This window comes from Mesorhizobium sp. B2-8-3 (genome assembly GCF_006440815.1).
In the GTDB taxonomy this organism is placed as follows: Bacteria; Pseudomonadota; Alphaproteobacteria; order Rhizobiales; family Rhizobiaceae; genus Mesorhizobium.
Genome location: NZ_VFTW01000014.1, coordinates 1 through 56,894, shown reverse-complemented (window position 1 = coordinate 56,894; position 56,894 = coordinate 1). Strand labels below are relative to the sequence as shown.

The window sequence follows — 56,894 nt, the reverse complement described above, 5'->3', positions numbered from 1 at the left end:
CATGGATGATGGCGACATGGTCGGGATAGGTCTTGGCCGCGCGCTCGAGATAGGTGAGCGGCGTCAGCGGCTGGTGGTTGGCGGCGTTCCTGTCGAGATCCTGTTCGTAGGGATTGGCCATCCCGTCCTCCCCAAGGTTCTTTTCGAACCTTCTAACCTTAGGCCCTTCGTCACGCTATCCCCCTTCCGCGGCTGAAAATGCTATGCTGCGCCGGCTTGGTGGAATGGCGATCCGGATGGAGCCCCACCGTGAGGCGATCGCAGCTCACGCAGGCAAATTTGACTTTTGTCGAGAGCCGTGACTAATGTCAGCCGAGGAGGCGGCATGGCGATCAGACCGGCAGAACAGATCATCCACAAGGCCGCCTGGCTTTACTATGCCCACGGCCTTCGTCAGGACGAAGTGGCGAGCCAGCTCAACATTTCACGCGCTTCGGTCGCCATGTATCTGCGCAAGGCGCGCGAGACCGGCATCGTCAACATCTCGACCTCGACGCAGCTCTTCACCGACGACGTCACGGCGCGCCGGCTTGAAGACGCCTTCAATCTCGACGCCGTCTGGATCGCGCCGGAAAATGCCTATCTCGCGGATCCCTCGGCCGATATCGCCGTGCTGGCGGCGAGCGTCTTTCTCGAGCTGGTGAAGAAAGGCGACCGTATCGGCGTCGCCTGGGGCCGCACCGTCTACACCATCGCCGACATCATGTCCTATGCCGACCTGCAGGACGTCACCGTGGTGCAGCTCTGCGGCAATCTCGGCGCGCCCTATTCCTACCGGCCCGACCAATGCACGATGGAGATCGCGCGGCGGCTGAACGCCAAAGGCCTGAATTTCTATGCGCCGCTGGTGCTCTCCACCGAGGAACTGGCGCAGGGTCTGCGCGCCGAGCCGGTGATCCGCGACCAGCTTGCCGGCATTGCCGATTGCGACCTCGCGCTTTATTCCGTCGGCGCGGTCGACGCCGACAGCCATCTGGTGAAATGCGGCGCATTGTCCGCAGGCGAGATGGAAGCGCTGCGCAGCCAAGGGGCTGCCGGCGTCATCGCCGGGCAGATCATCGACGCCAAGGGCGAGGTGCTCGACTGCAGTTACAACCGGCGCGTCATTTCCGCCGAACTCGCCTCGCTGCGCGCGATCGAGAAGCGGCTGATGGTGGTGCAGGAAGACACCAAATTCGAGCCACTGCTTGCGGCCGTCGCCGGCGGGCTCTGCACGCATCTGGTGATCGGCGCGCACATGGCCGAGCGCCTGCTCAATCACGCGAGCGAAGCCGGCAAAAAGGCATCCTAGAAAAACCACCCTCGCCGCTTCTGTCATCAAGACGTCGCGGCCTTCTGTTCATGAGCAAAAAAGACGGAACCGGACGGAACGACATGCAGAACCTTTGGAATGACGCCGACGCGGAAAAGATGGTTGCCGACTATGCCAAGAAGGGCGTCGCCCGCGACCTTGCGCTGCGCGTCTACACGACCCGTCTGCTTGGCGGCGAGCCGCGGCTGGTGCTGCATGGCGGCGGCAACACCTCCTGCAAGACCAAGGCCACCGATCTGGTCGGCGACGAATGGGACGTGCTCTGCGTCAAGGGCAGCGGCTGGGACATGGCCGTCATCGAACCGCAGGGCCTGCCGGCGGTGAAGATGGGCGCGCTGCTCAAGGCGCGCTCCCTGGACCAGCTCGCCGACGAGGACATGGTGGCGCTGCAGCGCTCCAACCTCATCGACCCCGCCGCTCCGAACCCATCGGTCGAAACGCTGCTGCACGCCTTCCTGCCGCACAAATTCATCGACCACACGCATTCCACGGCGATCCTCGCCATCGTCGACCAGGAAGACAGCAAGCCGCTGATCGAGACCGTGTTCGGCGACAGACTAGGTTACGTGCCCTACATCAAGCCGGGCTTCGACCTCGCCAAGGTCGCCGCGGAGGTGTTCGACGCCGACCCGAACGTCGAGGGCCTGATCCTCGACAAGCATGGCATCTTCACTTTCGGCGACGATGCCAGGCAGGCCTATGACCGCATGATCCACTATGTGACTATGGCCGAGGACTATGTTGCCAGGAACGGCAAGCCGCAGGCGGTCAAGGCGGCGCTGCCGGCAAAGCTCGCCCGGCCGAGCGACATCGCGCCGATGCTGCGCGGCGCAGTCGCGGCGGCGCGCGGCGAAGGCCGCTTCGACCGCATGATCAGCGACTTCCGCACGTCCGACGCGATCGTCGATTTCATCAATTCGGCCAAGATCGCCGACTATGCCGGCCGCGGCGTGTCGACGCCCGATCTGTCGATCCGCATCAAGACCGGACCGATGGCGGTGCCGGCTCCCGATGCCGGCAAGCTCGGCGATTACAAGGGCGTGGTGCGCAGCCATGTCGAGGCCTTCGTCAGGGACTATACCGCTTATTTCGAGACCAATGACGCGCTGGACGACGTCAAGCGCACCATGCTCGACCCGATGCCGCGCCTGACGCTGGTGCCGGGGCTGGGCATGTTCGGCCATGGCCGCACGCTGAAGGACGCGAAGATCGCCTCCGATGTCGGTGAGATGTGGATCGAAGCGGTGCGCGGCGCCGAGGCCGTCGGCAATTTCCATCCGCTGTCCAAGGCCGACCTCTTTCCGCTCGAATACTGGTCGCTGGAGCAGGCCAAGCTCGCCTCGAACAAGCCGAAGCCGCTGACCGGCCAGGTCGTGCTGATCACCGGCGGCGCCGGCGCCATCGGCGCTGCTACGGCAAAACTATTCGCGGCCAACGGCGCGCATGCGGTGATCGTCGACCTCGATCCGGCCAAGGCGGCGGACGCGGCGAAGGCGACCGGCAACAATTCGATCGGCGTCGGTGCCGACATCACCAATCCGGCCGAGATGCGCGCCGCCTTCGACAAGGCGGTCGCCGTCTATGGCGGCGTCGACATCCTGGTCTCGAATGCGGGCGCGGCCTGGGAAGGCCGCATCGGCGAGCTCGACGACGCCACTTTGCGCAAGAGTTTCGAGCTCAACTTCTTCGCCCACCAGTCGGCGGCGCAGAATGCGGTGCGCATCATGCTGGAACAGGGCACCGGTGGCGTGCTTTTGTTCAACACCTCCAAGCAGGCGATCAACCCCGGCCCGAAATTCGGCGCCTACGGCATCCCGAAGGCGGCGACCTTGTTCCTGTCGCGGCAATATGCGCTTGACTACGGCGCCTATGGCATCCGCTCCAATGCGGTCAACGCCGACCGCATCCGCTCCGGGCTTTTGACCGACACGATGATCGCCAGCCGGTCCGGCGCGCGCGGCGTGTCGGAAAAGGAATACATGTCCGGCAATCTGCTCGGACAGGAAGTGACCGCCGACGACGTGGCGCAGGCATTCCTGCACCAGGCGCTGGCCGAACGCACCACAGCGGACGTGACGACGGTGGACGGCGGCAACATCGCGGCGGCGTTGCGCTGACGAAGTAAAGACACGACCTTGGAGCGGTTCATCGTTTCATAAACGGATGAACCGCTCCTCGTCTTGATACGGTTCCGAACGGAAGGCCTTTCGCGCTTCTGCTGAAAAACTGCTTCAACCGGTCAAAGTCCCACTCCAATCCTTCGGTTACTACTCGGACGGTTGAAGGGGCATATCTGGTGTTTCGCGTGCGAGCTCCAACCCCGATCATTGGTGGAGTTGTCGATGCCCGCGAAAAGACTGCGTATAGGTGTGCTGTTCGGCGGTCGATCCGCCGAGCATGAGGTGTCGCTGCTTTCGGCGGCCAACGTCATGCAGGCGCTGGATCCGGCGAAATACGACGCCGTGCCGATCTTCGTCACGCGCGACGGCCATTGGCTGCTCAGCCGTTTCGAGGACGGCGCCCTGGCGACGCCGTCGGCTGGCATACAGCTGTGCCTGGTGCCGGGTGGGCAGGGGCGGATGCTGGCGATCCCTGCCAGCGGCGCACCCCATGACCTGCCCGTCATCGATATCCTGTTTCCAGTGTTGCACGGTCTGCATGGCGAGGACGGCGCGGTGCAGGGATTGGCCGAAGTGGCGCGCGTGCCGCTCGCCGGCTGCGGTATTCTGGGCTCGGCCACGGCCCTCGACAAGGACATCGCCAAGCGGCTGCTGAAGGCGGCGGGATTGCCGGTCGCGCGCTCGGTGACGATCGATGAGGGTCGGCTGCCTTCGCTTGCCGAACTGGAAGACAAGCTCGGCTTGCCGCTGTTCATCAAGCCGGCGCGGCAGGGCTCGTCGGTCGGCGTTGCGAAGGTCAATGGCAGTCAGGAGTTCGAGCGCGCGCTGGCGGAAGCCTTCCAGCACGATCGCAAGCTCCTGGCTGAGGAATTCGTTCGTGGCCGCGAAATCGAATTCAGCGTGCTGGAGAGCCCCACAGGCGAACTCTTCGTCTCGCGGCCGGGCGAGATCGTGCCCGCGGAAAGTCACGGCTTCTACAACTACAACGCCAAATATATCGACGAGAATGACGCGGCCCTGATCGTGCCGGCCGAGCTGCCGTTGGAAGTCGAGAATGCCATGCGCGACATGGCCGCCAGGGCGTTCAGAGCGCTCGGCTGCGACGGCATGGCCCGCGTCGACTTTTTCCTGATGCCGGACATGAATTTCCTGATCAACGAGCTCAACACCATTCCCGGCTTCACCAACATCAGCATGTATGCCAAGGCTATGGCGGCGAGCGGCGTCAGCTATCCGGAGGTCATCGACCGTCTGGTGGCGCATGGGCTGGCGCGCGCCGGCCGGTGAAAAAGACCTGAGGAATTGGAAATCCCGGCAGCGGCCAGTTGGCCATGTCGCCACATCACTCCGGCAGGCCGGCCATGCGGAAGCCGTCGACAAAATGCTCGAGTGTCGCGTCGTCGCGAAAGGGCTCCGTCTCGACCCAGCGCTGCGTGGAGAAATGCGGATTGCCGACGAGGAACAGCGCGACCTCGGTGCGCGCCTCGTCGAGACGGCCAAGCTGCGCCAGGCTTGCCGCCAGAAAGCGGCGCGAACTCGTGCGGTAGGTCTCGTCGCGACGCAGCGTCTCGACGGCGGCCTCATAGTCACGGGCCGCATATTGCGCCTGGCCGAGCGTCAGATAATACCAGCTCGGCGGAAACGGGTTCAGCCGGAACGCCTTGCGGATGTGCGCCAGGCCCTCGTCTATCCGCCCGCCCAGCACGTCGATATCGGACAATGTCGCCCAGATATCGGCTTCGTTCGGGTCGAGCTCGATCGCCTTGGCGAATTCCGCGTCGGACCGTTCAAAATCGCGTTCATAGGCAAGAAGGTTCGCCAGGACCCAGCGGCAACCGGCATCGTTGGGATCGATCGCCACGGCCTTGCGCGCCAGTTCCAGGGCCGTGCTGCGGGCGGGCTCGAACGGCTCGCCCCAATGCACCCAGCCCATCCAATGGTTCATGGCGAGCCAGCGATAGGCCTCGGCGTAGTCCGGGTCGAGCGAGACCGCGCGCGTCAGCATCAGATGCGCTTCGCGCGCCATCTGCGGCGACTCGTCGAACAGTTTTCGCGCCCGCACGACGAGATCATAGGCTTCGAGACTTTTCGGCCGGTTGCGCTCCGGCGGCGCGCGCAATCGACCGAGCAGCGCCTCGACGATCTTGGCCGTCGCCTCGTCCTGGACGGCGAAGATGTCTTCCAGGCCGCGATCGAAACGCTCCGCCCAGAGATGCTCGCCGCTCAGCGCGTCGATCAGCTGGGCGTTGATGCGCACGCGTCCCGCGGCCCGTCTTGCGCTGCCTTCCAGCAGATAGCGCACGCCAAGCTCCCCGGCGATGGCGCGCACGTCCATGGCCTTGCCCTTATAGGCAAACACCGAGTTGCGCGCGATGACGAAGAGGCCCGGGATCCGCGAGAGATCGGTGATCAAATCTTCGGTCAGGCCATCGGCGAAAGAGTCCTGCTCGGGATCGTTGCTCAGATTGATGAAAGGCAGCACGGCGATCGACGGTTTGTCGGGCAGCGGCAAGGATTTGCGCGTCGCGTCGGGCTGTTCGACCGTACCGATGAAACGATAGCCGACACGCGGCACCGTGGCGATCCACTCGCCACCGCCGGTCGCCGGACCGAGCAGCTTCCTGAGCTGCGCGATCTGCACGGTGAGATTGCCTTCCTCGACCGCGGCGCCCGGCCACGCCGCGTCCATCAACTCGGCCTTGGCGAGGATTTCGCCCGGACGCGCAACGAGCGCTTCCAGCAGCTTCAGCCCACGGTGACCGGCGGCAACGGGAACGTCGCCCCGGAGCAGCGTTCCCGCGCCAGGATCAAACACGAACGGTCCAAAAGCAAAGCGCGATCCCTGCATGCGGCGATCTATAGCCGATTTGGAAGTTTTGAGAACTATTTGGGAGGGCTTAATTACGCCGCCGGCCACCTGCGGCACACTGCAATCTCAATCAGGTCGAGGGCCTTCAAACTCTCTGCCGCATGGAGGTTGCCATGAACGATACCTTCGCACCTTGCGCATCTCTGGCGGCGCGTCCAGCCGAGATCAACGGTCGCCGGCGCTACAGCCTCTCAGCCCTGCGCGGCCTCATCGCCGAGCGCCGCAAGCAGGCCTATTTCCGCTTCGAGCTCAAGCGCATGGCGACGGACAATCCGCATCTGATCGACGACATCGGGCTGACAAGGAAAGAGGTCGAGGCGGAAATCGCCAAACTGCCCTTCTGGCAGCGATGACGTCGCGACAGTCCCTTGGAAAAGACAGAGAGCGGCCCATTGGACCGCTCCCTTCATCAGCAACGGGCAGAACCCTTACTTGGCGTTCGGATTCGGCATCCAGGCGGGCATCGCGACATCGGCATGGGCGAACTGCGGCAGCTTGGCCGACAGGTCTTCCATGTTCTTGATGTCCTTGTCGATCAGCTCCTTCTGGGTGATCAGCGTCGGCGGCACGATGACGTTGTGGCCGGGATCCTCGCCGGCGAGAAGCTGCGCCAGCGCGCGCACCGAGACCTGGCCGACGACGGCCGGGTTGGTGGCGGCGGTGGCCGCCCAGGCGCTGTCCGGCTCGCGCATCGCGGCGATATCCGAGGTCGAGATGTCGGCCGAATAGATCTTGATGCCCTTGTTCAGGCCGGCCTCGTCGACAGCGATCTTCACGCCCTTGGCGAACTCGTCATAGGGCGCGAACATCACCTTGATGTCGGGATGCGCCTGCAGCACCGAGCGCGCCTGGTTGGCGACCGAGTTGGCGATCGGGTTGTCGAGCGTGCCGAACTGGGCGACCTCGCTGATGCCCGAATATTTCTTCTTCACGTCCACCCAGGTCTCGTTGCGGCGGTCGAGCGGCGCGATGCCGGCGACATAGACATAGCCGGCCTTCCAGCTCTCGCCATTGTCCTTCACCGCCTGCTCGAGCGCGAGCTTGGCGAGATCCTTGTCCGACTGCTCGATCTGCGGGATCTTCGGGTTCTCGACATTGACGTCGAAGGCGACGACCTTGATGCCGGCATCGACCGCGCGCTGGGCGGCGTCCTTCATCGATTCCGTCAGGCCGTGCTGGATGATGATGCCCTGCACGCCGAGCGCGATCGCCTGGTCGACCATGTCGGCCTGGAGCGCCGCATCCTGGCGGCTGTCCAGCACGCGCAGATCGACGCCGAGCGCCTTGGCCTGCGCCTCGACGCCCGACAGATAGGCCTGGAAGAAGTCACCGGTCGACAGATAGCGCACCAGCGCGATCTTGACGCCGGGCTTGTCGAACGGCGCCGGCTTGTCCGCCGCCAATGCCGTGCCCTGCATCAGCAGCGCCGCGCCGGCAAGGCCAAGTGCGGCCTTCCCCAAAAATCTTCTTGTGATGCTCACTTCGTTTTCCTCCGTTTTGTCTCAATGCCCCGGTCGAAACTATCTCTTGCCCCTGCCGGAAAGGGCGAAGGTGAAGACAAGGGCGACGACAAGCACCGCGCCCTTGACGAAATCCTGCGTGTAGTAGGGGGCGTTCATCATCGTCAGGCCTTGCAGCAAGACGCCGACGAACACCGCGCCGACGGCCGTGCCGAAGGCGTTGGGCTTGGCGGCGCCTAGCACCGCGTAGCCGATGAGCGCCGCGGCGACAGCGTCGAGCAAGAGATTATTACCCGAGGCGATGTCGCCGCGTCCAAGCCGGGCGGCGAGCAAAATCCCGCCGATCGAGGCAAAAACTCCCGAAATCACATAGGCCCAGATTTTGTATGCCTTGACAGGCGCGCCGGCGAGCTCGGCAGCCCGCTCGTTGCTGCCGACGGCATACATCATGCGGCCGAAGCGCGTGTATTCGAGGAAGAACCAGATCAGCGCCGCGAGCACCACCAGCACCACCACCGAAACCGGGATCAGGTTCGGGATGAAGAAATCGATGCGGTGGCGGCCGAGCGCCAGGAAGGCTTCCGAGAACTTGCCGTTGGCGACCGAGCCGTCGGGCATAGTCATGCCGGTGGCGATCGAGCGGCCTTCCGTCGGGATGCGCTGCAGGCCGAGCAGCAGGAACATCATGCCGAGCGTGGCCAGAAGGTCGGGCACGCGCATATAGACGATCAGCCAGCCATTGATCAGGCCGACGATGACGCCGATGACAAGGCAGGCGATGACGGCGACGACCGCGTTCTGCTCCAGCACGACCATGGCGTAGGAAGCCGCCATCATGGCGCTGGTGGCGACGGAGCCGATCGACAGGTCGAAGCCGCCGACGACCAGCGTCGCGGTGACGCCAAGCGCCAGCACACCAGTGATGGCCACCGACTGGAAGATGAAGACGGCACTTTGCGGCGAAGCAAAACCATCGGCGGCGACCGCGAAATAGGCGATCAACCCGACCAACAGGACGATGAAGCCGTAGCGGATGGCGTAGTCGCGCAACATCACTCAGCGCCCCGCCGCGCGGCTGTCCGACAAAAGCTCATTCCAACTCCACTCCATGCAAATCCCTCGACCTCATGCCGCGCTGTGGAGCGGTCCGCCGGCCACTTCCGCCAGCAGCCGGTCGAGGTCGATATCGGCGTTACGGTGCTCGCCGACGATCGTGTGTTCCGACATCACCAGGATGCGGTCGGCGGTCTCCAGCGCCTCGTCGATCTCGGTGACGAAGATCAGCGTCGCGCGGCCGTCTGCGCTGGCTCGAAGCTTCGCCGCGATGTCGCGGCGCGCCGAAATGTCGACGCCCTGGAAAGGCTCGTCGAGAATGAAGAGCCGCGAGGCCTGCGACATCCAGCGCGCCACCATGACCTTCTGCTGGTTGCCGCCGGAAAGCGCCGACAGCTCGTCCTTCTCCGAGCGGCAGACGATGCCGAGTTCGTCGATCTGGCGGCGGGCAACGACGCGCTCGGCGCGCTTTTTCATCACGCCGAGGCCCGACATGCGCTTGAGGAACGGCAGGCTGATGTTGCGCTCGATGTTGAAGCCGCCGACGATGCCGCTCGCAACGCGGTCCTTGGCGACCAGGAAGACGCCGGCGGCGATCGCCTCGCGCGCCGCGCCCGGCGCATAGGGCTTGCCGTCCATATGCATGGTGCCGGCGAGCGGCCGGCGCACGCCGAACAGCGTCTCCGCCAAAGCCGTCTTGCCGACGCCGACCAAGCCGGTGATCGCCACCACCTCGCCGGCGCCGAGCGTCATCGAGATCGGCCTCGACCCTTGCGCCAGTTGCAGCCCTTCGGCGGTGAAGACGGCTCGAGCCGAGCTTCTCGCCACCACCCGGTCGAGATGGATCTTGCGGCCAAGCATGGCGTTGACCGCGCCCTCATAGTCGAGCGGCTTCTTGTCGAAGACGCCGGAGACGACGCCGTCGCGCATCGACACGATGCGGTCGGCGAGCCGCCTTATGTCGGACATGCGGTGCGAGATATAGAGGATGGCGACGCCCTGCCCGCGCAGCCTGTCGATCAGCGAAAACAGCCGGTCGGCCTCGGCGCTCGACAGCGACGAGGTCGGCTCGTCGAGGATCAGCACCTTGGGCCGATGCGCCATGGCGCGGGCGATGGCCACCATCTGGCGGTCGGCCAACGACAAGTCGCTGACGCGCGCCTTGAGGTCGATGGCGAGCCCCATGCGGTCGGCGACAGCCCTGGCTTCGGCCCGGACATTGGCAGGCTTGAAGAGCAAGGACGCGCCTTTGCCGCTCAGCCGGTCGAGCGTCAGGTTGGTGGCGACATCGAGGTCGGCGACCACGCCGTCGTTGATGTTCTGGTGCACGGTGACGACGCCGGCGCGGATCGCTTCGGCTGGGGTCTGCGGATCGAAGGCCTCGCCGGCGAGCTGCATTGAGCCTGCGCCGCGCGCATAGACGCCGCTGACGATCTTGACCAGGGTGGATTTGCCGGCGCCGTTGGCGCCCATCAGCACGGTCACCTCGCCCGCAAAGAGGTCGAGCGAGATGCCGCCAAGCACCTCGTTCTGGCCGAAGGATTTCCTCAGGCCCTCCACATGGAACACGGCATCTGCGCCCATCCGTTCCTCCCGGATGGTGACGCTATGGGCTCATTCGGCAATTGTCAACACGATTGACATTTGCCAGAGCGCTTCCTAGCTTGGCCCCGCCGCCGTGGCTCCGCTATCGTCGGAAACCACGCGCAGGAGGGAGAGCATGACCGGGAAGTTCGAAGCATTGTCGGTGGAAACGCTGCCGAAACGCCTTGGCGAAACCACGGCGCTGACCGAGCGCATCGGCAAGGACGCCAGCCACTGGGAGGTACGCGAGGTCGGCGACGGCAATCTCAACCTGGTGTTCATCGTCGAGGGCGACCAAGGCGCCGCGGTGGTCAAACAGGCGCTGCCCTATGTGCGGCTGGTCGGCGACAGCTGGCCGCTGCCCTTGAAACGCTCCTTCTTCGAATACCATGCGCTGACCAGGCAGGAGCGCCGGGCGCCCGGCTCGGTGCCGGCGATCTATCATTTCGACGAGACCCAGGCGCTGATCGTCATGGAGTACCTGGCGCCGCCGCACATCATCCTGCGGCGCGCGCTGATCGACGGCCGCGAACTGCCCAACATCGCGCGCGACATCGGCCTGTTCATGGCCCGCACGCTGTTTCGCGGTTCCGACCTGCACATGCCGACCAAGGACCGCAAGGCCGATCTGGCGCTGTTCGCCGACAATGTCGAGCTGTGCGACATCACCGAGAACCTGGTGTTCTCCGACCCCTATTTCGACGCCAAGATGAACCGGCACACCTCGCCGCAGCTCGACGGCCTGGTAGCCGAATTGCGCGCCGACCGCGACCTCAAGGTCGAGGCGCAGCGGCTAAAACATCTGTTCGCCGCCAATGCCGAGACGCTGCTGCATGGCGACCTGCATTCGGGCTCGATCATGGTGACCGACACAGAGACCCGGATGATCGATCCGGAGTTCGCCTTCTACGGCCCGATCGCCTTCGATGTCGGCATGCTGCTCGCCAATTTCTGGATGGCCTTCTTCTCGCAGGGCGGCCATGAGCAGAAAGGCAGCCGCGCACCGATGCGCGCCTATCTGCTCGATGTCACGGCCGAGACCTGGGCCACCTTCCGCGCCGAGTTCGCACAGCTCTGGCGCACCGAACGGACCGGCATGCTCTACCAGAAAAGCCTGTTCGAGGATCAGGGAGACCTTCTCGGCTCGGAACAGGCGCTCGACCATGTGCTGCATTCCATCTGGACCGACCTGCTCGGCTTCGCCGGCATCGAGGTGCATCGGCGCATTCTCGGCCTCGCCCACAATGCCGATTTCGAGACCATTGCCGATCAAGACCTGCGCGCCAGATGTGAGGCCAAGGCTTTGCGCTTCGGCCGCCATATCGCCGTCAACCGGCGCCAGATCCACAGCATCGACGAGGTCAACAATCTGGCCGCGCTGATCGAACAGGAGAAGAGAATTTGAACGTCGGCGAACGCCATTACCGCACCATCTGGCTGAGCGACGACAAGCGGTCGGTCGAGATCATCGACCAGCGCTGGCTGCCGCATGAGTTCCGCATCGAGACGATCGGAACGGTTGCCGGCATCGCCACTGCGATCCGCGACATGTGGGTGCGCGGCGCGCCGCTGATCGGCGTCACCGCCGCCTATGGCGTAGCCATACAGATGAACGACGATCCGTCGGACGAAGCGCTCGACGCCGTATGGGAGACGTTGCACAAGACGCGGCCGACGGCGATCAACCTGCGCTGGGCGCTGGACGAGATGCGACGGCATCTCAAGCCGATTGCACCCGCGGAGCGCGCGGAAGCCGCTTACCAGCGAGCCGCGGAGATCGCCGATGAGGATGTCGGGCTGAACCGCGCCATCGGCGAGAACGGGCTTGCCATCATCAGGCAGATCGCCGCGCGCAAGAAGCCGAGCGAAACGGTCAACATCCTTACCCATTGCAATGCGGGCTGGCTGGCGACGGTCGACTACGGCACCGCCACGGCGCCGATCTATTTGGCGACCGAGGCCGGCATTCCGGTGCATGTCTATGTCGACGAAACCAGGCCGCGCAACCAGGGCGCCCAGCTCACCGCCTGGGAGATGGCCGGGCATGGCGTGCCGCACACGCTGATCGTCGACAATGCCGGCGGCCATCTGATGCAGCATGGTGACATCGACATGGTGATCGTCGGCACCGACCGCACCACCGCCAATGGCGACGTCTGCAACAAGATCGGCACCTATCTCAAGGCTTTGGCCGCCGCCGACAATGACGTGCCCTTCTACGTCGCGCTGCCCTCGCCCACCATCGACTGGACGGTGGCCGACGGGCTTGCCGAAATCCCGATCGAGGAGCGGTCGGGAGACGAGGTTTCCCTAGTCTGGGGCAAGACGGCGGATGGCAAGATCGCGCAGGTGCGCGTCTCACCGGATGCGACACCGGCGGCGAACCCCGCCTTCGACGTGACGCCGGCAAGATTGGTGACCGGTCTGATCACCGAGCGCGGCGTGGCCAAGGCCTCGCGCGAGGGGTTGAAGGCGATGTTTCCGGAACGGGGGTAGTCAGTTGATCTCCCCCAGCACGTCGCCATTCTCGGGCTTGACCCGAGAATCCATGCCATGACCTGCGTCATCGAGCGCAGTGGTGCAGAATTCTGTAGCCGTTGCAACACGTTAGCGTCATGGCATGGATTCCAGGGTCTGCGCGCGTCGCTTTCGCTCCTTGCTCCGCCCTAGAATGACGACCGCGATGTCATCGCCAATTGACACTGTTGCCCTCCTCTTCCATAAAACCCGCGTTAATGTTCTCAGGGCGGGGTGAAAGTCCCCACCGGCGGTAAGGGCGATTTCGATCGCTCAAGCCCGCGAGCGCCTTCCAGCCTATCGGAAGGGTCAGCAGATCCGGTGCGATACCGGAGCCGACGGTTACAGTCCGGATGGAAGAGAACGTACGCTAAAAGACGGTCCGCTCGCGCGGGCCGGTTTTTGCGTCGTGCGTCCTGATTCTGGTTCGAAACGGAAGGATGGACCCATGAATCAGCATTCCCCAAAAGCCTATGAAACCCGCCGCATCGCCGTCATTCGCGCGCGATGGCACGCCGACATCGTCGATCAATGCGTGCAAGCTTTCGAGGCGGAGCTCGCCGCGCTTGGCGGCTTCACCGTCGACATCTTCGACGTGCCGGGCGCCTACGAAATCCCGCTGCACGCCAAGACGCTTGCCGAGACGGGGCGCTATGCCGCGATCCTCGGTACCGCCTTCGTCGTCAATGGCGGCATCTACCGCCACGATTTTGTGGCAAGCGCCGTCATCGACGGCATGATGAATGTGCAGCTTGCGACCGGCGTGCCGGTGCTGTCGGCGGTGCTGACGCCCCACAACTACCATGACAGCGCCGAGCATCACCGCTTCTTCCACGAGCATTTCACCGTGAAGGGCAAGGAAGCGGCCAGGGCCTGCGTCGAAATCCTCGCCGCGCGTGCGCGGATCGCCGCCTAGGCCTAGCCAGGGCCGGATTTCAGCCCTGCAACAAGAATTGCGGCCGAAAAGGCTTCAAAAGGTTGCGGTAGCTCCGAAATCCGGCCAGAAGCAACGGGTCGCCCGGGCGTCGGGCGGGCTTTTCAAACACGGGCTCGAACCAGATACGGGAGACTATTCGTTGGCTCGCATCACACTGAGACAATTGCTCGACCATGCCGCCGAACATGGCTATGGCGTGCCTGCCTTCAACATGAACAATATGGAACAGGGCCTCGCCATCATGGAGGCGGCCGAGGAGACCAAGTCGCCGGTCATCCTGCAGGCCAGCCGCGGCGCTCGTGCCTATGCCAATGACGTGGTGTTGGCCAAGCTGATCGACGCGCTGGTCGAAATCCATCCCGACATCCCGGTCTGCATGCATCTCGACCACGGCAACAACGAAGCCACCTGCGTCACCGCGATCCAGTACGGCTTCACCTCGGTGATGATGGACGGCTCGCTGAAGGAGGATGGCAAGTCGCCGGCCGACTACGCCTACAATTCCGGCATCACGCGCCGCGTCGTCGACATGGCGCATTGGGGCGGCGTGTCGGTGGAAGGCGAGATCGGCGTGCTGGGCTCACTGGAAAGCGGCGGCGGCGAGCAGGAGGACGGCCACGGCGTCGAAGGCGCGATCAGCCACGATCAGCTGCTGACGGATCCGATGCAGGCCGAGCAGTTCGTGCGCGACACGCATGTCGACGCGCTAGCGGTGGCCATGGGCACCAGCCACGGCGCCTATAAATTCTCGCGCAAGCCGGACGGCGCGGTGCTGGCGATGAACGTGATCGAGGAGATCCACCGCCGCCTGCCCAACATGCATCTGGTCATGCATGGCTCGTCCTCGGTGCCGGAGGATCTGCAGGAGATCATCAACAAATATGGCGGCCAGATGAAGCCGACCTGGGGCGTGCCGGTGGAAGAGATCCAGCGCGGCATCAAGCATGGCGTGCGCAAGATCAACATCGACACCGACAACCGCATGGCGCTGACCGGCGCCATCCGCAAGGTGCTGACCGAGAACCCCAGCGAGTTCGATCCGCGCAAATATCTGACGCCGGCGATGGCGGCGATGAAGAAGCTCTGCAAGGAGCGTTTCGAGCAGTTCGGCACCGCCGGCAACGCGCCGAAGATCAAGCCGATCCCGCTGGCGGACATGGCCAAGCGCTACAAGTCGGGCAGCCTGGATCCGAAATTCGGCTGAGCCGATCAATCCCCGCGACCGGTTCGATCCCGGTCGCGGGCATGTACCCCGCCGAAGCGGGGCGGAACTTCAAGCCAACAAAGTGGTTCCTGCTCAGAGACCTTCCGCACCCATCGAAGGGAAGGAGCACGTCATGAGCAAGGATCGCGACGACGAAGGGCCGGTTTTCTCCGGCCAGAATGCCCGGCAGGGCGAGATCATCCTGCATACGCGCGCGCAACGCATCATCTTCATCGCAGGGCTGGTCGGTATCGTGGTGCTGGCGCTGGTGGTCAGTCTCGCCGCGCGTTGAGGGTTGGCGCCCGCGAAAAGCCCCGCTTGCGCCAAGGAACCATCACCGGCTCCGCCGGTTGAACGTCGCAGACGAAACTGAGGCGCGGCGACTGTTCACCGCCGTGTCGAAACCATGTTCGAGACGCTTTGCTGCGACATGCCGCTTCATCCGACCTGGCCGGACCTCGTCGGGCGGCTCTTGGTCACGCTGCTGGCAGGCTTTCTCATAGGCTTGAATCGCGAGGCGCGCGGGCATTCCGCCGGGCTGAGGACAACCATTCTGGTCGGCTTGGCGGCCTGCGTGGCCATGGTCCAGGCCAACATGCTGCTCGATGTTTCCGGCAAAGGGCCGGATTCCTTCGTGCGTATGGACGTCATGCGCTTTGCGCTGGGCGTGCTCACCGGTGTCGGCTTCATCGGCGGCGGCGCCATCCTGCGGCGCGGCGATCTCGTCACCGGAGTCACGACCGCAGCCACGATGTGGATCATGACCATGATCGGCCTTGCCTTCGGCGGCGGCCAGTACGGCCTCGGCGCGATCGCGACGGTACTGACGCTGGTGACGCTGCAGGCGCTGAAATGGGTCGATCTCAAGATCGCGCGCAACCACAAGGCGATCCTGTCGGTCTCATGGCCGAAAAGCTCGCCGCCCGATCTCCCGGACATTGTGCGGCCGCTTGGCTACGATGCCCGCTTCGTGGGCATGGAACATGACGTCGACCACCAACGCTTCGTATTTTCTTTCAAGGTGCAATGGAAGCAGCCCGACGCGGAAAGGCCTTCGACCGAAGTGCTGGCCGTAGTCGGTGAACATTGCACGGTCGAGCGCTTCGACGTGATCGGCGAGAATTCGTCCTGAGCAGGATCAGGATGTGGCAGCCATCTCCGCCCCTCCGAGATAAAGCCGGTGCAGTTCGTCGGGCGATTGGCGCAACTTCGCGCAATCGCCGTCATAGACGACGCGGCCGCGGCGCATGACATAGGCGCGGTTGCCGATCGACAGCGCAAGCGCCGCGAACTGCTCGACGAGGACGACGGCCAGGCCGTCATCGGCGAGCTTGCGCACGGCCGTCATCAGCCGCGTGACGATGACCGGCGCCAGGCCGGCCGACATCTCGTCGATGAGCAGCACCTTCGGCTGGGTGAGGAGCGCGCGCGCGATGACCAGCATCTGCTGTTCGCCGCCCGAAAGCAGGCTTGCCTTCACCGAACGGCGCTGCACCAGCTCGGGAAACAGCGCATAGGCTTCCGCGATGTCGGCGCCAGGCTGCAGGCTGACGCGCAAATTCTCTTCGGTCGTCAGCTGGCGGAAGACGGTGCGGCCCTGCTCGACATGGGCAAGCCCTTCGCGCGAGCGGGCGCCCGGACGCGCTTTCTGCAACTCGCGGCCATCGATGGCGATGCAGCCGCCGGCAACCGGGATGATGCCCGACAGGCCTTCGAGCAGCGTCGTCTTGCCGGCGCCATTGGCGCCGAGCACGACGCTGATCGCGCCGCTTTCGGCGGTGAGATCGACCGACGTGACGACGGGCAACTCGGCGCGGTTGATCAACAGGTTGGAAACGACGAGCCTGCTCATGCCGCCACGCTCTCTTCCTCAATGCCGAGATAGGCTTTCTTCACCGCCCGCTCGCTGAGCACCTTGGCCGGCGGGCCGGAGGCGATGACCTGGCCGAAATCGAGCACAGTGACCTCCGAGCAAACCGCCCGCACCAGGTCCATATCGTGCTCGACCAGAAGCACCGCCGAGCCGAACAGTTTCGGGATCTCGGCGATGCGCCGGCCGAGCCGCAGCGTCTCCTCATGCGACTGGCCGGCAGCCGGCTCGTCGAGCAGCACGACGGCCGGGCGGGCAGCGACGACGCCCGCGACGTCGAGTAGGCGCCTGGTGCCGGCATCGACCGATGCGACCAGCGTGTCGGGATGCGGGCAGTCGAGCCAGTCGAGCACAGCTTTGGTCTCGTTCACCGACAGGCCGTTGGCTGCCAAGGCCAGATAGCCGCCGACGGTGAGTTCCGGCGCGATGCGGTTGGTCTGCCAGGTGCGGCGCACGCCCCCGCGGGCACGCAGATGCGCCGGCACGCCTTCGAGCGGCTTGCCGCCCAGCCGCACGCTCCCCTGATAGGACGACAGGAAGCCGGCGACCGCGTCGATGAAGGTCGACTTGCCGGCGCCGTTCGGGCCGATCAGTCCGGCCACGGTGCCGGCGGCAACGCTCAGGCTGACATTGTTCAGCGCGACCACGCTGCCGTAGCGGACCGTCAAAGCCTCGATGATAAGGGCCGGGCCGGCGGCACGCTCGACTGCTGCCGGCAGGTCGGAGGCGGACGCGGCAGCGGCTTTCGGCGCGCGCGCCGGCAGCCGCTTGCGGAACTGGCGCCGGAAGGTCTCGCTCATCGTCTCGCCGGTCGACAGCGCCTGGGTTGCGCCGATGGCAAACAGCACATTGCCGATGTCCTGCGGCCAGTCCAGCCGGCGCAGGATTTCGGGGAACATGACGACGAGCAGGCCGCCGATGATCGCGCCCTCGGCGAAATGCGCGCCGGCCATCACCGACACCGCGTAGAGCGAGAGCGACTGCATCATGCTGAAATTCTCGGCGACCAGCGTGCCGAGATAGCCGGCGAGCAGACCGCCGGAAATGCCGGCGACGAAGGCGCTGAGCGCGAAAGCCGTGAGCTTGGCGGTGGCGATGCGGACGCCATGCGCGGCGGCGGCACGCTCCGAATGGCGCACGGCCAGCCAGGAGGCGCCGAGCCGCGAGCGGCTGATGAATTCGAGCGAAACCGCGATCGCCACATAGAACAGCAGCACGAAGACGAAATAGCCCTCGTCGCTGTCGAACAGTTCCGGCCGTGGCACCTGCAGGAAGTCGGTCTGGCCGGGATAGGTCATGGTGGCCAGGATGGTATCGAAGGCGGTGGCGAAGGAGAGCGTGACGATGGCGAGGTTGATGCCGCGCAGCCTCAGCGCCGGCAGGCCGATGGCAACGCCGAACGGCACGGCCGCGAGGCCGCCGACCAGGATCCATGTGGCGAGGCCGCCTGGCGCTTCGGCGAGGTTGAGATAGCCGACCGTCCAGGCGCCGACGCCGGCGAAGGACATCTGACAGAGCGCGATCATGCCGGTGCGGCCGGCGACGAGGCCGAGGCTCTGCAGCGCGACGCCGGTGATCAGGACCGAGGTTGCAAGGAACACCCAATAAGACGGCAGGAGGCCGGCATAGGCGACGCCGCCGGCGATAAGCGCCACGACGATGAGGGTCAATGAGGCCCGAAAACTAGCGCGCTTCATCCCAACGGGCCTCCCGCTGCGACCAGAGAAGAACGGCAAGCACCAGCAGGAAGGGAATGGCGCTGCGATACTGGCTGATGCTGTCGATGGAGCTCGCCAGCCCTTCGACGATGCCGAGCGCAATGCCGCCGGCCAGCGTCCACCAGAAGCTGCGGAAGACGCCGATGAGTGCCGCGGCGAGCGCCGGCACGACAAGCAGGCTAAGCGTCATGAAGTTCGGCGAGCGCTGCGGCGCGATGATCATCAGCGCGAAAGTGGTGAAGGCGCCCGTCATGCCCCATACCAGCAGCGACAGGAACTGCACCCGCACGCCGAGCAATTCGGCCGCCATCGGCCGGTCGGCCAGCGCGCGCAGATTGAGGCCGACCTTTGTCCGGTTGAGGAAGAGGTCAGAAAGGATGGTGAACAGCACCGCGAGCCCGATGGTGAGCACCGAGGCGATGGTCACCTCCACGCCGGCGAGACGGAAGGCCGAGCCTGGGAACAGCTCGGGCATGTTGTGCGGATGCTGGCCGCCGGTGAGACGCAGCCCGACGGCGATCAGCCCGACGAGCAGCGCCACCGTCACCGCCGCCTTGGTCGAAGCGCTCGCTTCGCCGAACCACCGCGTCATGATGTAGCCGACTGCGACGCCGGTCGCCGTGCCCGCCGCAATCCCCGCCAGCACCGAGGGCCAGATGGGGAACCCGGCCTCGAACAGCGCGATCAGCACGAAGGTGCCCGCGGTGCCGATGGCGGCCCCGGTGAAATTCACCACGGCGACGAGCCGGTAGGTGAAGACGGCGCAGACGCCGAGCAGGGCATAGGTGCCCCCGGCCGTCAGTCCCGCCACGGCGGATGTGAGCAATGCGTTCATCTCGTATCCCGATCCGGAGGGACGGCGCGGCCAGCCGCGCCGTCCGGTTCAAGCGGCCATCACTTGGCCTGCGGCAGCACGAGCCAGTCTGGCGTCTCGACCTTCCAGGCGCCGGCATCGAGCTTCATCACCTTGGTGGCCTGCATCGGCGAATGCGTCTTGGCCGTGCCGAAGACGTAAGGCGAGCCGGCGAGCGGGTTGGTGAGCGGCTGCATGTCGTGCAGCGCCTTGGCGACGCTTTCGCGCGTGACCTCGCCGTCGATCGAGGCGACCACCTTGAGGAACAGCTCCGCGGCGAGATAGCCGCCCTGCGAGAAGGCGGTGAGCGGCCGGTTCGCCTTCTGCATGTCGGCAATCCATTGCGCGTTGGCGGCCGAGTTCTTCTCGGTGTAGGGCTCCCACTCGGTGCCGACATAGATCGGCTGCTTGGTGTCGGCCAGCGCCTTGGCGACCTGCTCGGTGTAGCCGGGCGCCAGGAAGAGCCAGTTGATGCCGGTGATCTTCTGGGCATCGACGGTCTTGATCAGTTGCACCACCTGCGGCTCGACCTGGTTGGTCAGCACGGCGTCGCAGCCAGCGTCGCGGGCCTTGATGACATAAGGCGTCAGATCGCCCTGGAAGGGTAGCGTCAGATCGATCAGGTGGATCTTCTGGCCGCTGATCTTTTCCCAGTTCACGATCGCCTTCTTGTAAGCCTCCTGGGTGCCACCAATGATGATGAAGAAGGCGCAGAGCTTCTTCGTCTTCAATTCGTTGGTGGCGTAGTAGGCCATCGCCGTCGACAGCGTGTAAGGGCCGACATTGACGGGCGCGACATTGGGCGAGGAGAAGCAGGCGGCGTCGACGCCGAGACCCTGCACCGAAAGGATCTTCTTGCGGCTGTAGGTGGCGGAGTTGACCGCGCAGTCGAGGAGGCTGGCCGAACCGACCAGCGCTACCGCCTCCTTGTTGTCGATCAGGTCGCGCGCGGCTTGCGCGGCGACCGCCGGGTCTGCCTTGTCGTCGGCGATGGTGTAGTCGATCTTGCAGCCATTGATGCCGCCAGCGGCGTTGACCGCATCGAAGGCGGCCTGGGTCGCCTTCGGCACTTCGGAGAAATCAGCCGGGCCGGTGACGGTCGACACCGCGCCGACCTTGATGGCGCCATCCTTGCAGGTTGGGCCGGCGGCGGACGCCGTGCCGGCCATGGCGGCAAGGCCGATGCCGGCAAATGCCGCTGCGAGTAGTCTCGATTTCCAATGCATGTTTCAGTCTCCCATTTTTGTCATGCGTTATTTGTTTTCAGGCGGCAGCCAGCGCCGGCGCGGCAATGCTGGCGGCGTCGATGGCGGCGAATTTCACCAGCGTGCGGGCGATGGTCTCGCGCTCGATGTCGCGGACGATGAACACCAGCCGGGTGCGGCGGTCCGCCGACGGCCAGCGGTCGAGCCGCGCCGGCGGATGAAAGACATGCTGCACGCCGTGGAGCACCAGTGGCTGCTCCGGCTCGTCCGTGGTGTGCACGATGCCCTTGAAGCGCAGCAGATCCTCGCCCTTCAGCGCCGCGACATAGTCCAGCCAGCGGGCGAAAGCGGCCCACTCGACTGGCTTTTCGATGATGAAGCTGAAGGACCGGATGCCGTGGTGTGTGTCGCGATGATGATCGTGACCATGGTGGCAATCAGGTCCGCATTCATGGTCGTGGTGATCAGCCGCTTCGAGCCGCGCGGCGATGCGGTTCACATCCGCCGCAGCATCGGCGGGCAGGCTCTTCAGCAGATCGAGTTCGATTTCGCCGTTGCGGGCAACGGTTTGCTCGACGGCCGGTGCCAGATGCTCCAGCCGGTGCTGCAAGCCGCCGAGTGCCTCGTTCGAGACGAGATCGGTCTTGGTGATCAGCAGCCGGTCAGCGACGGCGACTTGCTTGGCGGCTTCCCAATGACGCTGAAGCGTCGCCGCGCCATTCACCGCATCGACGGTGGTGACGACACCACCGATGCGAAAGCGAGCCGTGAGCTCAGCTTCGGCCATCAGCGTGTGCAGGATCGGCGCCGGGTCGGCAAGACCGGTGGTCTCGATGATCACTTGGCTGAGCGGTGGCGTTTCGCCGGCCCGGCTCCTGCGGTCGAGCTCCTTCAGCGTGGCGACGAGATCGCCGCGCACGGTGCAGCAGACGCAGCCATTGTCGAGCAGCGTGAACTGCTCCTCGCTGGCCTCGATCAACAGATGGTCGAGCCCGACGGCGCCGAACTCGTTGACGATGACGGCGGCGCCGGCAAGCGAGGGCTGGCGCAGCAGGCGGTTGAGCACCGTCGTCTTGCCGCTGCCGAGGAAGCCGGTGAGGATTGTCACCGGTATTCTCGCGTCGCTTGAGGGATCAGGCGCGCTCATAGACCACCCTCCCCTCGAACCAGGTCGTCAGCACTTTTGTGTCGGCGAGGTCCTCGGCCGGCGTCTCCAGCACGTTGCGGTCGAGCACGATGAGATCGGCCGATTTGCCGATCTCGATCGAGCCGACGGTCTCGGCGAGACCGATGGCGCGGGCCGAATTGATGGTGAAGATTTCGAGCGCGGTAGCGATATCGATCGCCTGCTCCGGCCAAAGCGACGCGCCCGGAAATTCGCCACTCGGGTTGCGGCGCGTCACCAGGCCTTCGATGCCATCCCACGGATCGGGGTTCGGCATCACCGGCCAGTCAGAGCCGCCGGCCAGCAGCGCACCGGCGGCGAGCAGGTCCTTGTTCGGCCAGAAGCGCAGTGCCCGCGCCTCGCCCATGGTCTGCTTATGGCCTTCGAGGAAGCTCGTCGGATACCACAGGAAAGGCGAAAGGTCGGCGACGACGCCAAGCTCGGCGAAGCGGGCGATATCGTCCGGCGCGATGTAGCTCGCATGCGCGATGTGGTGCTTCAGCTTGGTCGGCCCATTGAAGGAGCGCGCGACGTCGATCGCGTCCAACGCCTGGCTGACCGCGGCATCGCCGGCGCAGTGGATCTTTACCCCGAGCCCGAGCTTCTCGCATTTGCCGACCCAGCGGATCAGCTCCGGCACGGTGACGATGGTCGAGCCGCGGAAACAGCAGCCCAGCACCGGGTCCTTGGTGTAGGGCTCGTGGAAGGCGGCGGTGCGCGCGCCCGGCACACCATCGAGGAAGATCTTGACGAAGTCCGGTTTCGCGTGAACGCCGCGATATTGCTCACGCAGCGCGATCAGCTCATCGCCGGCAATGCCGAACATGAAGGAGGGCTCGACGGCCGGCATGGCCGACACCGACCAGGCGGTCAGCTCGCCGCGATCGTCGAGGCCTTTCAGCGCCGCGAGGATCGGCTGCATGGCGGCGGCGTCGAGGAATGCAGTGACGCCGTAGGAGTTGAGCGTCGCGATCGAGCGCGCCATCGCTGCGCGGTCCATCTCCTCGGTGTAGTGGCCGGATTGCGCGATGGTGCGCTCGACGATGCCGGCGGCGGATTCGATCATCATGCCGGTCAGCGCGCCGGTGGCCGGATCGCGGCCGATGGAGCCCTTCTCCGGATCGGGCGACGACGCGGAAAGGCCAGCCAAGCCAAGCGCCTGCGAATTGACCCAACGGTTGTGATAGGTGTCGTCGCGCAGCATCACCGGCCGGCCCTGGCTCGCCCGGTCGAGCGCCGCCAGCGCCTCCAGCCGGTTGAGCTTCGGCAACAGATCGCTGCCCCATTGTCCGCCGATGATCCAGGAGCCTTCCGGCGCCTTGGCCGCGGCCTCGCCGAGGCGCGCGATCAGCGTCTCGAAGCTTGCGGTCGGCGGGAAACGCATCTCGAAAAGCTCGGCTTGGCCGCCCATCATCAGATGCGCATGCACGTCGACGATGCCAGGCATCATCATCGCGCCCTTGAGGTCGACGACGCGGGTGGCAGAGCCCATCAGCGCGGCGACGTCAGCGCCCTCGCCGACCGCGACGATGCGGCCGCCCTTGACGGCGACGGCCGAGGCCCAGGGCCGCTTGCGGTCGAGCGTGTAGATGCGGCCATTGGTGAAAACCAGGTCGGCGCTTCTGTCGGGCATTCTCTCTCCTCCTCTCCGCTAGCCGCACCCTCATGCTGGCGAGCGAGCAAGTTTCAATTCACGTCACACCGCCCTGTTCTGTGTCGGGGCGCGGCCGCCGCCATCCGCGACCAGCACCGCGCCGGTGACGAAGGACGCTTCGTCCGACGCAAGGAACAGGCAGCAGGAGGCGATCTCTTGCGGTTCGGCGACGCGGCGCAGGGCGATGCGGTTGGTCAGCGCCTTGAACTCCTCGTCGGGAGTCGAGCCGTTGGCGCTTGCTGCGACTTTCATCTCGTAGACGCTCATCGGCGTGCGCACCCAGCCGGGCGCCACCGCATTGGCGCGGATGCCGTCGACGCCGTGCGCGAACGCGAGCGAGCGGGTGTAGGAGACGAGCGCCGCCTTGCTCGCCGAATAGGCGGCGTTCTGGCCGCTGGCGTTGAAGGCGCCGACCGAGGCGATGTTGACGATCGCGCCGCCGCGCGCCTTGAGCAGCGGCAGCGCCGCGCGGCAGACCATCATCGAGCCGGTGACGTTGACGGCAAAGCTCTTGGTCCAGGTCTCGTCGCTCAGCGTCTCAGGCTCGTCGAGGATCATGACTCCGGCGGCGTTGACGACGATGTCGAGACGTCCGTCGCAGGCATCGATGGCCTGAGCGATATCGTTGGCATCGGTGATGTCGCCGCGCACGGCGGTGCCGCCGCTCGCCTTGGCCGCCTCCTCCAGCACCTCGCCGCCATGCCCGAAGGCGACGACGTTGGCGCCCTCTCGCCCGAACAGTTCGGCGGTGGCCCGGCCCATGCCGGTGGCGGCGCCGGTAACCAGGGCCGTGCGGCCTTCGAGGCGGCGGCTCATGCCAGCCCCCAATGCCGCTCCACGGCGTAGCCGGTCTCCGGCAAGGTCGAGCCGCCGTCGACGACGATGGTCTGGCCCGTGGTGTATTTCGCTTGGCTCGAAGCGAGGTAGAGCATCGCGTAGGCGATGTCGTCGGCCTCGCCGAGACGGCCCATGGGAATGAATTGGCCTAGGCGGTTCGCCACCTTCGGCTTGCTCATCGTGCCGCGGCCGGGCTTGGCGATAAAGCCCGGCTCGACGCCGTTGACGGTGATGCCGTCGCGCGCGAATTCGAAGGCGGCGCCACGAATGAAGGCGTTGACGCCGGCCTTGGCGGCCGAATAGTGCGCGCCGCCGGCCATGGCGACGCGCGCCGAAACCGACGAGGTGACTAGGATGCGGCCGAAACGGTTGGTGCGCATTGCGGGCGCCGCCGCCTGCGCCAGCCAGAAACAGGCTTTCAGGTTGATAGCCAGCGCCTCTTCGAGCTTGTCCTCATCGAGCTCCTCGACCGAGGCCCAGGGGCAGCCGCCGGCATTGTGGACGACGACGTCGAGCCGGCCGGCCTCGCGCGCGACGTTGCCGACGAGTGTGCGAAGCGCGGCGCGGTCGAGCCCGGGAAGCGCAACGGCGCGTGCGGACAGGCCGCGCGCAGAGAGCTCCGCGGCAAGCGCCTCGGCGACATCGAGCGTTCGATTGGCAATGACCACCGAGGCGCCGGCCTCGGCAAAGCGCGAGACGATGGCGGCACCGATGCCGCGCCCGCCGCCGGTCACCAGCGCCACCCTGCCCGTGAGATCGAACGGGGTCGCCATCGCTCAGACAACGCCCGCGTTACGGACGAGATCGACGAAGCGGCTGAAGACCTCCGTATGGCGATCGACATCGGCCGGCAACGTCGCCGGGCACATCAGGAACATGGTGTGGAAGGGCGTCACCAGTATGCCTTCGTTCATGTAGAAGGCATGCAGCAGCGTCTCGAGGTCACCGCGCCGGCCGGCGATGACGTCGGCGCCGCTGCGCGGCGGGTTCGGCATGAACATGATCTCGGCGCGGGCGCCGGTCTGCGTCACGTGCCAGGGCAATTTGTTCCCGGCGATGATTTTCCTCGCGGCTTCGGCAAGGCGGGTGGCGTTGGCGATCATCCGCTCGAAATTGGCCGGCGTGAGCACTTCTTCCAGCACCGCGCGCATGGTGGCGACGGTGAGCGCGTTGCCGGCCAGCGTGCCGCCGATGCCGAGATGCGCCGACTGGCGCACGCGCGGATTGACCATCGGCACGATCTTCCACAGCCGCTCGGCAATCTCCCGCGAGACGCCGAAGATGCCGGCCGGAATGCCGCCGGCGATCGCCTTGCCGGCCACCAGCATGTCCGGCTCCAGCCCATGCAGCGCGGTGTAGCCGCCGGGCCCGCTGGAGATGGTATGCGTCTCGTCGATGATCAGCACCGTGCCGGTGCGGCGCGTGATCTCGCGCAGTACGGTGTGAAAACCCTCGGCGACCGGGATCATGCCGAAATTGGTCATCAGCGGCTCGGTCAGCACGCAGGCGACGTCGCCATGCGACAGCGCTTCTTCGAGCGCCGCGACGTCATTGAACTCGACCACCCTGGAGACGGCCGAATGATCGACGCCGTTCGGGTGGATCATGTTGCGCATGCCGATCTTGCCGTCGCGGATCTCGACATGCGCCTCCTCGACGCCGCCGTGATAGCAGCCGGAGAAGACCAGCACTTTCGGGCGCCCGGTGATCATGCGCGCGATGCGGATGGCGCCGCGATTGGCATCGGTGGCCGAGGTTGTCAGCGTCCAGTAAGGCAGGCCGAAACGGCGCGTCAGCTCGGCGCCGACCCAGAGGCTGTCCTCGGTGGGCAGCATCATCGTCGTGCCGTTCTGCAATTGGTGGATTGCCGCGCGCGTCACCGCTTCGGGCGCATGGCCGCACATGCCGCCGGTGTCGCCAAGCGCGAAGTCGACATAGTCATGCCCGTCGATGTCGCGGATATGCGCGCCACGGGCCGAGGCGGCATAGACCGGGAAGCCGCCGGCCCAGCGGCGCATCCAGTGCGACGGCCCGCCATAGAGGAAATGCGTCTTGCCCTCTTCCCAGGCCGCCGCCGAGCGCGGATGCGTGTCGAGGAACCGCGCCTGCTCGCGGTCGAGCAGGTCTTCGATCGTTGCTGATTGCAAAGCGGTCTTGCTGGCGGCCGTCACGGCGCTGAACTCTCCCTGGCGCGCCAAATTCCGCGGCGCGTAGCCGTTCCCGTCGGTTCACTATTTGAACCAGTGTTTTGTATGTTATAGACACACTGAAGGCAGGGAGAGCCCCTGTCAAGTTAATTCACATGCGAAGTATCTGGAGAACGCGCGATGAGCACGGTGGGCAAGGCGATGTCGCTGCTGGAGCTGTTCACGCTGCACGAACCGGAGATCGGCCTCTCCGACCTTGCGCGCCGCGCCGACCTCGACAAGGCCACCGCCAGGCGGCTTCTGATAGCGCTCGCCGCGCACCGGCTGATCGAGCAGGAGCCGCGCAGCCGCCGCTACCGGCTGGGCGCCGGCCTGTCGCGGCTCGCCCGCATCCGCGACGCGCATTTTCCCTTCGTGCGGCTGGCCGCGCCAGTCATCCGCGAGTTGTCGCTCGAAACCGGCGAGACGGTGCATCTGTCCGAGTTCAGCGCCGGCGCGCTGCTTACGCTGCATGTCGAGCTGTCGGCCAAGGCCAACCGCGTCAATGTCGATGTCGGCCAGGTGCTGCCGCTGCACGGCACGGCCTCGGGCATCGCGTTCCTCGCCGCCTCACGCCTGGAAGCGGTCGGCGCTTATCTGGAAAAACCGCTGCAGGCCTTCACTTCGTTCACGATGACGCAGCCGGACGACTTGGTGAAAGCCATCGCGCTTGCCGCTTTACGTGGCTATTCGCGCAGCGCCCAAGGCTATGAGGAAGGCGTGCATAGCATAGGCGCGGCCATCCGCGGCGCCGACGGCCAGCCGATCGGCACGCTGGCCGTGGCCTCGCCCGTCTCGCGCGTCGACGATGCGACAGCGGCCGGACAAGGCGAAGCTGCAGTCAGGGCAGCCAGGCTGATCTCGGCGCGGCTGACCGGCAAGGCGTGAGGCGCCCCACCGGCGCTCAAAGCCACGGACTTTTGCTTTGAGGCATTTTTGACCCACGCGTTCCGCTTGTGAACATCGTTCATTTTTCTCTTGAACGCCGTTCACGATGTGCTATGGTACATCCGTGAACAACGTTCAAAGCGATCCAGCCTGAAACAGACCGGCGCCGATCCGGCTTAACGCCGAAACGAAAGGATCATATCGATGCTCACCGACAGCCAAGCCCGCAAACAGTCAAGTGCCTGGAAGGCCTGGAGGCCTATCATGGACGACGGATTCCAGGCGCCAAGAACAAGAAACAAATGGATTGGATTGAATCGCAGTAACGAAGTTTAACGGCTTCCCGATAAACAAGGCTCAAACCGCGCAAGTGTCCGCTCAGTCCAATCGGATTGCCAGCCGGACTTGCCCAATGGAAATTGCCATGAACACCCATCTGATGATGTCGCGGCGCTTCGCGCCTCTCTTCTGGACGCAATTCCTCTCAGCCTTCAACGACAATTTCCTGAAGAACACGCTGGTGTTCCTCATTCTCTTCACGCTTGCCAAGGACCAGGCCGCGTCGCTGGTGACGCTGGCGGGGGCTGTCTTCATGGCGCCCTTCCTGCTGCTGTCGGCGCTTGGCGGCGAGATCGCCGACCGCTTCGACAAGGCGTTGATCGCGCGGCGGCTGAAGTTCACCGAGATCGCCGCGGCCGCCGTCGCCGTCGCCGGCATCGCGCTGTCGTCGATCCCGGTGCTGATGACGGCGCTGTTGATGTTCGGCATCATCTCGGCGCTGTTCGGGCCGATCAAATACGGCATCCTGCCGGATCATCTCGAGCGCAAGGAACTGCCAAAGGCCAATGCCTGGATCGAGTCGGCCACGTTCGCAGCGATCCTCGGCGGCACCATCGCCGGCGGCGTCGTCTCCGCCGAGGGCATCGGCGTTTGGGTGTTCGGACCGATCATGATGGCGCTGGCCGTCGGCTGCTGGTTCGTCAGCCGCTATATCCCGTCCACCGGCTCGGCCGCCCCTAACCTTGCCATCGACAAGAACATCTTGCGCTCGACCTGGCGGCAGGTCGCCGAATTGCGCACCGACACGCGCATCTGGCGCGCCGGCCTGATGACCTCGTGGTTCTGGCTGGTCGGCGCGATCGTGCTTTCGATCCTGCCGGCGCTGATCAAGGATTCGCTTGGCGGCAACGAGATCGCGGTCACCGCCTATCTCGCCGTGTTCGCCGTCTCGATCGCCATCGGCTCGGCCATCGCCGCCTGGATGTCGCAAGGGCGCATGGTGCTGCTGCCGGCGCCGGTCGGCACGGCGCTGCTGGCGCTGTTCGGCCTGCATCTGGCCTGGACCATCGGCAGCATGCAGCCTTCGCCAACGGCCGCAAGCCTTTCGGCCTTCCTCGCCGGCCCCAACACCATCCGCGTCGCCATCGACCTCGCCGGCATGGCGATTGCCGCCGCCTTCCTGGTGGTGCCGACCTTCGCCGCCGTGCAGGCCTGGTCGCCCGAGGCACGCCGCGCCCGCGTCGTCGCGGCGGTCAGCATCGTCAATGCCGGCTTCATGACCGTCGGCGGCATACTCGTCGCCGCGATCCAGGCAGCGGGTGTCTCCATCGCGGGCATCCTGTTCGGCCTCGTCGTGGCCAACGCCGTCGCCGCCTGGCTGATGCTGAAATACCTGCCGACCAACCCGTTCCGGGATTTCGTCTCGATCCTGTTCCGCGCCTTCCTGCGCCTGGAGATCGAGGGCATCGAGAACCTCAAGGCGGCCGGCAAGGCGCCGATCCTGGCCCTCAACCATGTCAGCTTCCTCGACGGCCCGCTGGCGCTGACGCTGACCGACGAGGAGCCGGTCTTCGCCATCGACTACACGATCGCGCAGGCCTGGTGGATGAAGCCGTTCATGAAGCTCGCCCGCGCGCTGCCGCTCAATCCGGCCAAGCCGATGTCGACCCGCACCCTTATCAAGATCGTGCAGGGTGGCGATCCGCTGGTCATCTTTCCGGAAGGCCGCATCACCGTCACCGGCGGCCTGATGAAGGTCTATGACGGCGCCGCCATGGTTGCCGACAAGACCGGCTCGATGGTGGTGCCGGTGCGCATCGACGGGCTGGAGAAGAGCTACTTCTCGCGGCTCTCCTCGCAGCATGTGCGCCGCCGCCTGTTCCCGAAGGTCAAGGTGACCATCCTGGAGCCGGTGAAGCTCGAAGTGCCGCAGGAACTGAAGGGCCGCCAGCGGCGCGCCGCAGCGGGCTCCGCGCTCTATCAGGTGATGTCGGACCTGGTCTTCCGAACCCAGGACATCGACAAGACCGTTCTGGAGAAGATCATCGAGACGGCCAACGAGCGCGGCATGAAAGAGCTCGCCGTGCAGGATCCGGTCACCGGTTCGCTGAGCTACGGCAAGCTGCTCACCGCCGCCGCCGTGCTCGGCGAGAAGTTCGAGCATCTCTATGCCGGACAGCAGACGCTGGGCATCATGCTGCCCAACGCCAACGGCGCCTGCGCGGCACTGCTCGGCGTCATGTCGGCCGGCAAGGTTTCGGCGATGATCAACTTCACCGCGGGCGCCGCGAACATCCTGTCGGCCTGCAAGGCGGCCGAGGTGCGCACCGTGCTCACCTCCCGCGCCTTCGTCGAACAGGCAAAGCTCGGGCCGGTGGTGGAGGAGATCGGCCGCTCGGTCGACATCGTCTGGCTCGACGATCTGCGGGCCACGATCGGTCTCAAGGACAAGCTGCTCGGCCTGTTGCGCAAGGCGACGCCGCGGGTGGCGCGCAAGGCGGACGATCCGGCGGCGATCCTGTTCACCTCGGGCTCGGAAGGCACGCCGAAGGGCGTGGTGCTCACCCACCGCAACATCCTGGCCAATGCCGCCCAGGCCGCCTCGCGCATCGACTTCCATTCGGGCGACAAGGTGTTCAACGTGCTGCCGATCTTCCACTCCTTCGGCATGACCGCGGGCACGGTGCTGCCGCTGATCTCCGGCGTGCCGGTCTATTTCTACCCCTCGCCGCTGCACTACCGCATCGTGCCGGAGCTGATCTATGCCTCGAACGCGACGATCATCTTCGGCACCGACACCTTCCTGTCGGGCTATGCGCGTACAGCGCATCCCTACGACTTCCGTTCGGTGCGCTACTGCTTCGCCGGCGCCGAGCCGGTGAAGGCCGCGACGCGCCAGACCTATATGGAGAAGTTCGGCCTGCGTATCCTGGAAGGCTACGGCGTGACCGAAACCGCGCCGGTGATCGCCATCAACACGCCGATGTACAACAAGTCGGGCAGCGTCGGCAAAATCATGCCCGGCATGGAGTACCGCCTCGAGCCGGTGCCCGGCGTCGACGAAGGCGGCCGGCTGTTCGTGCGCGGTCCGAACGTCATGGCCGGCTACCTGCGCGCCGAGAACCCCGGCGTGATCGAACCGCTGGCCGACGGCTGGCACGACACCGGCGACGTCGTCACCGTCGACGATGCGGGTTTCATCTCGATCCGCGGCCGCGCCAAGCGCTTCGCCAAGATCGCCGGCGAAATGGTCTCACTTGCCGCGATCGAAGCGCTGGCCGGCGATCTGTGGAAAGGCTCGCTGTCGGCCGTCGCCACGGTGCCGGACGCGCGCAAGGGCGAGAAGCTGATCCTGATCACGGAAGCTTCGGGTGCCACCCGCGCGGACTTCCTCGCCTTCGCCAAGGCAAACGGCGCCATGGACCTGATGGTGCCGTCCGAAGTGCGCGTCGTGCAGAAAGTGCCGGTGCTCGGCTCCGGCAAGCTCGACTTCGCCGGGGTGACCAGGATGGTGCGCGGCGCGGAAGAGCTGAAGGTCAAGGCCGCCTGAGCCGAATGGACGAACAGGCCGGCGACAAGCGCGGGCCTGTTCGTCCCGGCCGGCAGGTCCGGCCGAGATGTCTGCTCAGGCCGCGTATCTCGCCATCACCGGCTGCCTCGACCACTGCGCGTACCAGGTGTCGAACAGCTTGAGCTGCTGTTCGGCATAGCCGCGCTGGCTGTCGCTCAGCGCATCCGTCTCGTTGAAGTGCAGCCTGTATTCGGGGCCACCCTTCAGCACCATCATGTGCTTGAAATAGAGCACAAGGTCCGGGCCCTCGTCGAACGAGGACAGCACGGCCAACGCCGCGTCCAGTTCCTGCGCCAGCCGACGCGCTTCGGCATCGCCCTTGGCCGCCGCCTGGCTGAGGCCGACGAGATGCAGCACTTCCTTGGGCAGGACATTGCCGATTCCGGTGATGGCGCCGGACGCGCCGCAATTGACGAAACCGTGGAAGACGGCGGTGTCGACGCCGATCATCAGCGCAACCTCATCGTCCCGGCTGGTGATGTTTTCCGCCGCGTAGCGCAGATCCGACGGGCCGCCGAACTCCTTGAAGCCGACAAGGTTCGAATGCTCGGCGCGCAACGCGAAGAAGAGATCGGCGCGCGTGGCAAAGCCGTAATAGGGGCTGTTGTAGATGACGGCCGGCAGGTCGGGGGCAGCGGCAAGGATCGCCTTGAAGTGATGACGCTGCGCCGTCACCGATGGCCCGCGCGACAGAACGCGCGGGATCACCATCAGGCCCCGCGCGCCGACCTTTTGCGCGTGGGCGGCATGCGCCACGGCGCTGGCGGTGTTGACCGCGCCGGCGCCGACGATCACCGGAACGCCCGCCTTGACCAGGCGCTCGACGCCTTCCATGCGTTGCGCGTCGGTCAAGAGCGGCCAGTCGCCCATGGAGCCGCAATAGACGACCGCCGACATGCCGGCGGCGATCAGCTCGCGCCCCTTGCGCACCAGCGCGTCGAAGTCGGGAAGGCGGTCATCGGTGCAGGGCGTCATCAACGCCGGCATGCAGCCGGAAAAAACATTGGCGGTCATTTCGAAGTCTCCTTGAGGCAGGCATGCGGAATGACCAGTCTGGCCCGGCGCGGCACCGCTTGCCAAGTGGATAGTCGAGGTTCATACGCGCTCAGCATGGGTACGATCGTGGCCATTTGTTCTCGGGCACTCCGCTCAGAGCGCCACCCACGCCGTCTTGAGGTCGGTGTATTTCTCGATGGCGTGGAGCGACTTGTCGCGACCGAAGCCGGACTGCTTGAACCCGCCGAGCGGCACGGTGATGTCGGCGCCACCATAGGTGTTGACATGGACGACGCCGGCATTGATGGCGCGCACCATGCGGTGCGCGGTCGACAGGTTCGAGGTCCATACGGCCGACGCAAGACCATAGACGGTCGCGTTGGCGAGGCGCACCGCCTCTTCCTCGGTCTCGAAGCGCGTGACGGCGAGCACCGGCCCGAACACTTCCTCGCGAGCGAGCTGCATTTTCTCGGTCACGTTCTCGAAGATCGTCGGCGCCATATAGCTGCCGCCGGTTTCTGCCAGGATGCGTTCGCCGCCGGTGACGAGACGGGCGCCCTCCTCCGAAGCCTTGGCGACGAAGCCGAGATTCTTGGTCAGTTGCTCGGCGCTCGACACCGCGCCGACATCGGAGCCGAGATCGAGCGGATCGCCGACCTTCAGCTTCGTGGTGGCCTTGAGAAGCTCGTCCATCAAGCGGTCGTAGACCGAGGCCTGGACCAGCAGGCGCGAACCGGCGACGCAGACCTGTCCGGAATTGCGGAAGATGCCGTTGGCCGAGACGACCGCCGCCTGTTTCAGGTCCGGCGCATCGGCAAAGACGATGTTGGGCGACTTGCCGCCAAGCTCGAGGAAGACGCGCTTGAGGTTCGAGCGCGCGGAATATTCGAGCAGGCGGCGGCCGACAGGCCCGGAGCCGGTGAAGGCGATGGCGTCGACATCCATATGCAGGCCGAGCGCCTCGCCCGCGACCGAGCCGCGGCCAGTGACGACATTGAAGACGCCCTCGGGCAAGCCGGCCTCGGCGGCAAGCTCCGCCAGGCGCAGCAAGGTCAGCGAGGCGATCTCCGGCGGCTTGACGACGATGGCGTTGCCGGCGGCGAGTGCCGGCGCGATCTTCCAGGCGCCGATCATCAGCGGGAAGTTCCACGGCACGATGACGCCGACGACGCCGAGCGGCTCCTTGTGGATCAATCCAAGGACATTGTCAGCGGTCGGCGCGATCTCGCCATAGACCTTGTCGATCGCTTCGGCATAGTAGCGGATGGTCCCGGCGGCCGACAGCGGCTCGGCCTTGTAGGCCATGCCGATCTCGGTGCCATTGTCGCGCACGCCGAGCACGGCAAGCTCCAGCGCGTGCTTTTCGACCAATTCGGCGAATTTCGTCAGCACCTTCTTGCGAAAAGACGGCGCCGCGCGTGACCAGGAGCCCTTGGCGAACGCCTTGCGCGCCGAAGCGACGGCGCGGTCGATATCGGCGGCGCCACCGTCGGCAATGCTGGCAAAGGGGCGGCCGTCGATCGGCGAAATCACCTGCAGACTGCCGCCGCTTTGCGCGTCTACCGGAGTTCCATCGATGAACAGACGCCGCGCGCCGACCTCCGTCTTGCGCAGCGTGTCGATGGTGTCCTGGCTGATCATTCTCAATTTGCTCCAAATTCTACATGAAGTGCCGCCGGCGCGCGGAACTCCCAGCCGCGGAACACCGGCTCCTTGCCCGGCACCAGCCTGAGATCCGGAAAACGCTCCAGCAGCAACCTTAGCGCCAGGCACATCTGCTCGCGCGCGAAGAAGCGGCCCGAGCAGAAATGATGGCCGAAGCCGAAGGCGGCGTGGTTGCCCTCGTTGCGATGGATATCGAAGCTGTCGGGATCGGTGAAGCGACTTTCGTCGCGGCTGGCCGAGGAGACGAGCGCCGCAACGGGAGCTCCGGCGGGTATCGTCGCCCCGCCGATCTCCACGGCACGGGTCGTTTCTCGCGTCTGCGTGCCGATCGGCGCCACCCAGCGCAGGCCCTCGTCCACTGCTCTGGGCACGAAGGTTTCAAGATCGTCGAGCACCTGCCGCAGCTGCTCAGGGTTCGTCAGCAGACCGACCAGAATGGAGCCGGCACCGTGGCCAGGCTCCTGCATGCCTCCGAGCAAGATGACCTTGATGGTCGGCATCAGGAAATCGATCGAGCGGGTCGAGCCGTCAGGCATGCCGTCATGCAGCATATGCGAAAGCGCCGAGTCGTCCGGCTCGCCGGCCAGGCGTTCCAACGTCGGCCGGACGGCGGCGCCGACCTCGGCGCTGATCGCGTCGGCGGCTTCCTGCCGCTTCGGATCGTTCTCGAAATTGATGGCGCCCTGGGCAAGGCCATAGAACCAGCGCCGCAAGGTCGGCATGTCGACGTCGGCAAGCCCGAGCGAGCGCGCCAGGCTCAGCGTCGACACCGGCTCGAAATAGTCGGCCATCAGCTCGGCGGAGCCGTGCGCGGCAATTCTGTCGAGATAGGGTTCGGCGATTGCGCGCACGAGATTGCCGGCATAGGAGGCGACGGTGCGGGGCCGGTATTTCGGATCGACGCCCTGGCGCAGTTGCTTATGCGTCTCACCGTCGGTGGTCAGGATGGTCGGCTTGCCGAAAGAGCGCTCGACCGGCGAGGTGCCGACAGCCGCCGAGAAGATGTCGGGCGACTTGGCGACGGTCTCGACGTCCTTCCAGCGGGTGACGAACCAGAGATTGACCGCCGGCACGAAAGCGACCGGCGCGTTGCGCCTGAGCTCGGCGTAGATCGGATAGGGGTCGGCTTCCAGCGCCTCGACCGTGATACCATCGGTAAAGCTCATGTCGCTGCTCCCGCTCCGTTAAGGTGGGGCGGCGCGGACGCCGCCCCTCGTCCATCAATCACCTGCCCATCAATCGCCGAGCGGCTGGCCGAGCCGTTCGAAGGCAGCCGGATCACGGTTCTTCAAGGCACCTGCCAAGAACAGTCCGACCACGGCCGCGATCAGCACCAGCGCCGGCAGGAACACGCCGAGGAAGCCGCCGGCGCCCGACAGGCTGCCGAAATTGACGACGATCAGGTAGATGATGATGGCAAAGGCGATGAAGGTCAGCGCCGGCAGGAACGTGGTCTTCAGCCCGTTCTCCTGGTTGGACGGGTTGGCGCGGAAGTACATCACCACGGCGAGCGAGGCCACCGCCATCATGACGATGACGCCGAGCGTGGCGACGTTGGTGAGCCACGAGAACAGCGCCAGCACCGGGTCGAGGCCGAGCACCGCGAACAGCCCGATAACGACGGCCGCGAGCACGGTCTGGATCACCGAGGCGACATGCGGGCTCTGATGCGCCGAATGCGTCACGCCGATCGACTGCGGCAGGAGCTTTTCGCGGCCGGCGACGTAGATGTAGCGGGCGACCGCGTTGTGGAAGGCCAGCACACCGGCGAACAGGCTGGACACGAAGAGGATGCTCATGGCGTGGGTGAGCAGCGTTCCGGCGTAGCGGTCGGAGAGGCCGAACAGGAAGGTGGTCGGATCCTGCAAAGCCTGCAGCGACGGCAACAGCTTGTCGACGCCGGCGCCGACCGCCATCAGCCAGGCGGTGATCATATAGAACAGGCCGATCAGGATGACGGAGAAAAAGGTGGCTCGCGGAATGGTCACCTTCGGGTCGCGCGCCTCCTCGGCATAGATCGTGGTCGCCTCGAAGCCGATGAAGGCGGCGAAGCAGAACAGGATGGCGATGGCCGGCGCGCCGCTGGCGATCTGGCTCCAGCTGAAGGGCGCCGCCGACAGGCCGCTGTCACCGCCGGTCTTGAGGATGGTGAGGTCGAGGATCAGCACGACGACGTATTCGGCAAGCACCAGCACCGTCAGGATCTTGGCCGACAGGTCGACCTGCCGGTAGCCGAGCACGGCGACGATGGCGATGGCAATGAAGCTCCACACCCACCACGGCAGATTGATGCCCCAGCCGGCGAACAGCCCGGCGGTGGCCGCGCCCAGCAGGCCCATGACGCCGATCTGCATGGCGTTGTAGGAGAGGATCGCGATCATCGCGACGGCGCCGCCGGCCAGGCCGCCCAGTCCACGCGCGGCGTAGGCGTAGAAGGCGCCGGCATTGCCGATGTGGCGCGACATGGCGACATAGCCAACCGCGAACAGGAGCAGCAACAGCGTCACGATCAGATAGGTGCCGGCAAAGCCGGCGCCGTTGCCCATCAGCATGCCGAGCGGCGTGCCGCCGGCAACGGCCGTCAGCGGTGCGGCGGCCGAAATCACCATGAAGGTGATGGCGCCGACGCCAAGGCTGTTCTTCCTCAGCCGGTTCACTTCTCCGGCTTCAAGTGTGGTCATTTTTCCCTCCATTCCGCATTGCGGAAACCAAGTGTCCCTGAGATGCCGAGGGCCTTCTGAGAGGGCCAATGCGCATTTCATTATTTGCAACGGCATTTCGATATTAGACTTGCAAAGGAATCGACTTGCTGTCAAGTTAATTCGCACGTTAAGTATCTGACGGAGGATCGGACACGCGATGAGCACGGTGGCCAAAGCCATTTCGCTGCTGGAGGTGCTGGGCGGCGGCGCGCCCGAGGCGGCGCTTGCCGACCTTGCCAAGGGCGCCGGCTTCGACAAGGCGACGACGCGCCGGCTGCTGGTTTCGCTCATTGCGCAAGGGCTGGTCGAGCAGGACCAGGCGACGCGCCTCTACCGGCTCGGAGCCGGCCTGACGCGGCTGGCGCTGATGCGCGAGGCGCAGTTTCCGTTCCTGCGCATGGCCGTGCCGGTGGTCGAGATGCTGGCCGCCGAGACCGGCGAGACGGCGCATCTCTCGGAATATTCGAAGCGCGGCCTGATCACCGTCCAGGTCATCGAATCGGCTAAGGCCAATCGTGTCAGCGTGCAACTCGGCGACGTGCTGCCGATGCATGCGACGGCGTCCGGCATCGCATTCCTGGCTTTCACTGAGGAGCACATCCGCGAGGCCATCCTTGCCGGACCGATGCCGGCTTTCACGCCCTTCACCATCGGCGATGCAAACACTTTGGCCGAACAAGTCGCCGCCGCCCGCGCGCGCGGCCATTCCATCGGCGCGCAGGGTTTCGAGGAGGGCGTGATGAGCGTCGCCGCCCCGGTTCTCGGCACCGACGGCTACGCCATCGGCGCCATCGCGGTGGCGGCGCCGAGAGTGCGCACCCAAAAGGCCGACATCGAGCGGCTTGGCGTCAGCGTGACCGCCGCGGGTCGCGAGATCGGCGAGCGGCTGTTCGGCCGGCTGGCCGGCCAGAAGCGGGCCTGACAACCAACGAGAGACTGCAGGGAGACTGATGTGGAGGAGAAACGCCGAATCCTGGTTATCGGTACCGGCGACACCAAGGCCGACGAGCTTCTGTTCATGCGCGAGCGCATCGAGGCCGTCGGCGGCGTTGCCGTGATGATGGACGTCAGCGTGCTTGGCGACCCGCCCTACAAGCCGGAGCATGACAAGCATGCGGTGGCGCGCGCGGCGGACACCACCATCGAGGCAATCATCGCCACCGGCGACGAGAATACCGCGATGACGCTGATGGCGCTTGGCGCCTCGCGGCTTGCGCGCTCGCTGCACGACAGGGGCGAGATAGACGGCTTCATCGCACTGGGCGGCTCGATGGGCACGGACCTTGCGCTCGACGTCGCGCTGGCGCTGCCGCTCGGCGTGCCGAAATTCGTCGTCTCCACGATCGCCTATTCGCATCTCGTGCCGCCGGAGCGCATCGCCACCGACCTGATGATGATCCTGTGGGCCGGCGGCCTCTACGGGCTCAACAGCGCCTGCAAGGCGGTGCTGTCGCAGGCCAGCGGCGCCGTCGTCGGCGCCGCGCGGGCTGTCGTCAAACCCGATATGTCGCGGCCGAAGGTCGGCATGAGCTCGCTGGGCAAAAGCTGCCTGCAATATATGGTCACGCTGAAGCCTGAGCTGGAAAAGCGCGGCTATGAGGTCATCGTCTTCCACACCACCGGCATGGGCGGGCGGGCGCTGGAGGCGATCGCCGCGCAGAAGGGCTTCGTCGCGGTGCTCGATTTCAGCCTGCAGGAGCTTGCCAACCAGCTTACCGGCTCGGTGGTGAATTCGGGAACCGACCGGTTGGAGAATGCCGGGCGGCAAGGCATCCCGCAGATCGTCGCGCCCGGCGCCATCGACATGGTGGATTTCCCGACCTGGCAGGCGGTGCCGTCGCGCTTCACGGAACGGCCGTACCACGCGCATAACCGCCTGCTTGCCTCGGTCACCTCCGACGGCGCGACACGCCGGGAGATCGCGCGCGCCATCGGCGACAAGCTCGCCGCGGCGACCGGTCCGACCGCCTTCATCCTGCCCGCCGGCGGCATCCAGCAATGGGACCAGCAAGGCGGGCCGCTCTACGAGCCGGAAGCGCTGTCGGCCTTTGTCGAAGAGATGAGGGCGCGCGTGCCGGACAATGCCGAGCTGCATGAGATCGTCGGGCATATCAACGACGCCGCCTTCAGCGCCAAGGCGCTGGAAATCTTCGACCGCTGGGTGGCGGAAGGCATCGTTCCGCCCGGCGTGACCGGCAGGCGCATGGCATGAGTCCCGTGAAGCCGCGGGCGCTGGTGTTGGACTTCGGCGGCGTGGTCACCCGCACTTTGTTCGAGACGCATGCGCTGACCGAGCAGGCGCTTGGGCTCAAGCCCGGCACGCTCGGTTGGCGCGGACCAGTCGACCCGGTTTCCGATGCGCTGTGGCGCTCGATGCAGGCCGACGAGATCAGCGAACGCGACTACTGGAAAACGCGTACGCGCGAAGTCGGCCAATTGGTCGGAGAAGACTGGCAGGACATGCAGACCTTCGTGCAGCGGGCGCGCGGAGCGGAGCCGGAAAAAGTGCTGCGACCGGAGGCCGACCAAGCCATCCGCACGGCGCATGCCGCCGGTGTCCGCCTCGCCATCCTGTCGAACGAGCTCGACCTGTTCTATGGCGCTGATTTTCGCCAACGCCTGCCGCTGCTTTCGCTTTTCGAGACGATCGTCGATGCGACTTATACGAAAATCCTCAAGCCCGATGCCCGCGCCTATGCGATGGTCGGCGAGGCGCTGCGGCTGCCGCTTGCGGCCTGCGTCTTCGTCGACGACCAGAAGCGCAATGTCGACGGTGCGATTGCCGCCGGCATGCCGACCGTTCATTTCGACGTCGCCCGACCGGCGCAAAGCTATGCCGAGGCGCTCAGCCATTTCGGCCTGACGCTCTCCTGATTGCAAAACCGGAGTTCCTCCCGATGCGTGACATCAACTTCCTCACCGAAAACAACGCCAAGCCGATCTGGCATCCGATGGCGCATCCGGCCGAAATGCGGGCGAGCCCGCCGAAGATCATCATGAAGGGCGAAGGCGTTTCGGTGACCGACGCCGAGGGCCGCACGGTGCTCGACGCCGTCGGCGGCCTCTGGAACGTCAACCTCGGCTACAGCTGCGATCCGATCAAGAAGGCGATGACGGGACAGCTCGACGCGCTCCCCTATTACTCAGGCTTTCGCGGCACCTCGACCGGGCCATCGATCGAGCTCGCTTACGAGCTGACCCAGTGGTTCGCGCCGGAAGGCATGGCGCGCGCCTTCTTCACCTCGGGCGGCTCGGACTCGATCGAGACGGCGCTCCGGCTCGCGCGGCAATATTGGAAGATCCGCGGCCAGGGCGACCGCACGAAATTCCTGGCGCTGAAGAAGGGCTATCACGGCACGCATTTCGGCGGCGCCTCGGTCAACGGCAATGCCAATTTCCGGCGCAACTACGAACCGCTGCTGCCCGGCGTCTTCCACACGCCGGCGCCGATGACCTACCGCAACCCGTTCGACGAGACCGACCCGGCGAAGCTTGCGAAACTCTGCGCGCGGGCGATCGAGGAAGAGATCGCCTTCCAGGGCGCCGATACGATCGCCGCCTTTATCATGGAACCAGTGCTCGGCGCCGGCGGCGTCATCGTCCCGCATGAGAGCTTCATGCCGATGGTGCGGGCGATCTGCGACCGCCACGACATCCTGTTGATCGCCGACGAGGTGGTGACCGGCTTCGGCCGCACCGGCGCCTGGTCAGGCTCGCGGCTCTCCAGCACGAAGCCGGATTTCATGACCATCGCCAAGGCGATCACATCAGGCTATTTCCCGCTCGGCGCGACATTGATCGGCGCCAAGGTCGCCGACGTCTTCGAGGCCGACAAGACGAGCTTCGGCGCGATCGGCCACGGCTATACCTATTCCGGCCACCCGGTCGGCTGCGCGGCCGGCCTGGCGGCTCTGGCCGAGACGAAGCGGCTGGCCGTCAACGAGAATGCCGCGGCGCGCGGCGTCGAGCTCGGCAAGGCGCTGGAGGCACTGAAGGCCAAGCACCAACTGGTCGGCGATGTTCGTTACCAAGGCCTGATGGCGGCCCTCGAGCTGGTCTCGGACCGCGCCGCCAAGAAGCCGGTCGACAAGAAGACGATGGCCGCCGTCGCGGACGGAGCTTATGGCGCGGGCGTCATGCTGCGCGTCTCCGGCAACAACATCATCCTGTCGCCGCCGCTGATCATAACCGCCGCCGATGTGGCGAAGATTGCCGAGGGGCTGGATGCGGGGTTGGCCGCTGCCGCGGGCTAGGGAATAGTGAGTAGTGAGTAGTGAGTAGTGAGTAGCGACCGAACCTACTCGCTATTCGCTATTTGCTACTCACTATTCGCTCTTTCCGCCACGCCGCCGGCGACACGCCAACCGCCTGCCGAAAGAAGCGCGAGAAATAGGCGGGATCGTTGAAGCCGGTTTCGTAGGCGATGTCCTCGACCGTGCGGATGGTGAAGAGCAGCAGGCGCTTGGCCTCGACCAGGCGTCTTTCGCCGATCGCCTGACGCACGCCCGAGCCCAGCACCTGATGCGCCGCCTCGTCGAGCAGATGGCGCGTGGTGCCGAGTTCCCCGACATAGCGCTCGACCGGCCAGTCATCGCGAAAATGCCGGTCGATCAGCCGCCTGAGCCGGCCGCCGAGCGCCACCACGGCCGGCACGGTCACCGCATGCGACTGGGCGTCGAGACGGGCGATGTGCGACAATGCCACAGCGATCAGCTGCGGCAGGATCTTTTCCGCACCGGCTTGAGCCTCGACATATTCGGCCTGGATCATTTTGATGGTGTCGTTAAGCCGCTCCCACAGCGCCGCGTCACCTCGCCCGGTCGCGAAGACGGGCTGATCAAGCTGGAGGGCCGATTGCTCGGCGATGGCCGCGAGCGCAGCGTCCGCGACCGAGACGACGATGGCGTCGGTGCCCGGCTCGATGTCGAACCCATGCACGACGCCGCTCGGCATGAAGCTCACCGTCGGTGCCGAAAAACTCCAGGTCTTGTCCTCGATCCGATAGACGCCCTGCCCGCTCGTCCAGAAGGTGATCTGCGCCATTTGCGGATGTTTGTGCGCCAGAACCCGGCCGCGGTGCACGGAAGCGCGGGCTTGCACGGTCTCGACATGCAGGAAGCCGACGTCGAGCGCCCGCGCCGGCTCGCCGTAGACGAAGAATTCCGGGATGGCGGTCTGGCTCATGAGACGCCCGAAAAAGTCCAATCGGTTTTACGCTTTCGTCCATAAACCATCCAGCGGCTTGCGGCTACTCTCCAACAATCCAAGGGAGGATCATGATGCGATCGGAAGAATTCCGGGCCGACAATTCGCGGCCGTTCACGGGCGCCGAATATCTGGCGAGCCTGCGCGACGGGCGCGAGGTCTACATCAATGGCGAACGGGTGGCCGATGTCACCAGCCATCCGGCAATGCGCAATTCGGTGCGTTCGCTGGCCCGCCTCTACGACGCGCTGCACGATCCGAACCAGCAGCCTGTGCTGACCTCGCCGACCGATACCGGCTCGGGCGGCTACACCCACAAATATTTCCGCGTCGCCCATTCCCCTGCCGATCTTGCCGCGCAGCAAAGCGCGATCGCGCATTGGGCGCGCATGACCTATGGCTGGATGGGTCGCACCGCCGACTACAAGGCGGCGCTGATGAACACGCTCGGCGCCAATGCCGAATGGTACGGCCCGTTCAAGGACAATGCGCGCGCCTGGCACAAGCGGGCCCAGGAGGCGGTCCTGTTCATGAACCACGCCATCGTCAACCCGCCGATCGATCGCCACAAGCCGTCCGAGCAGGTGAAGGACGTGTTCGTGCACATCACCAAGGAGAACGACGCCGGCATTTGGGTGTCCGGCGCCAAGGTGGTGGCGACGTCGTCGGCGCTCACCCACTACAATTTCCTGGCGCAGAGCTCGGCGACAGTGACGGAAGATCCATCGCTGTCGGTGATGTTCATCGTGCCGATGAATGCGCCTGGCATTAAGATGTTCTGCCGCGTCTCCTATGAGCAGACGGCCAACACAGTCGGCCATCCCTTCGACTATCCGCTGTCGTCGCGCTTCGACGAGAACGACGCGATCCTGGTGCTCGACAACGTGTTTATCCCCTGGGAGGACGTGCTGGTGCTGCGCGATGCGCAGAAGATCCTGTCCTTCCATCCGGCGTCGGGCTTCATGCATGGCTATTGCTTCCAGGGCTGCACGCGCTTCGCCGTCAAGCTCGACTTCCTCGCCGGATTGCTCGCCAAGGCGCTGCGCGCGACAGGCGGCGATGCCTTTCGCGGCAACCAGGCGGCGCTCGGCGAGGTGATTGCGCTGCGCCACATGTTCTGGAGCTTTTCCAATGCGATGGCGCACAATCCGATACCGTGGGCGAACGGCGCGGTTCTGCCCAATCTCGAGGCCGCGCTCGCCTACCGCACCTTCATGTCGGAAGCCTATCCGCGCGTCATCGACACGGTGCGCCGGGTGATCGCCTCGGGGCTGATCTATCTGCCGTCCTCCGCACGCGACTTCGACAATCCCGAGATCGACCGCTATCTCGCGCAATATGTGCGCGGCTCCAACGACATAGGCCATGTCGAGCGGATCAAGATCATGAAGCTGTTGTGGGACGCGACCGGCACCGAATTCGGCGGCCGCCACGCGCTCTACGAGCTCAACTATGCCGGTGCACCGGAAGAGGTGCGGCTGCAGGTGCTGAAGGGCGCCGAGCGCGGCGGCCGGCTGAAGCAGATGGAGGAACTGGTCGACCAATGCATGGCCGACTATGACGAAAAGGGCTGGACCGGCGACACCTGGCTGCCGCCGATTGCCGCCCAGCCCAACTGACGGGGGCCGGATGGAAGCGGCCATGACAACACAAGTCGCGAGGCTGGAATTCCGCGAGGCCATGGCGCGGGTCTGCGCGCCGGTCAACATCGTCACCACGGACGGTCCGGCCGGGCGCGGCGGCTTCACCGCGACCGCCATGTGCAGCGTCTCCGACGATCCGCCGACGCTGCTGGTCTGCATGAACGAGCGTTCGGCGCAGACCGGCATGTTTCTCGCCAACCAACGCTTCTGCGTCAACGTGCTGACCCAATCGCACATGCATCTGGCGGCAAAATTCGCCGGCGCGATCCGCGACATGGCCGAGCGCTATCAAGCCGCGCGCTGGCAGACGATGCCATCCGGCATGCCGGCGCTGCTCGACGCCATCGTCAGCTTCGATTGCGAGATCGGCGCGGTGAACAAGGTCGGCACGCACAATGTGATGTTCGGCCGCGTCGTCGACATCCGCCACGGCAGCGACGAGGCGGCGCTGCTCTATGTCGGGCGCAACTTCATGCAGCCGAGCGCGCTGGGGAGTTTTGGAGGGTAGGCTTCTCAGCCGTCCACCGACTCCGACTGGATCAGGCTCTCCAGCATGTCCAGCAAGCGCTCGTGCTCTTCGGCGCCGTAGCGCTTCTCGATGGCGTCGTAGATGGCGACCCGCTCGGGCGCCAGTTCCTCGATCAAGGCCACGCCGGCCGGGCTGATGGCGAGCAAGGCGCGGCGGCCGTCATCCTTGACCTTGTTGCGGGTGATGAACTCCCGCTCTTCCATCGCCTTGATGATGCGGGTGAGGCTCGGCGGCAGGATCGAGGCGCGGCTGGCGAGCTCAGTCGCCTCCAGCGGCCCGGTTTCGGCGAGAACGCGCAGCACGCGCCATTGCTGCTCGGTGATATCGTGGCGTGCGAGCATCGGCCGGAAATGCGCCATGATCACTTCGCGGGCGCGAAGCAGAGCCATGGGCAAGGAGCGGCGGGTGCTGGGCGGTAGCAAAATCAAGTCTCCGAAAAATTCCAGTCCAGTACGACTCGCAACAAAGATTAGGGCCCGGATCGCAGCTATATCCGCGATTTTGCCGAGGGCGGCAATCCCACCCGGAAGCTGCATCCGCGCAGAGAACGACGCTTGACATTCGGTCGTCAAGATGTAATTCACATGTTAACTACAAGGTGGAGGAAACCTTGCCCCATATGGCGATCGAATATTCGGCCAATCTCGACGCGAAGGTCGACATGGGCGAGCTTTGCGCGCTGGTGTCGCGCACCATCCTGGAAACGGGTTTGTTCGAACCTGGCGCGGTCAGGGTCCGCGCGTTCCGCGCCGAAGCCTACGCGATTGCCGACCGGCTGCCGGAGAACGGCTTCATCGACATGAATTTCCGCATCGGCAAGGAGCGCAGCGCGGCGGAAAAGAAAAGCGCCGGCGAGGCGATCTTCGCAGCTGTCACCGATTATCTCTCGTCACTGTTCGCCACGTCGCATTTCGCACTGTCGCTGGAGATCCGCGAGATCGACGCCGAACTGAGCTGGAAGAAGAACGCCATCCATCCGCGCCTGCGTGGCAAGTGATCTAGAACGGGAAAGAAATCATGGCGGCACTGGACGACAATCTGAGAAAGGCCGAGGCCTATCTGGAACGCTTCCGGAAGGACGGCGTGCTCAACCAGATCGGCGGCGAAGCGGTGCCTGCCGCGGACGGCTCGACCTTCGAGACGCTTTCGCCCGTCGACCTCAAGCCGATTGCCACCGTGGCACGCGGCAAGGCCGCCGACATCGACCGCGCGGCAAGAGCGGCCAAGGCTGCCTTCAAGGACTGGGCGGCGATCCCCGGCGACGCACGCAAGAAGCTGCTGCATAGAATAGCCGACGCCATCGTCGCGCGTGCCGAAGAGATCGCCTTTGTCGAATGCATGGACACCGGCCAGTCGCTGAAATTCATGGCCAAGGCAGCGCTGCGCGGCGCCGAGAATTTCCGCTTCTATGCCGACCGCGCGCCGGAAGCGCGTGACGGCCGCTCGCTGAGAGCGCCGAATCAGCTCAATCTGACGACGCGCGTGCCGATCGGCCCGGTCGGCGTGATCACGCCGTGGAACACGCCCTTCATGCTGTCGACCTGGAAGATCGCGCCGGCCTTGGCCGCCGGTTGCACGGTGGTGCACAAGCCGGCCGAGCTGTCGCCGCTTACCGCCCGGCTGCTGGTCGAGATCGCGGAGGAAGCCGGCCTGCCCAGGGGCGTGTGGAATCTGGTCAACGGCTTCGGCGAGGATGCCGGCCGGGCGCTGACCGAGCACCCCGACATCAAGGCGATCGGCTTCGTGGGCGAAAGCCGCACCGGCTCGATGATCATGAAGCAGGGCGCCGAAACGCTGAAGCGCGTGCATTTCGAGCTCGGCGGCAAGAACCCGGTCATCGTCTTCGCCGACGCCGACCTGGAACGGGCCGTGGACGCCGCCGTCTTCATGATCTATTCGCTGAACGGCGAACGCTGCACCTCGTCCTCGCGCCTCTTGGTCGAGGCTTCGGTGCACGACAAATTCACCGAACTGGTGTCGGAGAAGGCAAAGCGCATCAAAATCGGTCATCCGCTGGATCCCGAGACGGTGGTAGGCCCGCTGATCCATCCGGTGCATGAGGAAAAGGTGCTCTCCTATATCGAGATCGGCAAATCGGAGGGCGCGGTGGTCGCCGTCGGCGGCGGCAAGTTCGCCGGCCCGGGCGGCGGCTGCTATGTCAGCCCGACATTGTTCGTCGGCGCCACCAACAAGATGCGCATCGCCCAGGAGGAAATCTTCGGGCCGGTGCTGACGGCGATCCCGTTCAAGGACGAGGCCGATGCGCTGGCTCTCGCCAACGACACGCAATATGGGCTCACCGGCTATTTATGGACCTCCGACGTCACCCGCGCGCTGCGCTTCACCGACGCGCTCGACGCCGGCATGATCTGGGTGAATTCGGAGAATGTGCGGCATCTGCCGACGCCGTTCGGCGGCGTCAAGAGCTCCGGCATCGGCCGCGACGGCGGCGACTGGTCGTTCGACTTCTACATGGAAACCAAGAACATTGCGTTCGCCACGGCGCCGCATTCGATCCAGAAGCTCGGCGGCTGACCGGAGACACATGATGGCCCTGCCCCAACCCAATCTCTACCCCGCCTTCAACATCGTGCGGCTCAGCCATGTCGAGCTCGCCGTCACCGACCTTGCGAAATCCCGCGCCTTCTATGTCGACACGCTCGGCCTGCAGGTGACGGACGAGACCAGCGGCGCCATCTATCTGCGGGCCATGGAAGAGCGTGGCCATCACTGCATCGTGCTGCGCAAGGCGACGGCGCCGGAAGCGCGCGAGCTCGGCTTCAAGGTCTTCTCCGACAAGGACCTCGACAAGGCCGAGCATTTCTTCAAAGCCAAGGGCCTGCCGGTGGAGTGGGTCGAGCGGCCCTACCAGTCGCGCACCTTCCGCACCCGCGACCCGCACGGCATCCCGCTCGAATTCTATTCGAAGATGGAGCGGCTGCCGCCGATCCACCAGAAATACGCGCTTTACAAGGGCGTGAAGCCGCTGCGCATCGACCACTTCAACTGCTTCTCGCCGAATGTCGATGAATCGGTTGCCTTCTACAACGAGCTCGGCTTCCGCGTGACCGAGTATACGGAGGACGCCGAGACCGGAAAGCTGTGGGCCGCCTGGACGCACCGCAAGGGCGGCGTGCATGACATCGCCTTCACCAACGGCCTCGGTCCGCGCCTGCACCATGTCGCCTTCTGGGTGCCGACGCCGCTCAACATCATCGACCTGCTCGACCTGATGGCGACCACGGGCTATGTCGGCAATATCGAGCGCGGCCCGGGACGGCACGGCATCTCCAACGCCTTCTTCCTCTACATCCGCGATCCGGACAACCATCGCATCGAGATCTATTGCTCGGACTACCAGACGGTCGATCCCGATCTCGAGCCGATCAGATGGGACCTCAAGGACCCGCAGCGCCAGACGCTGTGGGGCGCGCCGGCGCCGCGAAGCTGGTTCGAGGAAGGCAGCGTTTTCGCGGGTGTCGAGCCGCGCAAGTCCGATCTGGCGGCCTCGCCGATCGTGGCGCCCTAACGGAGCATCAGCATGAGCGCGGGACGCCTCGCCACCTTCACCGCCGGCGGCAAGACACGCTACGGCGCCATCACCGACAAGGGTGTCGTCGACCTCTCGGCGCGTCATCCCGAATGGCCGACGCTGCGCGAAGTGATCGAGGCCGGCGCTCTCGGCAAACTCGCCGAAGAGGCCGAGGGTCTAGCAGCCGATTTCAGCGTCAAGGACATCGCCTACGAAATCCCGATCCCCTCACCTGAAAAGATCATCTGCGTCGGCGTCAACTATCCGGACCGCAACGAGGAGTACAAGGACGGGCAGGCGGCGCCTTCGAACCCGTCGCTGTTCATCCGCTTCCCGCGTTCCTTCGTCGGCCATGGCGCGCCGTTGGTGCGGCCACCGGAATCACCACAGCTCGACTATGAGGGCGAGGTCGTCGTCGTCATCGGCAAGGGCGGGCGACGCATCGCCGAAGCCGATGCGCTCGGCCATATCGCGGCGCTCTCGCTGTGCAACGAAGGCACGATCCGCGACTGGGTGCGTCACGCCAAGTTCAACGTCACCCAAGGCAAGAATTTCGACCGGACCGGCTCGATCGGTCCCTGGCTGGTGCCGTTCATCGACGAAGCGCAGATCGCCGACATTTCGCTGACCACCCGCGTCAACGGCGAGCTGCGCCAGCAGGACCGCACTGGGCGCATGATCTTTTCGTTCGCCAAGATCATCAATTACATCTCGACCTTCACCACGCTGGTGCCGGGCGATGTCATCGTCACCGGCACGCCAACGGGCGCCGGCGCCCGCTTCGACCCGCCGGTCTGGCTGAAGCCGGGCGATGTGGTCGAGGTCGAGGCCGACGGCATCGGGCAGCTTCGCAACGGCGTCGTCGACGAGGGAACCGGCCGATGATGACGGAAAGCCAAGTCGAGGACGCCGCCCGCAGGCTGTTCGAAGCCGAGCGCGACCGCCGGCAGATCAGGCTGCTCAGCCTCGATTTTCCTCAAGCGACGATGGACGACGCCTATCGCGTGCAGGCGGCGCTGGTGAAGCGGAAGGCCGCATCGGGACTGACGATCAAGGGCTGGAAGATCGGCCTGACCTCGAAGGCGATGCAGTCGGCGCTCAGCATCGACATTCCCGATTCCGGGATCCTGTTCGACGACATGTTCTTCGAGGACGGCGGCACGGTGCCGGCCGATCGTTTCATCCAGCCGCGTATCGAGGCCGAGATCGCCTTCGTCATGAAGGCGCCTCTGGCTGGTCCTGACATCTCGATCGACGATGTGCTCGACGCCACCGATCACATCACGCCTGCGCTTGAAATCCTCGACACCCGCATCGAGCGGATGAACAAGGAGACGGGCAAGATCAGGACCTTCTTCGACACGATCTCGGACAATGCCGCCAATGCCGGCATCGTCGTCGGCGGCCGCAAGGCCGGCCCGCGCGAGGCGGATATGCGCTGGATCGGCGCCATCGTGTCGCGCAACGGCGAGGTGGAGGAAACGGGGCTCGGCGCCGGCGTGCTCGATCATCCACCCAAGGGCATCGTCTGGCTCGCCAACCGGCTGCATCAGTACGGCATGCGGATCGAGACCGGACAGGTCGTGCTGTCGGGCTCCTTCATCCGGCCGGTCGAATGCAGACATGGCGACCGGATCGTCTCGGATTTCGGCCCCTTTGGTGCGATCCGCATCGCGTTCGCCTGATCGGACGTTTCCCAGCACAGGAAAGAAAAAGGCCGGGCGCGAAAGCGGCCCGGCCAAGCATGAAGGTCATAACCTTCAGAGGGGAACATCGCCCGGCGCAATGGGAGGAAAACACCGAGCGATGACCCTTATTTGGGGCCTGAGCGGCACATTTTCCACGAACGGAATTCCAAAAAAGATCGAAATTGCGAAAAAAACTCGCTCGACTGCGCGAAATCTTCAGCCAGCGGCCGATGTCTTTTCCAACAGATCGGCATAATGACGCCGCGCCACGTCGGGATGTGACCTCAGCCGGCTCTTCAGCACATTGGTCCCGACGTTGCGGAAGAGCGGATTGTCAGGGTCGCTAGCCGGGCCGCGCGCTTCGGCCGCCAATTCCTCGGGCAGCTCGAGAAGCGGGATCGTGGCGTCGAGCCGGGCGCTGAAGAAGAACGGAACCGAAATCCGTTCGACGCCGGCCGGCGGCGCGACGACGCGATGCACGGTAGCCCTGAGATAGCCGTTCGAGGCGAGTTCGAGCAGTTCGCCGATGTTGACGACAAGCGTCTGCGGGATCGGGTCGACATCAACCCAGTTGCCGTCATATTCGACCTGCAGGCCCTTGTTCTCGTCCTGCAGCAAGAGCGTGAGAAACCCGCCGTCCTTATGCGCGCCGACGCCCTGGTCGTCGCCGGTGGCGTCGCGGCCGGGATAGCGCACGATCTTCATGCGATGGTTCGGTTCGCCGCGATAGATCGGATCGAAAGCGTCCTCCGGCTGGTCGAGCGACGCCGCGAAAGCCTTGAGCAGCCGGATCGCCACGTCGGTCGCCTTTGCCTGCCAGGCGAGCAGCGCCGGCTTGAGATCGGGAAATGCGGCCGGCCACTGGTTCGGACCCTGCAGCCGCGTCCAGGCCGGCACTCCCGGACCCTGCGCAATGGTCGTACGCTCGACGCCGATGTCGAGCTGCTCGCGCCAGTCGGCCTTGCCTCTGGTCAGCTCGCCGCCGGCGCGCGTATAGCCACGGAACTGCGGCGACTTCACCATTTCGATGCCGAGCTTGTCGGCCTCCGGCAGAGCGAAGAAGCGGCGGGCGGCGCCCAGCACCGCATCGACCTCCGGTTGGGTGATGCCGTGGCCGGTGAGATAGAAGAAGCCGACGTCGCGGGCGGCTGTGCGCAAGTCAAACAGAAAAGTTCGAAGCTCCGACGGACCCTGCTCCAAGCGATCGAGATCGAGCACCGGAATTATTCTGGGCATGGACAGGCTCCTCCTACGGTAACTCTTGTTTTTCGCAATTCCGGACGGAAAACCGCTGCACACTTTCCTTGGAATTGCTCTAGCGACCCCCGCGGCACGATGACATGGGCGCCATTGCGGGTGAAGAAACGCACCAACCAATCTCACTGCAAACGGCGCAAGCCGGCGCTCAATTCCCGGGTTTTGCGGCAAATCGCGTTCAAATGGGCTTCGGCCGACGCAAATCAGGCATTTCTACCGGGCGGCAGCGCGCATCAGACGCGTTGCGCGGCGCGCCAGGGCAACCGGTCATGCGCCGTTGGCCGCAGCACCGTCGGCAGGCCTCGCGCTTCCTGAATGCCGAAGCCCAATCGCGTCAGGCTGGCCCGCGCCAGGGCGGCGTTGCTGTCGATGACGATCAATCCGTTCGTATCGCCGAGGCTGGCCGCCACCACCGACAGTTCGGTGCAGCCGAGAAGTGCGGCATCGGCGCCAGCCAGTTGCGCGAGATGAAGCCCCCGCTCGGTCTCGGTCGCGGCCTGCGCGATCGAGCCGGCCTTGACGAGGCCGATGGCGTTGTCGACGCGCTCCTGGAACTCCGTGCCTTGCGGAAGGCAAAGCTCGAAACCCGCCGCCGATACCCTGTCCTGGTAGAAGCCGGAGGCCAGCGTGCCCCGGGTTGCGAGATTCGCGACCCTGCCGCGATCCAGGCCGCGACGGATTTCCGCTACCGCCGCGTCGCCGATATGGATGATCTCGGCCCGCGAGTTCGCCGCCAATCGATCGTACCAATGATGGGCGGTGTTGCAGGGCATGGCGATACAGGCGACGCCGAGCTCGTTGAGCGTCGAGACCGCGGCCTGCAGCGGCGCCAGCGGTCCGTCATGATTGCCAAGGATCGCCTCGGTCCTGTCAGGCAGTTGCGGCACGCTGAGGATGACGGAAGGCACATGCTCATTGTCGCCGAGCGCTTCGGTCATCCGGGTCAGCTTGAAGTAGAAGTCCGCCGATGCCAGCGGCCCGAGACCGCCGATGATGCCAAGCTGGGGGCGGATGCTGTCGTCGATCATCGGACGGGCTCGGCTTCGAGCTCGTCCGCGACGGGTTCTTCAGATTGTGTCGCCTCCCTGTGGCTGGGCGCGATCATCGCCGTGCTCGCCGCCACGGTGCAGACGCTGGACAGCGTCATGAACGTATCGACAGCCGCGTCGACCGCGACGAACAGGGCGAACGCCGCCTCGAAGGGAAGCTTCAGATAGCCGCAGACGATGGACATCTGTGACAGGATGAGCAGGCTGCCCATGCCGCCGGTGGTCAGCGCCAGAAGCGCGGAGACGATACCGACAAGCAAGAGGTCCGGCATCGCCAATTGATGGCCGTAGAGCTGGGCGATGAACAGGACGCCCGAAGTGTAGACCAGCGCCGGGCCCGTTCGCAGCAATGCCGCCTGCAGCGGCACGAGCAGCTCGACGACCACCAGGCTGAAGCGCAGCCGCTCGCTCAACAGGTTGATGACCCAGGGCAGCGAGGCGACCGAGGAGCGCGTGGTGATGGCCACCATCAGAAGCGGTTGGCAGGTCTTGATCGTGGCCCAGTAGCTCCGCCGCGAGCGTATGGCGATAATTGCAAACGCGCCGGCGAGAAATGTCAGGCAGGAAAGACCCATCACCAGCAGATAGCCACCCATCAGCATCAGCGGCTTGGTGCCGGTCGACGCGGTCTGGTCGGCGATCAGGATGAAGGTTGCAAAGGGCAATCCCCAGACGAACCAGTTGGTCAGCACCGTGCACGCCCGGTACACCGCGTTGAGCGCCTGCGACAGGCTGAGCGACGAGGGCTGGGGGATCTTACCCATCGCCAGACCGAAAAGCAGGCAGAACAACAGGACCTGGATGGTCTGGCCCGAGGCCAGCGCGTTGAAGACGTTGTTCGGCACCAGATCCATGAAGATCGAATGCCCGCCATTCAGATCCCCGGTGAGCGGCGGCGGCTGGAACGGAAATGCGAGATCGGTGGATACGCTGCCTTGCGAATTGATGAATTCGCCGAGCTCGATGCGCGACTGCGGGTTCTCGATCTGGCCGGGCTTGAGTATCAGCGAATAGGTGCCGCTCACCAGCACGGCGAGGAACGACACGACCAGCACGGCTATGCCCACCTTGCCGAGGTAGCGGACCGATTTCGGGTCCTGGACCATCGCAGTGATGGAGAAGATGACGGACGAGACCAGATAGGGCAGGACGACCATCTTGAGGAAATTCAGGTAGATCTGCGCGACGGGGCTGATCGCGTGGGCGAAGGCCGGGTAATAGAGGCCGCACAGGATTCCGGCCAGGATCATTATGATCGTCGTCGCCGGCGAGCGCAGGATGCGCTTCGCCGCCAGGCGCCAATCGAAGGGCATGGGTGCGGCTACATCCGAGACGGCCATTGTCAGGCTTTGCTCCCCTGGCGGTAGCGCGCGATGATCTCGTCGGTGTTGAGGACCTGCTGCCCCCTTGCCAGGTCGAGATAGAGATCGACGAAGGCCGCGAGATGCGGATTGTCCGGACTGATGCCGATCGCGATCGTATCGACCTTGTCGGTCAGCGTGATCGAGCGCGCGACGACCGTCATCGACGGATCGTCGACCATCAGCTTCTTGATCTCGAAATCGTCTCGATAGGCCAGGTCGATCGCGCCGTTGCGGATCGCATCGACAACCGTATTCCAGCCCGCGAAGCGTCGGATCTGCGCGTGCGGGAACGTGGTGGCCGCATAAGTGGCGAAAGACGAGCCTTCGATGACGCCGAGATCGCCGGAGAAATCGCGGATGATCTGCTCAGGCGGCTCGCCTTGCGCGATGCGCGCCAGGTTCACGCGGTTGGCGAGCAACCCTTGGTGCAGCATCGCGTAGGGCCGGGAATAGAGGATCGAGCGACCGCGCTGAAGGGTGCGGCTCAACTTGCCGATCGCCAGGTCCGCCTCACCGGAAGTCAGCTTTTGCACCATGGCGTCGAAGGTCACGGCGGACCGGTCGAACACCGGTTCGACGCCAAGCTCCGCGGCTATGCCGCGCGCCAGGTCCATGTCGATGCCCTTGTCACCGGAGCCGTCGGCCGGAAAGAACGGATCGGACGCGAAGGCCGGCATGGCGATGCGCAGCTTGTTGTCGCTGACGATGGGTTTTGGAACGTCTTGCGCCTGGGCCGGCGTGGCCGCGGCTTGCGCCTGCGCAATGAGCAGCCCTCCGCCTCCGGCTGCAAACAGCGTGCGACGTGTAAGCGGCATGCCCATTCTCAATTCGTGCAGGAGAGCCGGACAACAGATCTGACAACGCGCAGTATGCATGCCGAAGTTAAGTAAAGGTATATTTTATTTTGCGCTTTTTTACATTGCAGACCGCTAAAACGGCGTCAGGAAATATGCATACTTTCTAAAATAATGAGCAGCATCGAGGTGTGTTACTGTACGTTTCGCGCAATGGGTCGTCAGAACGTCTCGACCCACGGCCTCAACTCGACCTCGAAGCTCCACGCGCTGCGATGCTGGCGATGGACGGCGAGATAGGTCTCGGCGATCGCATCGGGCGAGAGGCGACGATCCGGCCGGTCGGACTCGGGCGCCTGTCCGGCCGGCTCGATCTGGCCGTCGATGATGAAATGCGCGACATGGATGTTCTTCGGGCCGAGCTCGCGTGCCATCGATTGCGCCAGTCCGCGCAGGCCGAATTTCGGCATGGCGAAACCGGCAGAACCGGGGAAGCCCTTGAGGCTCGCCGTGGCGCCGGTGAACAGGATCGAGCCGGAACCACGTGCCAGAAGCCGGCGCGCCGCTTGCTGGCCGACCAGGAAGCCGCCATAGGCGCCGACGAGCAGGGCTTGCTTGACCGCCTCGGGATCGAGCTCGGCGATCGGGCCGCGCGTGCGGCCGCTGGCGTTGAAGACGGCAATTTCGAGCGGGCCTTCCTTGTCGGCCGCCTCGAACAGGCGCTCGACGGAAGCGGCGTCCGACACGTCGGTTTCGACGGCTTGGGCGCCGGTTTCCTTGACCAGCGCCGCTAACTTGTCGACGTTACGCGCGGCAAGGACGACGCGGAATCCCTCCTTGGCTAGAAGCCGCGCCAGCGAGGCGCTTAGCCCGGAGCCGGCGCCCGCGATCACCGCAACATTGGCTGCCATGACGTTTCCTCCTTGAGGTACCTCGATGTCGAACCCGCAGGCTCGCGCCTTTGGCGCCAAGAGGCAAGAACGTGGCTGCTCGATTTTCGCCATTTGGCGCAAAAGGCGACCTGGAAGGGCGCGGCGAAAGACTTGCCTGCGGGGCTGATCCATCCGACACGTGGGTGAAGGGCGATTCGAGGAACGACCATGGAACCAATCTGGGCCGTAGGCCTGATGACCGGCACGGTGCTCGACGGCAATATCGACGTGACGCTGATCAAGACCGATGGCGAGCGCATCGCCGACACCGGCACGTACACGCTGGCCCCCTACCCGCAGTCGATCCGCACCTTGCTCGAAGAGACGCTGCGCCAGGCGCGCGCCTGGAATTTCGAGGGACCGGAGCCGGCGATCTTTCGCGAAGCCGAGGAGGCGCTGACGCGCGCGCAGTCCGCTGCGGTCAGGGACCTAGTCGAGAGCCAGGGGATGAGCATGGCCGATGTGGGCATCGTCGGCTTCCACGGCCAGACTGTGCTGCATCGCGCTCCGCAGCCGGGCAAGATCGGGAAGACTCGCCAGCTCGGCGACGGCGAGCTGATGGCCTCGCTGCTCGGCACCAGGGTCGCCTATGATTTCCGCTCGGCCGATGTCGCAGCTGGCGGACAAGGCGCGCCTCTGGCCGCAGCCTATCATGCCGCGTTGCTTAAAGAGGCGGACGCCAGCGGCGACACCGCCGTGCTCAATCTCGGCGGTGTCGGCAACATCACCTGGTGGGACGGCAAGGACAATATCGTCGCCTTCGACACCGGCCCGGCCAATGCGCCGGTCAACGATTTCATCAAGTCGAAAGGCCTCGGCGAGATGGACCGCGACGGCAAGCTGGCGGCTGCCGGCAAGGTCGACGAGGAGCGGCTCGCCAAGCTGCTGCAGCATCCGTATCTCACCAAACCCTATCCAAAATCGCTCGACCGCTTCGACTTCACCGCGGCGATGGCCGAGGGGCTCGGCGCGGAGGACGGCGCAGCATTGCTGACGGCCTTCACCGTGTCGGCCGTCGGCAAGGCGCTCGACCTGTTGCCGCGCCGGCCGAAGCGGCTGGCGGTCAGCGGCGGCGGCCGCCACAATCCGACGATGATGGCAATGCTCGAAAGCCGCGCCGGCGTCGAGGTCGCGCAGGCCGAGACGTTGGGCTGGAAGGGCGACGCGGTGGAGGCGGAGTGCTTTGCTTTCCTCGCCGTGCGCGTGCTGCGCGGCCTGCCGATCAGCTTTCCAAGCACCACCGGCGCGCCCGCGCCGATGCGCGGCGGAAAGCTGGCTGGCTGATCAGGACGGCAGCTTCTTCTGCAGGAAGATGCGGCTGCGGCCGATGGGGAAGTCAGGCAGCGTGCCGAACGGCTGGTAGCCCTGACGCCGATAGACCTTTTCGGCGACCGGGTTGAAGGTGTCGATCCAGGCACCGTGACAACCGCGTGCGATGGCTTCCCGTTCGGCGGCGTCGAGCATGCCGGCGGCTGTGCGCCGGCCGCGCAATCTTTCGTCGACCCACAGCCACTGCACGTAGAGCCAGCCCCAGGCGGTGTAGCCGGAAATGGCGGCGACGATGACACCATGGTCGTCACGCACGATAACCGCCAGCGGCTTCCTGCCTGACGCGCCGACATCCGCATCGTTGAAGGCGGTGAGGCTCCCGCTCAGGAAAGCGAGGTCCTGCGGCAAGGGCTCGGCGGTGATCTCGAGGCTCGTCTTCATCGGCTGCGACTCCGGTTCGCAAGCCAGCCTTAGCAGGCTGCGGAAAACCAGAGCGGTTAGGCCCTTTCCCGTTGGGTTGATGCGAAAATCGGCTCACCCGAGCGTTATTGTACCGGCTCTTTCGGCCGGTTTTGCCGCAATCCACCGGTTTGAGGCGGATTGCACACGCAGTTAGGCCGTGGCCATCAGCTTTGGCAGCCGGACCAGGTTGTAGGCGGCGACGGTCAAGGTGAACGTCCAATCCACCTTCTCGGTCCCTCGATGGCGCGTTTTGCGAAGACTTCCGGTGGTCTTGATCCAGCCGAAGACCTCTTCGATCCGCTTACGAATACGCAGACTGATCGTATAGCCGGGATACCTCGTCGTGCGCTCATCGAGAGCGCTTCGACGCAGGATACCGTTCTTGTCCACATACTCGTGCCTGGCGATGTGTGGGGTAACCTTGCGCTTGCGCAGGGCGGCGACAAACTCGCGCGCGTCGTAGGCCTTGTCCGCACCGAGCGTGATCCGCCGCTTGGCGCCCAATCGATCCACCAACGCCAGTGC

General features: G+C 65.2%; 51 protein-coding genes and 1 riboswitch (1 of these 52 running past the window's edge). Of the genes, 24 read left to right on the top strand and 27 right to left on the bottom strand.

Translation table 11 applies throughout. From position 1 onward, the window contains the following. Positions 1-121, bottom strand: the 5' end (the start) of a protein-coding gene (locus FJ418_RS20075) for an acyl-CoA synthetase (protein ID WP_140868581.1). It extends 1,520 nt beyond the left edge of the window; the window shows 121 of its 1,641 coding nt (coding positions 1-121); its start codon is at positions 119-121; the stop codon falls past the left edge of the window. A gap of 204 nt (positions 122-325) precedes the next feature. On the opposite strand from FJ418_RS20075, the gene FJ418_RS20070 reads away from it, so the two are divergent. The 3 genes from FJ418_RS20070 to FJ418_RS20060 all read left to right on the top strand — a co-directional run bounded on the left by FJ418_RS20070 (position 326) and on the right by FJ418_RS20060 (position 4,719). Further along, a complete protein-coding gene (locus FJ418_RS20070; protein WP_140868578.1) occupies positions 326-1,291 on the top strand; it encodes a sugar-binding transcriptional regulator in 966 nt (321 codons plus the stop codon). An 83-nt stretch (positions 1,292-1,374) separates the two neighbouring features. Then, positions 1,375-3,429, top strand: a complete 2,055-nt coding sequence (locus FJ418_RS20065) for a bifunctional aldolase/short-chain dehydrogenase (protein WP_140868575.1) — start codon at positions 1,375-1,377, stop codon at positions 3,427-3,429. 225 nt (positions 3,430-3,654) lie between these two features. Then, complete coding sequence (locus tag FJ418_RS20060) at positions 3,655-4,719, top strand: D-alanine--D-alanine ligase family protein (RefSeq protein ID WP_140868572.1); 1,065 nt, start codon at positions 3,655-3,657, stop codon at positions 4,717-4,719. A gap of 55 nt (positions 4,720-4,774) precedes the next feature. Here FJ418_RS20060 and FJ418_RS20055 read toward each other — a convergent pair whose 3' ends face one another. Next, complete coding sequence (locus FJ418_RS20055; RefSeq protein WP_140868568.1) at positions 4,775-6,280, bottom strand: winged helix-turn-helix domain-containing tetratricopeptide repeat protein; 1,506 nt, start codon at positions 6,278-6,280, stop codon at positions 4,775-4,777. 134 nt (positions 6,281-6,414) lie between these two features. Between FJ418_RS20055 and FJ418_RS20050 the strand changes: the two genes are divergently transcribed. After that, positions 6,415-6,654 (top strand): DUF1127 domain-containing protein, encoded by a 240-nt coding sequence (locus FJ418_RS20050; RefSeq protein ID WP_140868564.1) that lies wholly within the window; start codon positions 6,415-6,417, stop codon positions 6,652-6,654. Between the two features lie 75 nt (positions 6,655-6,729). Here the strand turns inward: FJ418_RS20050 and FJ418_RS20045 are convergent, their stop codons facing one another. The 3 genes from FJ418_RS20045 to FJ418_RS20035 form a co-directional block, all read right to left on the bottom strand. Beyond that, the gene (locus FJ418_RS20045) at positions 6,730-7,782 is read right to left on the bottom strand and encodes a substrate-binding domain-containing protein (RefSeq protein WP_140868561.1); all 1,053 of its coding nucleotides are present in this window, start codon (positions 7,780-7,782) and stop codon (positions 6,730-6,732) included. A gap of 39 nt (positions 7,783-7,821) precedes the next feature. Further along, positions 7,822-8,817 (bottom strand): ABC transporter permease, encoded by a 996-nt coding sequence (locus FJ418_RS20040; protein ID WP_140868558.1) that lies wholly within the window; start codon positions 8,815-8,817, stop codon positions 7,822-7,824. A 69-nt stretch (positions 8,818-8,886) separates the two neighbouring features. After that, positions 8,887-10,398: a sugar ABC transporter ATP-binding protein gene (locus FJ418_RS20035; RefSeq protein WP_140868555.1), complete on the bottom strand. Its 1,512-nt coding sequence runs from the start codon at positions 10,396-10,398 to the stop codon at positions 8,887-8,889. Positions 10,399-10,534: 136 nt separating this feature from the next. Here FJ418_RS20035 and mtnK point away from each other — a divergent pair, with 136 nt between their 5' ends. From mtnK to FJ418_RS20005, 6 genes are all read left to right on the top strand, one after another. Continuing rightward, positions 10,535-11,803, top strand: coding sequence for an S-methyl-5-thioribose kinase (mtnK, locus tag FJ418_RS20030; RefSeq protein ID WP_140868552.1), 1,269 nt, complete (start codon positions 10,535-10,537; stop codon positions 11,801-11,803). Beyond that, on the top strand, positions 11,800-12,894 hold the full coding sequence (gene mtnA, locus FJ418_RS20025) for an S-methyl-5-thioribose-1-phosphate isomerase (RefSeq protein ID WP_140868549.1): 1,095 nt from the start codon (positions 11,800-11,802) through the stop codon (positions 12,892-12,894). Before mtnK ends, mtnA begins: the two co-directional genes overlap by 4 nt. Before the next feature lie 237 nt (positions 12,895-13,131). Continuing rightward, a riboswitch (FMN riboswitch) is annotated at positions 13,132-13,284 on the top strand. Between the two features lie 79 nt (positions 13,285-13,363). Further along, entirely contained in the window at positions 13,364-13,831 is a 468-nt protein-coding gene (locus FJ418_RS20020) for a 6,7-dimethyl-8-ribityllumazine synthase (RefSeq protein WP_140868547.1), read from the top strand. A gap of 160 nt (positions 13,832-13,991) precedes the next feature. Then, entirely contained in the window at positions 13,992-15,056 is a 1,065-nt protein-coding gene (fba, locus tag FJ418_RS20015) for a class II fructose-bisphosphate aldolase (protein ID WP_140646859.1), read from the top strand. A 133-nt stretch (positions 15,057-15,189) separates the two neighbouring features. Then, on the top strand, positions 15,190-15,348 hold the full coding sequence (locus FJ418_RS20010) for a peptide ABC transporter permease (RefSeq protein WP_140657299.1): 159 nt from the start codon (positions 15,190-15,192) through the stop codon (positions 15,346-15,348). A gap of 114 nt (positions 15,349-15,462) precedes the next feature. After that, complete coding sequence (locus FJ418_RS20005; RefSeq protein ID WP_140646861.1) at positions 15,463-16,188, top strand: MgtC/SapB family protein; 726 nt, start codon at positions 15,463-15,465, stop codon at positions 16,186-16,188. 6 nt (positions 16,189-16,194) lie between these two features. On the opposite strand, the gene FJ418_RS20000 is transcribed toward FJ418_RS20005, so the two are convergent. The 9 genes from FJ418_RS20000 to FJ418_RS19960 form a co-directional block, all read right to left on the bottom strand. Beyond that, a complete protein-coding gene (locus FJ418_RS20000; RefSeq protein WP_140868544.1) occupies positions 16,195-16,908 on the bottom strand; it encodes an ABC transporter ATP-binding protein in 714 nt (237 codons plus the stop codon). Next, a complete protein-coding gene (locus FJ418_RS19995; RefSeq protein WP_140868541.1) occupies positions 16,905-18,623 on the bottom strand; it encodes an ATP-binding cassette domain-containing protein in 1,719 nt (572 codons plus the stop codon). Before FJ418_RS19995 ends, FJ418_RS20000 begins: the two co-directional genes overlap by 4 nt. Further along, a complete protein-coding gene (locus FJ418_RS19990) occupies positions 18,610-19,479 on the bottom strand; it encodes a branched-chain amino acid ABC transporter permease (protein WP_140868538.1) in 870 nt (289 codons plus the stop codon). Before FJ418_RS19990 ends, FJ418_RS19995 begins: the two co-directional genes overlap by 14 nt. A 59-nt stretch (positions 19,480-19,538) precedes the next feature. Next, entirely contained in the window at positions 19,539-20,723 is a 1,185-nt protein-coding gene (locus FJ418_RS19985; protein ID WP_140868535.1) for an ABC transporter substrate-binding protein, read from the bottom strand. A 37-nt stretch (positions 20,724-20,760) separates the two neighbouring features. Next, positions 20,761-21,849 carry a GTP-binding protein gene (locus tag FJ418_RS19980; RefSeq protein ID WP_140868532.1) on the bottom strand — a complete coding sequence of 363 codons (1,089 nt, stop codon included), beginning with the start codon at positions 21,847-21,849 and terminating at the stop codon, positions 20,761-20,763. Next, complete coding sequence (locus FJ418_RS19975; RefSeq protein ID WP_140868530.1) at positions 21,836-23,500, bottom strand: amidohydrolase; 1,665 nt, start codon at positions 23,498-23,500, stop codon at positions 21,836-21,838. The genes FJ418_RS19980 and FJ418_RS19975 overlap by 14 nt, the downstream gene beginning before the upstream one ends. 63 nt (positions 23,501-23,563) lie before the next feature. After that, positions 23,564-24,337: an SDR family oxidoreductase gene (locus FJ418_RS19970; RefSeq protein ID WP_140835009.1), complete on the bottom strand. Its 774-nt coding sequence runs from the start codon at positions 24,335-24,337 to the stop codon at positions 23,564-23,566. After that, on the bottom strand, positions 24,334-25,131 hold the full coding sequence (locus FJ418_RS19965; protein WP_140868527.1) for an SDR family oxidoreductase: 798 nt from the start codon (positions 25,129-25,131) through the stop codon (positions 24,334-24,336). Before FJ418_RS19965 ends, FJ418_RS19970 begins: the two co-directional genes overlap by 4 nt. Before the next feature lie 3 nt (positions 25,132-25,134). Further along, the gene (locus FJ418_RS19960; protein WP_246683122.1) at positions 25,135-26,529 is read right to left on the bottom strand and encodes a transaminase; all 1,395 of its coding nucleotides are present in this window, start codon (positions 26,527-26,529) and stop codon (positions 25,135-25,137) included. Between the two features lie 156 nt (positions 26,530-26,685). Between FJ418_RS19960 and FJ418_RS19955 the strand changes: the two genes are divergently transcribed. Further along, complete coding sequence (locus FJ418_RS19955; protein WP_140868525.1) at positions 26,686-27,432, top strand: IclR family transcriptional regulator; 747 nt, start codon at positions 26,686-26,688, stop codon at positions 27,430-27,432. Positions 27,433-27,856: 424 nt separating this feature from the next. Continuing rightward, complete coding sequence (locus tag FJ418_RS19950; protein ID WP_140868522.1) at positions 27,857-31,261, top strand: acyl-[ACP]--phospholipid O-acyltransferase; 3,405 nt, start codon at positions 27,857-27,859, stop codon at positions 31,259-31,261. 75 nt (positions 31,262-31,336) lie between these two features. On the opposite strand, the gene FJ418_RS19945 is transcribed toward FJ418_RS19950, so the two are convergent. The 4 genes from FJ418_RS19945 to FJ418_RS19930 all read right to left on the bottom strand — a co-directional run bounded on the left by FJ418_RS19945 (position 31,337) and on the right by FJ418_RS19930 (position 36,636). Next, positions 31,337-32,296 (bottom strand): dihydrodipicolinate synthase family protein, encoded by a 960-nt coding sequence (locus tag FJ418_RS19945; RefSeq protein ID WP_140868519.1) that lies wholly within the window; start codon positions 32,294-32,296, stop codon positions 31,337-31,339. 135 nt (positions 32,297-32,431) lie between these two features. Continuing rightward, positions 32,432-33,919, bottom strand: a complete 1,488-nt coding sequence (locus FJ418_RS19940) for an aldehyde dehydrogenase (protein WP_140868516.1) — start codon at positions 33,917-33,919, stop codon at positions 32,432-32,434. 2 nt (positions 33,920-33,921) lie between these two features. Next, positions 33,922-35,109: a cytochrome P450 gene (locus tag FJ418_RS19935; RefSeq protein ID WP_140868513.1), complete on the bottom strand. Its 1,188-nt coding sequence runs from the start codon at positions 35,107-35,109 to the stop codon at positions 33,922-33,924. Positions 35,110-35,178: 69 nt separating this feature from the next. Next, on the bottom strand, positions 35,179-36,636 hold the full coding sequence (locus tag FJ418_RS19930; protein WP_181167003.1) for an APC family permease: 1,458 nt from the start codon (positions 36,634-36,636) through the stop codon (positions 35,179-35,181). A gap of 166 nt (positions 36,637-36,802) precedes the next feature. Here FJ418_RS19930 and FJ418_RS19925 point away from each other — a divergent pair, with 166 nt between their 5' ends. From FJ418_RS19925 to FJ418_RS19910, 4 genes are read left to right on the top strand one after another with little or no spacing between them, the layout of a single operon-like run. Continuing rightward, on the top strand, positions 36,803-37,567 hold the full coding sequence (locus FJ418_RS19925) for an IclR family transcriptional regulator (RefSeq protein WP_140868508.1): 765 nt from the start codon (positions 36,803-36,805) through the stop codon (positions 37,565-37,567). Positions 37,568-37,597: 30 nt separating this feature from the next. Continuing rightward, positions 37,598-38,857: a Tm-1-like ATP-binding domain-containing protein gene (locus tag FJ418_RS19920; RefSeq protein ID WP_140868505.1), complete on the top strand. Its 1,260-nt coding sequence runs from the start codon at positions 37,598-37,600 to the stop codon at positions 38,855-38,857. After that, entirely contained in the window at positions 38,854-39,519 is a 666-nt protein-coding gene (locus FJ418_RS19915) for an HAD-IA family hydrolase (RefSeq protein WP_140868502.1), read from the top strand. The genes FJ418_RS19920 and FJ418_RS19915 overlap by 4 nt, the downstream gene beginning before the upstream one ends. A 23-nt stretch (positions 39,520-39,542) precedes the next feature. Next, positions 39,543-40,898: an aminotransferase class III-fold pyridoxal phosphate-dependent enzyme gene (locus FJ418_RS19910; protein ID WP_140868499.1), complete on the top strand. Its 1,356-nt coding sequence runs from the start codon at positions 39,543-39,545 to the stop codon at positions 40,896-40,898. 58 nt (positions 40,899-40,956) lie between these two features. Here FJ418_RS19910 and FJ418_RS19905 read toward each other — a convergent pair whose 3' ends face one another. After that, a complete protein-coding gene (locus FJ418_RS19905) occupies positions 40,957-41,829 on the bottom strand; it encodes a helix-turn-helix domain-containing protein (protein WP_140868496.1) in 873 nt (290 codons plus the stop codon). Between the two features lie 95 nt (positions 41,830-41,924). Between FJ418_RS19905 and FJ418_RS19900 the strand changes: the two genes are divergently transcribed. Together FJ418_RS19900 and FJ418_RS19895 are read left to right on the top strand one after the other, a co-directional pair. Next, positions 41,925-43,469, top strand: a complete 1,545-nt coding sequence (locus FJ418_RS19900; protein ID WP_140868493.1) for a 4-hydroxyphenylacetate 3-hydroxylase N-terminal domain-containing protein — start codon at positions 41,925-41,927, stop codon at positions 43,467-43,469. A 22-nt stretch (positions 43,470-43,491) separates the two neighbouring features. Continuing rightward, positions 43,492-44,001 (top strand): flavin reductase, encoded by a 510-nt coding sequence (locus FJ418_RS19895; RefSeq protein WP_140657338.1) that lies wholly within the window; start codon positions 43,492-43,494, stop codon positions 43,999-44,001. Positions 44,002-44,006: 5 nt separating this feature from the next. On the opposite strand, the gene hpaR is transcribed toward FJ418_RS19895, so the two are convergent. Continuing rightward, positions 44,007-44,411: a homoprotocatechuate degradation operon regulator HpaR gene (hpaR, locus tag FJ418_RS19890; RefSeq protein ID WP_246677343.1), complete on the bottom strand. Its 405-nt coding sequence runs from the start codon at positions 44,409-44,411 to the stop codon at positions 44,007-44,009. A gap of 221 nt (positions 44,412-44,632) precedes the next feature. On the opposite strand from hpaR, the gene FJ418_RS19885 reads away from it, so the two are divergent. The 5 genes from FJ418_RS19885 to hpaH are packed head-to-tail and all read left to right on the top strand — an operon-like array spanning position 44,633 to position 49,239. After that, on the top strand, positions 44,633-45,019 hold the full coding sequence (locus FJ418_RS19885) for a 5-carboxymethyl-2-hydroxymuconate Delta-isomerase (protein WP_140868491.1): 387 nt from the start codon (positions 44,633-44,635) through the stop codon (positions 45,017-45,019). Positions 45,020-45,039: 20 nt separating this feature from the next. Then, complete coding sequence (hpaE, locus tag FJ418_RS19880; RefSeq protein ID WP_140868488.1) at positions 45,040-46,557, top strand: 5-carboxymethyl-2-hydroxymuconate semialdehyde dehydrogenase; 1,518 nt, start codon at positions 45,040-45,042, stop codon at positions 46,555-46,557. A 13-nt stretch (positions 46,558-46,570) separates the two neighbouring features. Then, positions 46,571-47,551: a 3,4-dihydroxyphenylacetate 2,3-dioxygenase gene (gene hpaD, locus FJ418_RS19875; protein WP_140868485.1), complete on the top strand. Its 981-nt coding sequence runs from the start codon at positions 46,571-46,573 to the stop codon at positions 47,549-47,551. A gap of 12 nt (positions 47,552-47,563) precedes the next feature. After that, complete coding sequence (locus FJ418_RS19870; RefSeq protein ID WP_140868482.1) at positions 47,564-48,439, top strand: fumarylacetoacetate hydrolase family protein; 876 nt, start codon at positions 47,564-47,566, stop codon at positions 48,437-48,439. After that, entirely contained in the window at positions 48,436-49,239 is an 804-nt protein-coding gene (gene hpaH / locus FJ418_RS19865; protein WP_181167002.1) for a 2-oxo-hept-4-ene-1,7-dioate hydratase, read from the top strand. Before FJ418_RS19870 ends, hpaH begins: the two co-directional genes overlap by 4 nt. 219 nt (positions 49,240-49,458) lie before the next feature. On the opposite strand, the gene FJ418_RS19860 is transcribed toward hpaH, so the two are convergent. The 5 genes from FJ418_RS19860 to FJ418_RS19840 all read right to left on the bottom strand — a co-directional run bounded on the left by FJ418_RS19860 (position 49,459) and on the right by FJ418_RS19840 (position 54,617). Next, entirely contained in the window at positions 49,459-50,478 is a 1,020-nt protein-coding gene (locus FJ418_RS19860) for an isopenicillin N synthase family oxygenase (protein ID WP_140868479.1), read from the bottom strand. A gap of 254 nt (positions 50,479-50,732) precedes the next feature. Further along, positions 50,733-51,527 (bottom strand): amino acid racemase, encoded by a 795-nt coding sequence (locus FJ418_RS19855; protein ID WP_140868476.1) that lies wholly within the window; start codon positions 51,525-51,527, stop codon positions 50,733-50,735. Then, a complete protein-coding gene (locus FJ418_RS19850) occupies positions 51,524-52,888 on the bottom strand; it encodes a cation:dicarboxylase symporter family transporter (protein ID WP_140868473.1) in 1,365 nt (454 codons plus the stop codon). Before FJ418_RS19850 ends, FJ418_RS19855 begins: the two co-directional genes overlap by 4 nt. 2 nt (positions 52,889-52,890) lie before the next feature. Beyond that, on the bottom strand, positions 52,891-53,727 hold the full coding sequence (locus FJ418_RS19845; protein ID WP_181167001.1) for a transporter substrate-binding domain-containing protein: 837 nt from the start codon (positions 53,725-53,727) through the stop codon (positions 52,891-52,893). 200 nt (positions 53,728-53,927) lie between these two features. Beyond that, positions 53,928-54,617, bottom strand: a complete 690-nt coding sequence (locus FJ418_RS19840; protein WP_140868470.1) for an SDR family NAD(P)-dependent oxidoreductase — start codon at positions 54,615-54,617, stop codon at positions 53,928-53,930. A 189-nt stretch (positions 54,618-54,806) separates the two neighbouring features. Between FJ418_RS19840 and FJ418_RS19835 the strand changes: the two genes are divergently transcribed. Next, positions 54,807-55,922 carry an anhydro-N-acetylmuramic acid kinase gene (locus FJ418_RS19835; RefSeq protein ID WP_140868468.1) on the top strand — a complete coding sequence of 372 codons (1,116 nt, stop codon included), beginning with the start codon at positions 54,807-54,809 and terminating at the stop codon, positions 55,920-55,922. Here FJ418_RS19835 and FJ418_RS19830 read toward each other — a convergent pair whose 3' ends face one another. Both FJ418_RS19830 and FJ418_RS19825 read right to left on the bottom strand, forming a co-directional pair. After that, entirely contained in the window at positions 55,923-56,348 is a 426-nt protein-coding gene (locus FJ418_RS19830) for a GNAT family N-acetyltransferase (protein WP_140868465.1), read from the bottom strand. A gap of 171 nt (positions 56,349-56,519) precedes the next feature. Continuing rightward, positions 56,520-56,894, bottom strand: a 375-nt coding sequence (locus tag FJ418_RS19825) for a transposase (RefSeq protein ID WP_140868462.1), incomplete at its 5' end; no start/stop codon positions are given.

What these genes read in the sequence shown, in the direction of transcription:
- FJ418_RS20070 (WP_140868578.1), top strand. Translation starts at nt 326, where the DNA reads ATGGCGATCAGACCGGCAGAACAGATCATCCACAAGGCCGCCTGGCTT.
- FJ418_RS20065 (WP_140868575.1), top strand. Translation starts at nt 1,375, where the DNA reads ATGCAGAACCTTTGGAATGACGCCGACGCGGAAAAGATGGTTGCCGAC.
- FJ418_RS20060 (WP_140868572.1), top strand. Translation starts at nt 3,655, where the DNA reads ATGCCCGCGAAAAGACTGCGTATAGGTGTGCTGTTCGGCGGTCGATCC.
- FJ418_RS20055 (WP_140868568.1), bottom strand. Translation starts at nt 6,280, where the DNA reads ATGCAGGGATCGCGCTTTGCTTTTGGACCGTTCGTGTTTGATCCTGGC.
- FJ418_RS20050 (WP_140868564.1), top strand. Translation starts at nt 6,415, where the DNA reads ATGAACGATACCTTCGCACCTTGCGCATCTCTGGCGGCGCGTCCAGCC.
- FJ418_RS20035 (WP_140868555.1), bottom strand. Translation starts at nt 10,398, where the DNA reads ATGGGCGCAGATGCCGTGTTCCATGTGGAGGGCCTGAGGAAATCCTTC.
- mtnK (WP_140868552.1), top strand. Translation starts at nt 10,535, where the DNA reads ATGACCGGGAAGTTCGAAGCATTGTCGGTGGAAACGCTGCCGAAACGC.
- FJ418_RS20020 (WP_140868547.1), top strand. Translation starts at nt 13,364, where the DNA reads ATGAATCAGCATTCCCCAAAAGCCTATGAAACCCGCCGCATCGCCGTC.
- FJ418_RS20010 (WP_140657299.1), top strand. Translation starts at nt 15,190, where the DNA reads ATGAGCAAGGATCGCGACGACGAAGGGCCGGTTTTCTCCGGCCAGAAT.
- FJ418_RS20005 (WP_140646861.1), top strand. Translation starts at nt 15,463, where the DNA reads ATGTTCGAGACGCTTTGCTGCGACATGCCGCTTCATCCGACCTGGCCG.
- FJ418_RS20000 (WP_140868544.1), bottom strand. Translation starts at nt 16,908, where the DNA reads ATGAGCAGGCTCGTCGTTTCCAACCTGTTGATCAACCGCGCCGAGTTG.
- FJ418_RS19995 (WP_140868541.1), bottom strand. Translation starts at nt 18,623, where the DNA reads ATGAAGCGCGCTAGTTTTCGGGCCTCATTGACCCTCATCGTCGTGGCG.
- FJ418_RS19990 (WP_140868538.1), bottom strand. Translation starts at nt 19,479, where the DNA reads ATGAACGCATTGCTCACATCCGCCGTGGCGGGACTGACGGCCGGGGGC.
- FJ418_RS19985 (WP_140868535.1), bottom strand. Translation starts at nt 20,723, where the DNA reads ATGCATTGGAAATCGAGACTACTCGCAGCGGCATTTGCCGGCATCGGC.
- FJ418_RS19980 (WP_140868532.1), bottom strand. Translation starts at nt 21,849, where the DNA reads ATGAGCGCGCCTGATCCCTCAAGCGACGCGAGAATACCGGTGACAATC.
- FJ418_RS19975 (WP_140868530.1), bottom strand. Translation starts at nt 23,500, where the DNA reads ATGCCCGACAGAAGCGCCGACCTGGTTTTCACCAATGGCCGCATCTAC.
- FJ418_RS19970 (WP_140835009.1), bottom strand. Translation starts at nt 24,337, where the DNA reads ATGAGCCGCCGCCTCGAAGGCCGCACGGCCCTGGTTACCGGCGCCGCC.
- FJ418_RS19965 (WP_140868527.1), bottom strand. Translation starts at nt 25,131, where the DNA reads ATGGCGACCCCGTTCGATCTCACGGGCAGGGTGGCGCTGGTGACCGGC.
- FJ418_RS19955 (WP_140868525.1), top strand. Translation starts at nt 26,686, where the DNA reads ATGAGCACGGTGGGCAAGGCGATGTCGCTGCTGGAGCTGTTCACGCTG.
- FJ418_RS19950 (WP_140868522.1), top strand. Translation starts at nt 27,857, where the DNA reads ATGAACACCCATCTGATGATGTCGCGGCGCTTCGCGCCTCTCTTCTGG.
- FJ418_RS19945 (WP_140868519.1), bottom strand. Translation starts at nt 32,296, where the DNA reads ATGACCGCCAATGTTTTTTCCGGCTGCATGCCGGCGTTGATGACGCCC.
- FJ418_RS19940 (WP_140868516.1), bottom strand. Translation starts at nt 33,919, where the DNA reads ATGATCAGCCAGGACACCATCGACACGCTGCGCAAGACGGAGGTCGGC.
- FJ418_RS19935 (WP_140868513.1), bottom strand. Translation starts at nt 35,109, where the DNA reads ATGAGCTTTACCGATGGTATCACGGTCGAGGCGCTGGAAGCCGACCCC.
- FJ418_RS19930 (WP_181167003.1), bottom strand. Translation starts at nt 36,636, where the DNA reads ATGGAGGGAAAAATGACCACACTTGAAGCCGGAGAAGTGAACCGGCTG.
- FJ418_RS19925 (WP_140868508.1), top strand. Translation starts at nt 36,803, where the DNA reads ATGAGCACGGTGGCCAAAGCCATTTCGCTGCTGGAGGTGCTGGGCGGC.
- FJ418_RS19915 (WP_140868502.1), top strand. Translation starts at nt 38,854, where the DNA reads ATGAGTCCCGTGAAGCCGCGGGCGCTGGTGTTGGACTTCGGCGGCGTG.
- FJ418_RS19910 (WP_140868499.1), top strand. Translation starts at nt 39,543, where the DNA reads ATGCGTGACATCAACTTCCTCACCGAAAACAACGCCAAGCCGATCTGG.
- FJ418_RS19905 (WP_140868496.1), bottom strand. Translation starts at nt 41,829, where the DNA reads ATGAGCCAGACCGCCATCCCGGAATTCTTCGTCTACGGCGAGCCGGCG.
- FJ418_RS19900 (WP_140868493.1), top strand. Translation starts at nt 41,925, where the DNA reads ATGCGATCGGAAGAATTCCGGGCCGACAATTCGCGGCCGTTCACGGGC.
- FJ418_RS19895 (WP_140657338.1), top strand. Translation starts at nt 43,492, where the DNA reads ATGACAACACAAGTCGCGAGGCTGGAATTCCGCGAGGCCATGGCGCGG.
- hpaR (WP_246677343.1), bottom strand. Translation starts at nt 44,411, where the DNA reads ATGGCTCTGCTTCGCGCCCGCGAAGTGATCATGGCGCATTTCCGGCCG.
- hpaE (WP_140868488.1), top strand. Translation starts at nt 45,040, where the DNA reads ATGGCGGCACTGGACGACAATCTGAGAAAGGCCGAGGCCTATCTGGAA.
- hpaD (WP_140868485.1), top strand. Translation starts at nt 46,571, where the DNA reads ATGGCCCTGCCCCAACCCAATCTCTACCCCGCCTTCAACATCGTGCGG.
- FJ418_RS19870 (WP_140868482.1), top strand. Translation starts at nt 47,564, where the DNA reads ATGAGCGCGGGACGCCTCGCCACCTTCACCGCCGGCGGCAAGACACGC.
- hpaH (WP_181167002.1), top strand. Translation starts at nt 48,436, where the DNA reads ATGATGACGGAAAGCCAAGTCGAGGACGCCGCCCGCAGGCTGTTCGAA.
- FJ418_RS19860 (WP_140868479.1), bottom strand. Translation starts at nt 50,478, where the DNA reads ATGCCCAGAATAATTCCGGTGCTCGATCTCGATCGCTTGGAGCAGGGT.
- FJ418_RS19855 (WP_140868476.1), bottom strand. Translation starts at nt 51,527, where the DNA reads ATGATCGACGACAGCATCCGCCCCCAGCTTGGCATCATCGGCGGTCTC.
- FJ418_RS19850 (WP_140868473.1), bottom strand. Translation starts at nt 52,888, where the DNA reads ATGGCCGTCTCGGATGTAGCCGCACCCATGCCCTTCGATTGGCGCCTG.
- FJ418_RS19845 (WP_181167001.1), bottom strand. Translation starts at nt 53,727, where the DNA reads ATGCCGCTTACACGTCGCACGCTGTTTGCAGCCGGAGGCGGAGGGCTG.
- FJ418_RS19840 (WP_140868470.1), bottom strand. Translation starts at nt 54,617, where the DNA reads ATGGCAGCCAATGTTGCGGTGATCGCGGGCGCCGGCTCCGGGCTAAGC.
- FJ418_RS19835 (WP_140868468.1), top strand. Translation starts at nt 54,807, where the DNA reads ATGGAACCAATCTGGGCCGTAGGCCTGATGACCGGCACGGTGCTCGAC.
- FJ418_RS19830 (WP_140868465.1), bottom strand. Translation starts at nt 56,348, where the DNA reads ATGAAGACGAGCCTCGAGATCACCGCCGAGCCCTTGCCGCAGGACCTC.